General features: G+C 71.5%; 52 protein-coding genes (1 of these 52 cut by a window edge). 13 read left to right on the top strand and 39 right to left on the bottom strand.

The genetic code is table 11. The features are described 5' to 3' along the window. The 3 genes from MFF13_RS12625 to MFF13_RS12615 form a co-directional block, all read right to left on the bottom strand. A protein-coding gene (locus MFF13_RS12625) for a hypothetical protein (protein ID WP_147729335.1) crosses the window boundary here: on the bottom strand, positions 1-30 show its 5' end (the start). It extends 252 nt beyond the left edge of the window; only the first 30 of its 282 coding nucleotides appear in the window; it begins with the start codon at positions 28-30; its stop codon lies off the left edge, out of view. A 115-nt stretch (positions 31-145) separates the two neighbouring features. Then, positions 146-331 carry a YegP family protein gene (locus MFF13_RS12620; RefSeq protein ID WP_147754714.1) on the bottom strand — a complete coding sequence of 62 codons (186 nt, stop codon included), beginning with the start codon at positions 329-331 and terminating at the stop codon, positions 146-148. Between the two features lie 162 nt (positions 332-493). Continuing rightward, entirely contained in the window at positions 494-1,999 is a 1,506-nt protein-coding gene (locus MFF13_RS12615; RefSeq protein WP_147830198.1) for a DEAD/DEAH box helicase, read from the bottom strand. A 435-nt stretch (positions 2,000-2,434) separates the two neighbouring features. Here MFF13_RS12615 and MFF13_RS12610 point away from each other — a divergent pair, with 435 nt between their 5' ends. The 4 genes from MFF13_RS12610 to MFF13_RS12595 all read left to right on the top strand — a co-directional run bounded on the left by MFF13_RS12610 (position 2,435) and on the right by MFF13_RS12595 (position 7,491). Further along, positions 2,435-3,868: a lipopolysaccharide biosynthesis protein gene (locus tag MFF13_RS12610; protein ID WP_147830200.1), complete on the top strand. Its 1,434-nt coding sequence runs from the start codon at positions 2,435-2,437 to the stop codon at positions 3,866-3,868. Further along, positions 3,865-5,019, top strand: a complete 1,155-nt coding sequence (locus MFF13_RS12605; RefSeq protein WP_238272274.1) for a GNAT family N-acetyltransferase — start codon at positions 3,865-3,867, stop codon at positions 5,017-5,019. Before MFF13_RS12610 ends, MFF13_RS12605 begins: the two co-directional genes overlap by 4 nt. 164 nt (positions 5,020-5,183) lie before the next feature. Then, positions 5,184-6,368 (top strand): acyl-CoA dehydrogenase family protein, encoded by a 1,185-nt coding sequence (locus MFF13_RS12600; RefSeq protein WP_147830204.1) that lies wholly within the window; start codon positions 5,184-5,186, stop codon positions 6,366-6,368. 46 nt (positions 6,369-6,414) lie between these two features. Next, positions 6,415-7,491: an ROK family protein gene (locus MFF13_RS12595; protein WP_147754230.1), complete on the top strand. Its 1,077-nt coding sequence runs from the start codon at positions 6,415-6,417 to the stop codon at positions 7,489-7,491. 18 nt (positions 7,492-7,509) lie between these two features. On the opposite strand, the gene MFF13_RS12590 is transcribed toward MFF13_RS12595, so the two are convergent. The 25 genes from MFF13_RS12590 to MFF13_RS12470 all read right to left on the bottom strand — a co-directional run bounded on the left by MFF13_RS12590 (position 7,510) and on the right by MFF13_RS12470 (position 30,082). After that, complete coding sequence (locus MFF13_RS12590) at positions 7,510-8,142, bottom strand: DUF2939 domain-containing protein (RefSeq protein WP_147830206.1); 633 nt, start codon at positions 8,140-8,142, stop codon at positions 7,510-7,512. Positions 8,143-8,170: 28 nt separating this feature from the next. After that, positions 8,171-8,722 carry an RNA pyrophosphohydrolase gene (locus tag MFF13_RS12585; RefSeq protein ID WP_147754232.1) on the bottom strand — a complete coding sequence of 184 codons (552 nt, stop codon included), beginning with the start codon at positions 8,720-8,722 and terminating at the stop codon, positions 8,171-8,173. A 69-nt stretch (positions 8,723-8,791) separates the two neighbouring features. After that, positions 8,792-10,039 (bottom strand): divergent polysaccharide deacetylase family protein, encoded by a 1,248-nt coding sequence (locus MFF13_RS12580; RefSeq protein WP_147830208.1) that lies wholly within the window; start codon positions 10,037-10,039, stop codon positions 8,792-8,794. A 196-nt stretch (positions 10,040-10,235) separates the two neighbouring features. Then, positions 10,236-11,558 (bottom strand): S41 family peptidase, encoded by a 1,323-nt coding sequence (locus MFF13_RS12575; protein WP_147754234.1) that lies wholly within the window; start codon positions 11,556-11,558, stop codon positions 10,236-10,238. After that, a complete protein-coding gene (locus tag MFF13_RS12570) occupies positions 11,558-12,901 on the bottom strand; it encodes a murein hydrolase activator EnvC family protein (RefSeq protein WP_147830210.1) in 1,344 nt (447 codons plus the stop codon). Before MFF13_RS12570 ends, MFF13_RS12575 begins: the two co-directional genes overlap by 1 nt. A gap of 67 nt (positions 12,902-12,968) precedes the next feature. Next, the gene (gene rlmH, locus MFF13_RS12565) at positions 12,969-13,466 is read right to left on the bottom strand and encodes a 23S rRNA (pseudouridine(1915)-N(3))-methyltransferase RlmH (RefSeq protein WP_147830212.1); all 498 of its coding nucleotides are present in this window, start codon (positions 13,464-13,466) and stop codon (positions 12,969-12,971) included. A gap of 11 nt (positions 13,467-13,477) precedes the next feature. Further along, the gene (gene rsfS / locus MFF13_RS12560) at positions 13,478-13,828 is read right to left on the bottom strand and encodes a ribosome silencing factor (protein WP_147753630.1); all 351 of its coding nucleotides are present in this window, start codon (positions 13,826-13,828) and stop codon (positions 13,478-13,480) included. A gap of 128 nt (positions 13,829-13,956) precedes the next feature. Beyond that, positions 13,957-14,580 carry a nicotinate-nucleotide adenylyltransferase gene (locus tag MFF13_RS12555; protein WP_281406733.1) on the bottom strand — a complete coding sequence of 208 codons (624 nt, stop codon included), beginning with the start codon at positions 14,578-14,580 and terminating at the stop codon, positions 13,957-13,959. A gap of 45 nt (positions 14,581-14,625) precedes the next feature. Beyond that, positions 14,626-15,924, bottom strand: a complete 1,299-nt coding sequence (locus MFF13_RS12550; protein ID WP_147830215.1) for a glutamate-5-semialdehyde dehydrogenase — start codon at positions 15,922-15,924, stop codon at positions 14,626-14,628. Positions 15,925-16,071: 147 nt separating this feature from the next. Continuing rightward, the gene (proB, locus tag MFF13_RS12545; RefSeq protein WP_147764450.1) at positions 16,072-17,187 is read right to left on the bottom strand and encodes a glutamate 5-kinase; all 1,116 of its coding nucleotides are present in this window, start codon (positions 17,185-17,187) and stop codon (positions 16,072-16,074) included. Continuing rightward, complete coding sequence (locus MFF13_RS12540; protein ID WP_147830229.1) at positions 17,184-17,588, bottom strand: type II toxin-antitoxin system VapC family toxin; 405 nt, start codon at positions 17,586-17,588, stop codon at positions 17,184-17,186. Before MFF13_RS12540 ends, proB begins: the two co-directional genes overlap by 4 nt. A 28-nt stretch (positions 17,589-17,616) precedes the next feature. Beyond that, complete coding sequence (locus tag MFF13_RS12535) at positions 17,617-17,901, bottom strand: type II toxin-antitoxin system VapB family antitoxin (RefSeq protein ID WP_187273698.1); 285 nt, start codon at positions 17,899-17,901, stop codon at positions 17,617-17,619. 61 nt (positions 17,902-17,962) lie between these two features. After that, positions 17,963-18,991, bottom strand: coding sequence for a GTPase ObgE (gene obgE / locus MFF13_RS12530; protein WP_147764452.1), 1,029 nt, complete (start codon positions 18,989-18,991; stop codon positions 17,963-17,965). A 144-nt stretch (positions 18,992-19,135) separates the two neighbouring features. Next, positions 19,136-19,735, bottom strand: coding sequence for a GNAT family N-acetyltransferase (locus tag MFF13_RS12525; RefSeq protein ID WP_147830233.1), 600 nt, complete (start codon positions 19,733-19,735; stop codon positions 19,136-19,138). Positions 19,736-19,932: 197 nt separating this feature from the next. Further along, entirely contained in the window at positions 19,933-20,199 is a 267-nt protein-coding gene (rpmA, locus tag MFF13_RS12520; protein ID WP_147726605.1) for a 50S ribosomal protein L27, read from the bottom strand. Between the two features lie 63 nt (positions 20,200-20,262). Next, entirely contained in the window at positions 20,263-20,589 is a 327-nt protein-coding gene (gene rplU, locus MFF13_RS12515; protein WP_147753626.1) for a 50S ribosomal protein L21, read from the bottom strand. Positions 20,590-20,794: 205 nt separating this feature from the next. Further along, positions 20,795-21,757: a type II secretion system F family protein gene (locus MFF13_RS12510; RefSeq protein ID WP_147764455.1), complete on the bottom strand. Its 963-nt coding sequence runs from the start codon at positions 21,755-21,757 to the stop codon at positions 20,795-20,797. A gap of 60 nt (positions 21,758-21,817) precedes the next feature. After that, on the bottom strand, positions 21,818-22,792 hold the full coding sequence (locus tag MFF13_RS12505) for a type II secretion system F family protein (protein ID WP_373322528.1): 975 nt from the start codon (positions 22,790-22,792) through the stop codon (positions 21,818-21,820). Continuing rightward, complete coding sequence (locus MFF13_RS12500) at positions 22,789-24,225, bottom strand: TadA family conjugal transfer-associated ATPase (protein ID WP_147753628.1); 1,437 nt, start codon at positions 24,223-24,225, stop codon at positions 22,789-22,791. The genes MFF13_RS12505 and MFF13_RS12500 overlap by 4 nt, the downstream gene beginning before the upstream one ends. 120 nt (positions 24,226-24,345) lie before the next feature. Continuing rightward, positions 24,346-25,590, bottom strand: coding sequence for a CpaE/TadZ family protein (locus MFF13_RS12495; RefSeq protein ID WP_238272273.1), 1,245 nt, complete (start codon positions 25,588-25,590; stop codon positions 24,346-24,348). Between the two features lie 83 nt (positions 25,591-25,673). Beyond that, positions 25,674-26,432: a CpaD family pilus assembly protein gene (locus MFF13_RS12490; RefSeq protein ID WP_238272272.1), complete on the bottom strand. Its 759-nt coding sequence runs from the start codon at positions 26,430-26,432 to the stop codon at positions 25,674-25,676. Between the two features lie 80 nt (positions 26,433-26,512). After that, the gene (locus MFF13_RS12485) at positions 26,513-28,042 is read right to left on the bottom strand and encodes a type II and III secretion system protein family protein (protein ID WP_238272271.1); all 1,530 of its coding nucleotides are present in this window, start codon (positions 28,040-28,042) and stop codon (positions 26,513-26,515) included. A gap of 56 nt (positions 28,043-28,098) precedes the next feature. Next, entirely contained in the window at positions 28,099-28,893 is a 795-nt protein-coding gene (gene cpaB / locus MFF13_RS12480; protein WP_147753453.1) for a Flp pilus assembly protein CpaB, read from the bottom strand. Positions 28,894-29,024: 131 nt separating this feature from the next. After that, positions 29,025-29,546, bottom strand: coding sequence for an A24 family peptidase (locus MFF13_RS12475; RefSeq protein ID WP_238272270.1), 522 nt, complete (start codon positions 29,544-29,546; stop codon positions 29,025-29,027). 371 nt (positions 29,547-29,917) lie between these two features. Then, complete coding sequence (locus MFF13_RS12470) at positions 29,918-30,082, bottom strand: Flp family type IVb pilin (protein WP_147753451.1); 165 nt, start codon at positions 30,080-30,082, stop codon at positions 29,918-29,920. A 323-nt stretch (positions 30,083-30,405) separates the two neighbouring features. On the opposite strand from MFF13_RS12470, the gene MFF13_RS12465 reads away from it, so the two are divergent. Next, positions 30,406-30,921 (top strand): pilus assembly protein N-terminal domain-containing protein, encoded by a 516-nt coding sequence (locus MFF13_RS12465; protein WP_147831160.1) that lies wholly within the window; start codon positions 30,406-30,408, stop codon positions 30,919-30,921. A gap of 25 nt (positions 30,922-30,946) precedes the next feature. Here the strand turns inward: MFF13_RS12465 and MFF13_RS12460 are convergent, their stop codons facing one another. Both MFF13_RS12460 and mtnA read right to left on the bottom strand, forming a co-directional pair. Then, on the bottom strand, positions 30,947-32,038 hold the full coding sequence (locus MFF13_RS12460) for an aminotransferase class V-fold PLP-dependent enzyme (protein ID WP_238272269.1): 1,092 nt from the start codon (positions 32,036-32,038) through the stop codon (positions 30,947-30,949). A 64-nt stretch (positions 32,039-32,102) separates the two neighbouring features. Beyond that, positions 32,103-33,200, bottom strand: a complete 1,098-nt coding sequence (gene mtnA, locus MFF13_RS12455) for an S-methyl-5-thioribose-1-phosphate isomerase (protein ID WP_147831164.1) — start codon at positions 33,198-33,200, stop codon at positions 32,103-32,105. 225 nt (positions 33,201-33,425) lie between these two features. Here mtnA and MFF13_RS12450 point away from each other — a divergent pair, with 225 nt between their 5' ends. The 6 genes from MFF13_RS12450 (at position 33,426) to MFF13_RS12425 (ending at position 41,673) form a co-directional block, all read left to right on the top strand. Continuing rightward, the gene (locus tag MFF13_RS12450; protein ID WP_147831166.1) at positions 33,426-36,146 is read left to right on the top strand and encodes a DNA translocase FtsK; all 2,721 of its coding nucleotides are present in this window, start codon (positions 33,426-33,428) and stop codon (positions 36,144-36,146) included. A gap of 285 nt (positions 36,147-36,431) precedes the next feature. Continuing rightward, entirely contained in the window at positions 36,432-37,127 is a 696-nt protein-coding gene (gene gntA, locus MFF13_RS12445) for a guanitoxin biosynthesis heme-dependent pre-guanitoxin N-hydroxylase GntA (RefSeq protein ID WP_147753454.1), read from the top strand. Further along, positions 37,120-37,746, top strand: coding sequence for a DUF1989 domain-containing protein (locus tag MFF13_RS12440; protein WP_147753446.1), 627 nt, complete (start codon positions 37,120-37,122; stop codon positions 37,744-37,746). The genes gntA and MFF13_RS12440 overlap by 8 nt, the downstream gene beginning before the upstream one ends. Before the next feature lie 80 nt (positions 37,747-37,826). After that, positions 37,827-37,979 carry a DUF3096 domain-containing protein gene (locus tag MFF13_RS12435; RefSeq protein ID WP_238272268.1) on the top strand — a complete coding sequence of 51 codons (153 nt, stop codon included), beginning with the start codon at positions 37,827-37,829 and terminating at the stop codon, positions 37,977-37,979. Positions 37,980-38,185: 206 nt separating this feature from the next. Then, entirely contained in the window at positions 38,186-40,876 is a 2,691-nt protein-coding gene (gene ppdK, locus MFF13_RS12430; RefSeq protein ID WP_147831167.1) for a pyruvate, phosphate dikinase, read from the top strand. Positions 40,877-41,430: 554 nt separating this feature from the next. Further along, entirely contained in the window at positions 41,431-41,673 is a 243-nt protein-coding gene (locus tag MFF13_RS12425; protein WP_147753443.1) for a hypothetical protein, read from the top strand. A 29-nt stretch (positions 41,674-41,702) separates the two neighbouring features. On the opposite strand, the gene MFF13_RS12420 is transcribed toward MFF13_RS12425, so the two are convergent. The 3 genes from MFF13_RS12420 to MFF13_RS12410 form a co-directional block, all read right to left on the bottom strand. Then, a complete protein-coding gene (locus tag MFF13_RS12420) occupies positions 41,703-43,142 on the bottom strand; it encodes a peptidoglycan L,D-endopeptidase MepK (RefSeq protein WP_238272296.1) in 1,440 nt (479 codons plus the stop codon). Positions 43,143-43,459: 317 nt separating this feature from the next. Beyond that, a complete protein-coding gene (locus MFF13_RS12415) occupies positions 43,460-45,583 on the bottom strand; it encodes a L,D-transpeptidase family protein (protein WP_147753633.1) in 2,124 nt (707 codons plus the stop codon). 176 nt (positions 45,584-45,759) lie between these two features. Then, complete coding sequence (locus MFF13_RS12410; protein ID WP_147753634.1) at positions 45,760-47,253, bottom strand: sigma-54-dependent transcriptional regulator; 1,494 nt, start codon at positions 47,251-47,253, stop codon at positions 45,760-45,762. Between the two features lie 280 nt (positions 47,254-47,533). On the opposite strand from MFF13_RS12410, the gene MFF13_RS12405 reads away from it, so the two are divergent. After that, positions 47,534-49,408, top strand: coding sequence for a M3 family oligoendopeptidase (locus tag MFF13_RS12405; protein WP_147753635.1), 1,875 nt, complete (start codon positions 47,534-47,536; stop codon positions 49,406-49,408). Between the two features lie 92 nt (positions 49,409-49,500). Here the strand turns inward: MFF13_RS12405 and MFF13_RS12400 are convergent, their stop codons facing one another. The 5 genes from MFF13_RS12400 to MFF13_RS12380 all read right to left on the bottom strand — a co-directional run bounded on the left by MFF13_RS12400 (position 49,501) and on the right by MFF13_RS12380 (position 53,831). Further along, on the bottom strand, positions 49,501-49,923 hold the full coding sequence (locus MFF13_RS12400; protein ID WP_147753636.1) for an organic hydroperoxide resistance protein: 423 nt from the start codon (positions 49,921-49,923) through the stop codon (positions 49,501-49,503). Between the two features lie 213 nt (positions 49,924-50,136). Then, entirely contained in the window at positions 50,137-51,021 is an 885-nt protein-coding gene (locus MFF13_RS12395) for a beta-keto acid cleavage family enzyme (RefSeq protein ID WP_147753637.1), read from the bottom strand. A 10-nt stretch (positions 51,022-51,031) separates the two neighbouring features. Next, positions 51,032-51,790 (bottom strand): SDR family NAD(P)-dependent oxidoreductase, encoded by a 759-nt coding sequence (locus MFF13_RS12390; RefSeq protein ID WP_238272267.1) that lies wholly within the window; start codon positions 51,788-51,790, stop codon positions 51,032-51,034. Positions 51,791-51,833: 43 nt separating this feature from the next. Then, the gene (locus tag MFF13_RS12385) at positions 51,834-52,784 is read right to left on the bottom strand and encodes a 3-hydroxyacyl-CoA dehydrogenase family protein (RefSeq protein ID WP_147753639.1); all 951 of its coding nucleotides are present in this window, start codon (positions 52,782-52,784) and stop codon (positions 51,834-51,836) included. Between the two features lie 15 nt (positions 52,785-52,799). After that, the gene (locus MFF13_RS12380; RefSeq protein WP_147753640.1) at positions 52,800-53,831 is read right to left on the bottom strand and encodes a cyclase family protein; all 1,032 of its coding nucleotides are present in this window, start codon (positions 53,829-53,831) and stop codon (positions 52,800-52,802) included. Positions 53,832-54,078: 247 nt separating this feature from the next. Here MFF13_RS12380 and MFF13_RS12375 point away from each other — a divergent pair, with 247 nt between their 5' ends. Next, positions 54,079-54,501 carry a PaaI family thioesterase gene (locus MFF13_RS12375; protein ID WP_147831173.1) on the top strand — a complete coding sequence of 141 codons (423 nt, stop codon included), beginning with the start codon at positions 54,079-54,081 and terminating at the stop codon, positions 54,499-54,501. A 131-nt stretch (positions 54,502-54,632) separates the two neighbouring features. On the opposite strand, the gene MFF13_RS12370 is transcribed toward MFF13_RS12375, so the two are convergent. Beyond that, positions 54,633-55,493 (bottom strand): outer membrane protein, encoded by an 861-nt coding sequence (locus MFF13_RS12370; RefSeq protein WP_147753642.1) that lies wholly within the window; start codon positions 55,491-55,493, stop codon positions 54,633-54,635. Between the last annotated feature and the right edge of the window lie 320 nt (positions 55,494-55,813).

Genomic DNA, 55,813 nt, shown 5'->3' with positions numbered 1-55,813 from the left:
CAGCAGGGCGGCCAGCAGGAATTTCCTCATGGCGATCTCAATTCTTTCAAGGACGGGAGACGGACGAGCGCGGATGGAGCCCGAGCCGCTAGAACGCACGAACTGCGGAAAGCGTTTCGTCGCCGCCGCGGCGTTTCCGCCGGGATCAGGCGATCTGCGTCGTCATGTCGACGACCGGTACGGTGCCGCTCTGGCGCACCAGCGCGATACCGTGTTCGCAATCCTCGCGGCGGACGTAGCCCTCGCCCGAATCGGCGACGACGTTGCCGTTCTGGGCCCGCAGGCGCCAGCGCCAATGGCCCGGCGCATCGCGGTAGAGTTCGAATCGCATCGGGGCTGCTCCTATCTCGATGCCGTCGAGATGGGGCGCGACGTCGTGCCCGGCAATGCTCCCGTGCAGCCGGAGGCGACGCGTGCCGGCGCCGAGACGAAGAAGGCCGCCCCGGAGTTCCGGGGCGGCCTTCTTCAGTTGGTCGCGAAGAAGCGGGACGCCTCAGGAGCGCGGGCTGCGGTCGAGCCAGCCGATGGCGCGGCCCTCGTTGCCGCCGTTGCCACCGCCGCCGCCGCGCGGGCGGTTGCCGGTGGGCTGGCGCGGACGGTCGCCGGCGGCGCGCTCGGGGCGCGGGCCGTTGCTCGGGCGCTCGCCCTGCGGGCGGGCGTTGCGGGTGTCGGGTTGGCGGGCGCCGTCGGGACGGCCCGGACCGCGGCCGGGCTCGGCCCCGCGGTTGCCGCCGAACGGGCGACCCTGGCCCGGACGGGCGCCGGGGCGCTGGCCCGGGCGGCCGCCGCCGGGGCGCTGGCCGCGGGTGTCGGGCCGGCGCTCCTCGGCCTGGGCGATCTCGGCCGCCTCCTGGCGCGTGGGCGGGGTGAAGCCCTCGGGGAAGGCGCCGACGGGGATGCGCTGGCGGGTGATGCGCTCGATGTCGCGCAGGTACGCCTTCTCCTCGTCGTTGCAGAACGAGATCGCGAGCCCGTCGGCGCCGGCGCGCGCGGTGCGGCCGATGCGGTGGACGTAGCTCTCGGGCACGTTCGGCAGGTCGAAGTTGACGACGTGGCTCACCGCCTCGACGTCGATGCCGCGGGCGGCGATGTCGGTCGCCACCAGAACCCGGCACTGCCCGTCCTTGAAGGCGGCCAGCGCGCGCTCGCGCTGCGGCTGGGACTTGTTGCCGTGGATGGCGGAGGCTGCGATGCCGACCTTGTCGAGGCCGCGCACGACGCGGTCGGCGCCGTGCTTGGTCCGGGTGAAGACCAGTACGCGCTCGATCTTGGGATCGCGCAGGATGTGGGCGAGCAGCGCCTGCTTGGCGCCGGTATGGGCGAAGATCACCTGCTGCTCGACGCGCTCGGCGGTGGTGGCCACCGGCGTGACGGCGACCTGGACCGGGTCGCGCAGGTACTGGTCGGCGAGGCCGGCGATGTTCTTCGGCATGGTGGCCGAGAAGAAAAGGCTCTGGCGCTTGGCCGGCAGCATCTTCACGATGCGCTTGAGCGCGTGGATGAAGCCGAGGTCGAGCATCTGGTCGGCCTCGTCGAGGACGAGGATCTCGACGCCCTCCAGCGTCAGCGAGCGGCGATCGACGAGGTCGATCAGCCGGCCCGGGGTGGCGACGAGGATGTCGACGCCCGGCGCCAGCGCCCGCTCCTGGCGGCCGATGGTGACGCCGCCGAACACGACGGTGTTGGTCAGCGGCAGGTGCTTCCCGTAGTCGGAGAAGCTCTCGGCGATCTGGTTGGCGAGCTCGCGGGTCGGCGAAAGCACCAGCACGCGGCAGCCGCGACGCGGCGCATGGCGCTTCTCGAGGCTGAGGCGGTGCAGGATCGGCAGCGCGAAGGCGGCGGTCTTGCCGGTGCCCGTCTGGGCGATGCCGCAGAGGTCGCGGCCTTCCATCGCCGGGCGGATCGCCTGCGACTGGATCGGGGTGGGGGTGTGGTAGCCGGCCTCTTCGAGCGCCTTCAGCACGGGCTGGGCGAGGCCGAAATCAGTGAACTGGGTCAAGGTATGACTTCTCAGGCAGCCGGATCGCGGATACGGGACCGGCTCAAGTCGAGCGGCGCCGCGAAGTACCGTTGAGGTGCGATCCGTAGAGCAGGAGGCAGCCCGCGTGATGGGGCGGCCCGGGTGCATGCACGTTATGAAGAGAGGGGCCGGACATTCGGAGAGGCGCGATCCGCGCCGTCCCTCGTATCCGTCACGCAGCCCTCTCAAGCGGACCCATCTGTCGGCCGCTGACGCTGCCCGTTGGCTATGCGCCTTCGCAGTTGCGAAGTCAACGGCCGGTCGACCGTCGCGGCGATGCGGGATGGACGCCACGGCACGACCGGTGCAGCGTCCGCCCATGCGACCCCGCACACCGTCCCGAGTCGTCCCGCGATGGAGCGGATTAGCCCCATCCCGGGATCGCGGCGCAGCGCGCCTGCACGGCACCTGCGGATGATCACGCACCACACGGCGATCTACGTCGGCTCCCGCGGCTTCGCGGCGGCGATCAACCTCGGTTCGGTCGCGGTGTTCACGCGGCTCGCGCCGCCGGAGAGCTACGGCACCTACCTTTACATCCTGTCGTGGTCGCTGGTGCTCTACGGCGCCACCTGCCAGTGGCCGAAATTCGCGTTCTTCGCCCTCTACGACGAGGCGAGCGAGGGGGCGCAGGTCGGCACCGTCCTGCGCATCCTCCTGTGCACGCTGACGCTGGCGGCGGTGGGCAGCGCGCTCGCGGTGGCGCTTCACATCGTTTCCCCACGCATCGCCGCAGCCATCGTCGCGCTCGCCTTCGGCACCACCCTGTTCGAGGGCGCCACCGAGATCGCGCGCACCCGGCTTAAGGCCGTCGCGGTGGCGATGTCGGTGATCCTGCGCGGAATCCTCATGCTCGGCCTCGGCGGCGCGGTGCTGACGGTCTCGGGCGACGCCGTGCACCTTTCGCTGGCTGTGGCCGCCGCCTACGCGCTGTCGTCGATCCCGGCGGCGGCCACCGTCGTGCCGCTGATGCCGGGGCGCGGCAGCCGTGCGGAAGCCTTGCGCCTCATCGCCTACGGCTGGCCGCTGGTTCTGTCCTTCGGCATCGCGGCCTTGGCCCAGGTGGTCGACCGGCTGATCATCGTGAAGACCATCGGGCCGGAGCATCTCGGCGCCTACGGCGCGATCGCCGACTTCCTCAAGCAGAGCTTCGTCGTGTTCGGCGAGGCGCTCGCCCTGTCGCTGATCTCGATCGCCAAGCGCGAGGCGCGCGCCGGGGGGATGGCGGCGGCAACCGCGGTGCTGTGCGACGCCGCCCGCGCCATGGCGGTGGTCGCGGCCTTCGGGGCCGCGTTCTACCTCAACTTCGACGGGATCGTCGTCTCGATCCTGCTCGGGCCGGATTACCGCGACCAGGCGCGCTCGCTGGCGCCGGTGCTGATCCTGGCCAGCGTCCTGATGATGTTCCGCGCCTACTACTTCGGGCAGATCATCTACTTCACCGACTCGAGCCGGCTCGAAGCCGTCGCCTCCATCGCGACGCTGGCGACGGTGACTGTGCTCTCGCTGGCGCTGATCCCGCATCTCGGGGTCGCCGGGGCGGCGATCGCCTTCGCGGCTGGGCAGGCGGCGGCCTGCCTCGTGTTCGTCCTCGGGGCGAACCGGCGCGGGTCCGGCCTGCCGGCGATGCCGCTGCCGCTGGCCGACGTCGCCGGCATCGCTGCGATCGCGCTCGCGACGGGGCTGGTCCCGACGGCGTTGTCCTGGCTCCCGGGCGGGGAGGGCGCGCCGATCCAGATCCTGCGCTTCGTCGTCCTGACCCTCGGCTTCCTTGCGGCCGTGTGGCGCTACGACGTGGTCGGCGTCGCAGGCGTCGTCCGCCACCGCCTCGGCCGCGTCGCCGGATGAGCGCGGGGCCGACGGCGATGGTGCCCGGCGGCCTGTTCGCCGCCCTGCGCCCGCTCGATCCGGCCTCGCCCGCGTCGGCGGCGTGGCGCGCGCTCGGCGCGGGCGCCTGCGTCCCCAACCCGTTCTACGAGGCCGACTACGCGCTGCCGGCGGCGAGGGCCTTCGGCGACGGGGTCCGGCTGCTCGTCGTCGCCGACCGGCCGCCGGAGGAGCCCGGCGCGCGCTGGCTCGCCCTATGGCCGTTCCGGAGCTCGCGCACCCGCTGGGGCGTGCCGTTGCCGGTGCTGGTCGGCTGGACCCACGGTTTCTGCCCGCTCGGCGTGCCGCTCCTCGACGGTACCGAGCCCGCGCGTGCGCTCCAAGCGCTGTGCGACGCGCCGCGCGCGCTCGGACTGTCGCCGCGGCTCCTGCTGTTGAACGCCCCCGCGGACGGCCCCTTCGCCGAGTTGCTGGCGGCCCGGACGAACCGGCGCGACGCCGCCTACTGGGCGCATGCCCGCGGCGCCCTCGACCTCGCCGGCCTGAAGCCGGCGGGGCGCGCAGGCTACCTCGACCACGTCAGCGGCAAGGGCCGGCGCAAGCTGCGCCTGGGGCGCGAGCGCCTGGAGGCCGGCGGCGCCGTCGCGTTCGAGACCGTCGCCGATCCGGCCGCCCTCGCCGCCGCGCTGGACGACTACGTCGCCCTCGAGACCGCGGGCTGGAAGGGCCGTGCGGGGACGGCGCTCGGCCAGCGCCCGGCGGAGGCCGCGTTCATGCGCGGGATGGTCGCCGGGTTCGGCGCGCAGGGGCGAATCCGGATCGTGCGCCTGCGGCGGAACGGGCGCACGCTCGCCGCCGCGATCCTGCCGCGCAGCGGCACGGAGGCGTTCGTGCTGAAGGTCTCCTACGACGAGGCGGAGGCCGCGGGCGCCCCGGGCGTCCGGCTCGTCCACCGCCTGACCGAGGCCGCGCTTCGCGACGGCGCGATCGACCGGATCGATTCCTGCGCCGCCCCCGACTACCGCCTGGCCGAGATGTTCTGGACCGGGCGTCGCGCCATCGCGCACCGGCTCGTGGAGGCCTCGCCCGACCGGTTCTTCCCGCTCGCCGCGGCCCTGGAGCACGCTCGCGAGCGTTATGCCGGGTGGCAGATGCGCCGACGGGTCCGATAGGGCGTTGCGGAGGCGGCGCATTGCCTCCAGGGTCCTGCAGGCCAGCCGGCCACGCCCGAAGAACGGCCAGCGGCAGACCGATCGCCCGGGAGGATCACATTTCCAACGCCCCCGCCGTCTCGTCCGGACAGCCGGACCGCCACGCCCCGAAGCCGCCGGAGCTGATGTCGCCCTGGCGCACGGACGCGCGCGTCGCGCTCCAGGCCGAGGCCCGCACCTTCGCCCGCGAGGTGGTGATGCCGCTGGCCGACGAACTCGACCCGCAGAAGGCCGAGATGCCGCGCTCGCTGATCGACGCCATGGCGAAGAAGGGCTGGTTCGGCCTGACGATCCCGGCCGAGCACGGCGGGATGGGGCTCGGCGTGTTCGAGTACTGCCTCGTCTCCGAGGAGCTCGCGCGGGCGTGGCTCTCGGTCGGCAGCATCCTGGCGCGGGGGCAGGGGCTCGGCACGCAGGTGCTCGACGACGGGCGGCGCGCCGACCTCCTGGCGCGGTCGGCGCGGGGGCAATGGATCGGCGGCATCGCGCTGTCCGAGCCGGCCGCCGGCTCGGACCTCGCCGGCGTGCAGACGCGAGCGGTGCGCGAAGGCGACCACTGGGTCCTGACCGGCACCAAGCGCTGGGCGGGCTTCGCGCGCGCGGCCGACTTCATCGAGGTGCTGGCCCGGACCCGCGATCCCGAGCCCGGCGAATCGCGTTCGGCGGGGCTGGAGCCGTTCCTCGTGGTCAAGCCGCCGGGGGAATTCCCCGAGGGCATGACCGGCCAGGTCATCGACAAGATCGGCTATCACGGCTTCCTGACGTTCCAGCTCGAACTCGACGGCGTGCGCGTGCCCGAGAGCGACCGGCTCACGGGGCTCTACGGCGACGGCGGGGCGGATGCGGATTCCGGCGGCTTCGCCTCGGTGCAGCGCGGCCTCAACATCGCCCGCGTCCACACCGCGGCCCGCGCCGTCGGCGTCGCGCGCGCGGCGGTCGAGGACACCCAGGCCTACCTGCAGGAGCGCGAGCAGTTCGGCCACCCGATCGGCGACTTCCAGGCGCTGCGCTTCGCGCTTGCCGACATGGCCGCCGAGGTGGCGCAGGCGCGCGCCTTCTGGTGCCAGGTCGCCCACCTCCTCGACCAGGGCGACGCGGCCGAGAGCGAATCCGCGATGGTGAAGCTGCTCGCCACCGAGATGGCGGTGCGCGTCACCAACCAGGCGATGCAGCTCCACGGCGGAAACGGCTACACCACCGAGCGCCGCGTCGAGCGGTATTGGCGCGACGCGCGGCTGACGACGATCTTCGAGGGCACCAGCGAGATCCAGCGCCGCATCATCAGCGACCGGATGCTGCCCAAGGCCTGATTCCCGCCCGGCCGACGCCCGCACGACACAGTCCATTCGAGGCACGATGACCGACGCCAAGGCCGAACACCGGACGCTCGCGCACGCCGCGGGCGAGCTGCCCTCTGTGCACGTGGACGACTACAACATCGAGCTCGCCAACGACGACGGCTTCATCGGCGACCGCGTCTCCAAGGGCGCCTTCCGGGACCTCGTCGAGGACTGGCGCGAGAAGCTGCGGCAAGTCGGCGACGACCCGCTCGGCGACGTGCCGAGCCGCGACGTCGGCAAGAAGCGCCTCGACCGGCTGATGCTGTCGGACGACCCGCTCGCCTCCGGCGTCGTCCTCGGCGCGGTCGAGGATTTCGCGCAGGAGCTGGCCACCGTCGTGCGGCGGTTCCTCCGGCAGAAGGCGTGGCGCGACACCCGCGCGATCGTGGTCGGCGGCGGCTTCAGCGACAGCCAGGCCGGGCGCTTCGCCATCGGCCGCGCCGCGGCGATCCTGCGCGCGGGCGGCGTCGACATCACCTTGCGGCCGATCCGCAACCACCCGGACGAGGCCGGCCTGATCGGCGCGGCGCACCTCGCCCCGTCGTGGATGTTCTCCGGCTACGACAGCCTGCTCGCCGTCGACATCGGCGGCAGCAACATCCGCGCCGGGGTGCTCGTCACCAACAGCCGCAAGGCGCCCGACCTGTCGCGGGCGGCGGTCTGGCGCTCGCAGCTGTGGCGCCACCGGGACGAGGCCCCCCAGCCGAGCCGCGACGAGGCGGTGGCCAAGCTCGTGCGGATGCTGCGCGGCCTGATCGAGCGCGCCGGGCGGGCGCGGCTCAAGCTCGCCCCCTTCGTCGGCGTCGGCTGTCCCGGGCTGATCGAGGCGGACGGCACCATCACCCGCGGCGGCCAGAACCTGCCGGGCAACTGGGAAAGCAGCCGCTTCCACCTGCCGAGCGAGATCGCGGCGGCGATCCCCGAGATCGGCGGCCACGAGACCACGGTGGTGATGCACAACGATGCGGTGGTGCAAGGGCTCAGCGAAGTTCCGAACATGACCGAGCTGGACCACTGGGGGGTGCTCACCGTCGGCACCGGCCTGGGAAACGCCCGCTTCTCCAACCGCTTGCGGGACGACGCTCACGGTTGAGTGCGGCGGCCCGACGCCTCAGTGCTGGGTAGCGGGCGCCCGCTCGCCGGCGCGGGCGCGGGCCAGCGTCCGCCCGAGGCGCTGGGCCATCTGCTCGCGCAGGGCCTCGGCGACCTCGATGTCGACGAGCCGCCAAGTCCAGCCGCGCAGGCGCAGGCGCACGCGGAGCTGGTCCTCCCGCGGCGCGTCGGGCGGGATCACGATCACCGCCGTGCGGAAGCCGCGCATCTCCGAGGCGATCCAGAACGGGAACACCCGCGCGATACGGTCGAGCCGGAGGCCCGCCGGCTTCACGCCGTCCGGTCGCTGGATGTCGAGGCTCTGCGGCCAGCCGTCGTCGAGCAGGTCGAGCACGGTCTCGGCGGTCACCATCGATTCGGCGAGGGCCATCGCCACGCCGACCGCCGCCTCGTTCAGGCGCTGGCGGTCCTTGGGCTCGAGGCCCGGATCGGTGTCCGAGGCGGCGCGCAACGCCGCGGTGGTCTGGCGGACCAGCGACAGGCGCAGCGTGCGGAAGTTGACGTGGCTCTGGACGTAGCCGACGTCGTGCGCCTTCACCGCCTGGGCGAGGTCGTAGAGCGTCCAGAGCGGCGTCAGGGTGAAGGCGAACCAGCCGAGCACCGCGACGAGGGGAATCGCCCACCAGCGCATCGCGCGGCCTATCGCACCGCCGCCGCGCTCACGCGCCGGCCGACCAGGTGCTCAAGGGGGCGAACGCCGCGACCACGCCTTCGTAGACCGGGCGCTTGAACGGCACGATCAGCCCCGGAAGCTCGGGGAAGGGCACCCAGCGCCACGCGTCGAACTCGGCCTTGTGGGCGCCCCCGCCGGGATGCTCGACGTCGATCACGCCGTCGTCGCCGAGGAACGCGAAGGCGAACCAGCGCTGCGTCTGCCCGCGGTAGCGGCCACGCCACGCCTGCTTCCGCACCTCGGGCGGCAGGTCGTAGGACAGCCAGTCCGGCGCTTCGGCGAGCAGGCGGACCGAGGCCGCGTCGACGTTGGTCTCCTCGTGAAGCTCGCGCAGGGCCGCGGCCTGGGGCGCCTCGCCGTCGTCGATCCCGCCCTGGGGCATCTGCCAGGCGAGGTTGCCCGACACGTGCTCGGGGCCGGCCTCCGGCTTGCGGCGGCCGACGAAGACGAGACCGGCCCGGTTGATCAGGGCGACCCCGACGCACGGGCGATAGGGCAGGTCTTCGGCGGAATCGCGGGTTGGGCTGTCGGTCTTCATCGGCGGCGACCATAGGGAGGGCCAACCGGCGCGGCAACGTCGAGACACATGTTATCGGCGCCGCCGGGATCAGTCCGCCTTCGTCACCCGCATCGCCTTGCCGCCGCGGAGCGCCACGCTCGCCGGCACGAGGCGGATGCCGCGGCCCTCGAGTTCGCGGCTCCAGCGGGCGATCCGCTCGATCGTCATCGGCTGGGCGCTGCCCGAGGCGAGGGCGAAGCCGTTGGTGCGGGCCTGCGCCTCGAGCCGGGCCAGCTCCCGGTCGATCGCCTCCGGCCGCGGCACGGCGTCGAGGACGACCTCGGCGCGGGCCGCCGGCACCTTGGCCTTGTCGAGGAGATCCCGGGCGACGCCGCGGGCGTTGGTGCCGTCGTCGAGGAAGCCGAGGCCGCGGGCGGCGATGTCGCGCAGCACCGGCTCGAACGCGGCCGCATCCGCCATGAACTTGGCGCCCATGAAGTTCGTCACGCCGACATAGCCCGAGAACCGGCTCATCGCCCAGGCGAGGCGGTCGGCGTTCTCGGGGGGCTTGGCGGAGGTGAGCAGCCCCTGCGGGCCGGGGTCGCTGTCGGGGAAGTCGAACGGCTCCATCGGCGCCTGGAGCAGGATCTCGTGGCCGAAGGCGCGGGCGCGCGCGGCGCTGCGCTCCGCGTCGTTGCCGTAGGGCGAGAAGGCGAGGCTGACGGCCGGGGGCAGCTTGACGATCGCGCTCGCGGTGGCCGCCTGGCCGACGCCGAGGCCGGTGAGCACGATCGCGATGCGCGGACCGGTGCCGGGCTCCTCGGGCCGGGCGTAGACGTCGAGGGGGCGGATGCGGCCTTCGCCGAGCTTCGGCAGGGTGCCGTGGCGCCCGCGCTCGGTCAGGCGCGGATCGGGGGCGGGGGCGAGCTTGGGTGCGTCGGCCTGCGGCACGCGGATCACCACCGCCTCGGCGGGTGCGGCCGAGCCGCCGGCCCGCACGACGGTGACGCCGGAGGCCGACTCGACCTCGACGGCGCTGCTCTGAAGCTTGGGTGCCGGAGCCGACTCGTTGGCCGCCACCGCGTCCGGCGACGCGGGCCGCCCTGCGACAGGCACGACGTCGCGAACGGTGATGGCGAGCTGGACCCGCGGCTCGCCGGCCTTCGGGTCGCCCAGCAGCAGCACGAGGCCGAGGAGGGTGAGCACGCCGCCGCCGACGCCTGCCGCGACCGCCCGCGGCGACCGGGCGAGGGTCTGCAGCCGGGCGCGCAGGCGCGCCAACCCGGCCCTGGGGCCGGGGGCTGGGACGTCGACCCCGAGGGGGCGCGTCAGGATATCGTCGGACGAGTCGCTCACCGGCCCTCGAGACAAGCGGCGCCGTGGAAGAATCGCCTGACGCGACGATGCGGTGCCCCGGCTCCATTTCCGGCCGCCATGGTTAATTTTTCGTGAGAGCGGATTCCGATCCTCGGCCCGGGGGCATCCGTCCACGAAAAACCCCCGCCCGGCTCGTGCCGGACGGGGGCTTGATGTTCCAACCGATCCAGGAGGATCAGTTCGGCATCGTCGGCTTCTGGGTGTTGGTGGCACCCTTCTGGATGCCGTGGAGGAAGTCGACGGCGGCGGTGATCTGCTTGTCCTTGGCCGGGTCGGACGGCATGTAGGCCGAGGAACCGCCGCGCTCCTCGACGTCCTTCTGCTTGAGGTGGCCCTTCAGGCCGGCCTCGCCCTTGGTCTCGTCCTTGCCCTTGAGTTCGTCGGGCACGTCCTGCACCACCTCGACGTCGGGCTCGATGCCCTTGGCCTGGATCGAGCGGCCCGACGGCGTGTAGTAGCGCGCCGTGGTGAGGCGCAGGGCGCCCGAGCCGCCGAGCGGGATGATCGACTGCACCGAGCCCTTGCCGAACGAGCGCGTGCCCATGATGGTCGCGCGCTTGTGATCCTGCAGGGCGCCGGCGACGATCTCGGAGGCCGAGGCCGCGCCGCCGTTGACGAGCACCACCACCGGCTTACCCTTGGTGATGTCGCCGGCCTTGGCCGAGAACCGCTGGGTCTCGTCCGGGTTGCGGCCGCGGGTCGAGACGATCTCGCCGCGGTCGAGGAAGGCGTCGGAGACCATCACCGCCTGGTCGAGCAGGCCGCCGGGGTTGTTGCGCAGGTCGATCACGTAGCCCTTGATCTTGTCCTGCCCGATCTCGCCCGAGAGCTTGTCCACCGCGGCCTTGAGGCCGTCGTAGGTCTGCTCGTTGAACTGGGTCAGGCGGATGTAGCCGATGTCCGTGCCCTCGACGCGCGAGCGCACCGGCTTGATCTTGATCACGTCGCGATTGAGCGTGACCTCGATCGGGTCCTTCGACTCCTTGCGGGTGATCTTGAGCTTCACCGGCGAGTTCACCGGGCCGCGCATCTTGTCGACCGCCTGGTTGAGGGTCAGGCCCTGCACCTGGTCGTCGTCGATCTGGGTGATGACGTCGTTCGAGAGCAGACCTGCCTTGGAGGCCGGGGTGTCGTCGATCGGGGTCACGACCTTGATCAGGCCGTCCTCCATCGTGACCTCGATGCCGAGGCCGCCGAACTCGCCGCGGGTCGTGGTCTGCATGTCGCGGAACGCCTTGGCGTCCATGTAGCTCGAATGCGGGTCGAGCGAGGTCAGCATGCCGTTGACGGCCGCCTCGATCATCTTCGCCTCGTCCGGCTTCTCGACGTAGTCGGTGCGGACCTTCTCGAACACGTCGCCGAAGAGGCTGAGCTGGCGGTAGGTCTCGGCGGAGGCCGCCACGGCGCGCGGGCCCGACAGGAAGTCGGTCTGCGTCGCGACCATCGACGTGCCTGCTCCCAGGAACGCGCCGAGCATGATGAGGGACGTCTTGCGCATTATCCGCGAACCTTCTCGCTGGGGCTTTTGGCCCACCAAGGCTCCGGATCGATGGAGCCGCCGTCCTTCTTGAATTCCACGTACAGGATCGGATCGCTGCCGTCGCCGCTCATCACCGGCTGGACCGCACTTCCCTCGCCCATGTTACCGACCGGCTCGCCCGCGAGGACGAACTGACCGACCTCGACAGAGATCTGATCCATGCCGGCTAGGAGAAGATAGTAGCCATCGCCGGCGTTGATGATCAAGAGTCGTCCATACGACCGGAACGGCCCCGCGAACTGCACCCACCCGTCGGCGGGAGAGGACACCACGGCCTTCGCGCGGGTCGCGAGCGAAATGCCGCGCGTCATCCCGCCGTTGCCGTCGGGCTGGCCGAAGCCGCGCAGCATGCGGCCGCTGACCGGGCGCGGCACGTCGCCCCGCGCATCGACGAACTTCACCTTCGGGGCGAGCTTGGCCGGGTCGCGGATGCCGGCGGCGGCGAAGCGGTCCTGCGTCGCCTTGGCCTCCCGCTGCTCGGCCGCCTTGGCCTCGTCGGCGGAGCGCTTGGCGGTGGCGACCTCGCCCTCGACGCGGTCGAGGAGGTCCTTCAAGGTCCGGGACTGGCCGGCGAGGTCGGCCGCGCGCGCGCGCTCGGCGGCGAGCCCGGCCTCGGCCTCCGCCTGCCGCGCCTTGCGCGCGGCGACGAGGGCGGCGAGGCGCTGCTGCTCGCGCGCCCAGCCGGCGAGGTCGTTCCGCAGGCCCTGCCGGTCCGCGGCGATCAGCCCGCGCAGGCGCACGAGCTCGGCGAGGTCGGCGGCCAGCGTGTCCACCTCGCCCCGCATCTCGGGCACGATCGCCCCGAGCAGCATCGAGGTGCGGATCACCGCCAGCACGTCCTCGGGGTTGACCAGCACCGCCGGCGGCGGGCGGCGGCCCATGCGCTGGAGCGCCGCCAGGATCTCGGCGATCACACCGCGGCGGGCGTCGAGGGAGCGGCGGATGGCCGTCTCGCTGCCCGAGAGCGTCTTCAGACGCTCCTCCAGGCGGCTCATGCGGTCCTCGGTGGCCTGCGACTGCCGGCCCGCATCGAGCAACGCCGCGTCGAGCTTGGCCCGGTCGCCGCCGATGCTCGCGATCTCCGCCTCGAACTGCGCCTTGGCGCCCACGCTGGCGGAGAGGGCGTCCTGGACCCGCTTGAGGTTGTCGGCGCGGCGGTCGCGCTCGTCGATGGCGCGCTGAATGCGCTCGGCCTCGGTGGCCGGCGCGGCAGCATCCTGCGCCCGAAGGCGGCTCGCGGGCATGGCGGCGAGGCCGGCGGCAAGTGCGGCGGCGAGAGCGCCCGTGGTGACCAGCCTCATGGCGTGCGTTTGCCGGCTCCGTGCATCACCGCCCCTGTCGTCCAGCATTGCGGCGCACGCGAGGCGTTCACCCGTCGGGATCACCGCGATGATACGGGTGCCCCGCCAGGATCGTGAGGGCGCGGTAGAGCTGTTCGAGGGCCAGGACGCGCACGATGCCGTGAGGCAGGGTCGCGGCGCCGAAGGAGAGGGTGAGGTCGGCCCGCGCCCGGACCGCGCCGTCGAGCCCGTCCGCGCCGCCGATGGCGACCACGAGGGCGGGCCGCCCAGCGTCGCGCCAGTCGCGGATGCGCTCGGCCACGCGCTCGCTCGGCAGGTCGGCGCGCCCGCGCTCGTCGTAGGCGACGAGGACGCCGCCGGCGGGCACCTGAGCCAACAGAGCGGTCGCCTCCTCGGCGCAGCGGTCGGGCGCGCGCCGCGCACGGCTCTCGACCATCTCGGCGATGTCGCAGCCGGTGAAGCCGAGGCCGCGCCCGAGCTGCGCCGCGCGTTCGCGGTAGCGCGCGGTCAGGTCGCGCTCGGGCCCGGTCTTGAGGCGCCCGATCGCGGCGACGAGGAGGCGCAAGGCGTCGTCGTTCAGTCGGCGGAGAGGCCCGAGGGGCGGTCGGCCCCCCACATCTTCTCGAGGTTGTAGAAGCCGCGCACCTCAGGCCGGAAGATGTGGACCAGGATGTCGCCGGCATCGATCAGCACCCAGTCGCAGGCGGGCATGCCCTCGACGCGGGCGGTGCCGAAGGACTTGGCCTTCATCTCCTGCGTGATGTGGTCGGCGATCGAGCCGACATGGCGCTGCGACCGTCCGGACGCGATGATCATCGTGTCGGCGATCGAGGTCTTGCCGGCGAGATCGATGGCGATCGTCTCCTCGGCCTTCATCTCGTCGAGACACCCGAGCACGAGCGTCCTCAGGTCTTCGACCCTGGCCAGGGCAGCGGTCTCGGAACCCTGGGTTCCCGTGTGGAGCGACTCGGACAGCGTCCTGATTCCTCGGATAGCGGCAGCGGCGGCGCGCGCGTGCGTAGAACCGCGGACTTTGGCCGGTTCCGGCCGGTAATTCAAGGTTCTCCGCCGCCGCGGCGCGCATCGCGGATCTGCGTCGAGGAGAGATGGGAGCGCGGGCCGTGCAGGAAGACCCAGGCCGGGGGGGGCATATCCGGTAGGGCGGAGGCGTCCGACTCGGGGATCCGGGCGGCGGAGAACCGCCGCGCGGCCCGCGCGCTTGGGGCGCTGAGCGTATGGCCGGGCCGGTCGATCACAGCCACCGGCATCAGCCGCATGATCTCGGCGGAGCCCTTCCACCGGTGGAAGCTCGCCAGCGAGTCGGCCCCCATGATCCAGACGAAGCGGACGCCCGGCCGCCGCCGCGCCAGCCAGCGCAGGGTGTCGCGGGTGAAGCGGGCACCGATCGCCGCCTCGAAGCCGGTCACCGCGATCCGCGGGTCGCCGCGTGCGACGGCGGCAGCCTGCGCGCAGCGCTCGGCCAGCGGCGCGATCGGCCGCCCGCGCTTCAGAGGGTTGCCGGGGGTGACGAGCCACCACAGCCGATCGAGGCGAAGGCGCCGCAGGGCCATGGTGCCGACATGCAGGTGGCCGGCATGGGCCGGGTTGAACGAGCCGCCGTAGAGGCCGATCCGCATCCCCGGCGCGGACGGCGGCAACGCGCCCTCACGCGGGGCCAAGGATCGGGATCGCTATCGCTCCAGAACGCGCGGGCGCGAAACGGCTCACGGGCGCGTCTGGCCGCTGCCGTGGACCCGGTACTTGAAGGTGGTGAGCTGCTCCACGCCGACCGGGCCGCGGGCATGCATGCGGCCGGTGGCGATGCCGATCTCGGCACCGAACCCGAACTCGCCGCCGTCGGCGAACTGGGTCGAGGCGTTGTGCACGACGATCGCCGAATCGACCTCGGCCAGGAAGCGCACGGCCTCGTCCCCATCCTCGGTGACGATCGCGTCGGTGTGGTGCGAGCCGTAGGTCTCGATGTGCTCGATCGCCGCCTCGAGCCCGTCGACCACCCGGACCGAGATGATCGCGTCGAGGTATTCGGTGCGCCAGTCAGCTTCGGTCGCCGCGGTGACGCGGCCGTCGACCGCCTGCACGGCGGCGTCGCCACGCACCGCGCAGCCGGCCTCCAGCAAGGCCGCGACGAGGGGGGCAAGGTGGGTGCCGGCGCAGGCGCGGTCGACCAGCAGGGTCTCGGTGGCGCCGCAGACGCCGGTGCGGCGCATCTTGCTGTTGAGCAGGATGGTCCGCGCCATGTCGAGGTCGGCCGCGGCCGCCACGTAGACGTGGCAGATGCCGTCGAGGTGGGCGAAGACCGGAACCCGCGCCTCGGCGTGGACCCGCTCGACCAGGCCACGCCCGCCGCGGGGCACGATCACGTCGATGCAGCCGTCGAGGCCGGCGAGCATGGCGCCGACCGCTGCGCGGTCCTTCGTCGGCACGATCTGGATCGCGTCCGCGGGCAGGCCGGTGGCTTCGAGCCCGGCGCGCATCGACTCGGCGATGGCCATGGCGCTGCGGTGGCTGTCCGAGCCGGCCCGCAGGATCGCGGCGTTGCCGGCCTTGAGGCAGAGCGCCCCTGCGTCGGCGGTGACGTTGGGGCGGCTCTCGAAGATCACGCCGACGACGCCGAGCGGCACGGCGATGCGCTCGATCAGCAGCCCGTTCGGACGCTCGAAGGCGGCGACCTGGCGCCCGACGGGGTCGGCCAGCGCACCGATCTTCTCGACCGCGTCGGCGATCGCGGCGAGGCGGCCCGCGTCGAGGGTGAGGCGGTCGATCAGCGCCTGGCTCTGCCCGGCCGCCTTCGCGGCGGCGACGTCGCGGGCGTTCTCGCGCAGGATGACGACGCGGTCGGCGCGCAGGCGCTCGGCGATGGCCCGCAGGGCCACGTCCTTGGTCTCGGCCGAGGCCAGCGCGAGCTTGCGGCCGGCGGCGCGGGCGCGCCGGCCGATCCCGTTCATGGTCTCGGCGAGGTCGTCGGCCGACGCGAAGTCGGATCGCATGTTCAGGACTGGCACCGGTACAACCCCAGTTCGGCAGCCCGAAGCGAGCCGCCTACGAAGCTGCGGATTATCTGCATCCTCGGGGACGACGAAACAAGCGCTGGCGCGAAGATCGGAACGTTTCGAAACGGTCACCCGATCTCGGACGACGCAGGAGCGAGCCTAGAACATCGCCAGGTCGTCGCGATGCACCATCCACGCGCGTCCCGGATAGGTGAGGAGGTCGGCGATCTGCGCGCTCGGGCGGCCGAGGATCAGCGCCGCCTCCGTGCTGTCGTAGCCGACGAGGCCGCGGCCCAGCACCCGGCCGGCACGGTCGCGGATCAGCACCGCGTCGCCCCGGCCGAAGCTTCCCTCGACGCCGCAGACGCCCACCGGCAGCAGGCTCGCCCCGCCTTCGAGCGCCCGCGCCGCGCCGTCGTCGATCACCAGGGTGCCGCGCGGCTCGAGCGACCCGGCGATCCAGGTCTTCCGCGCCGCGGTGGGGGTGGAGCCGGACAAGAACCAGGTGCAGCGGCCGCCCGCGACCACGCTGCGCAGCGGGTTCTTCTCGCGGCCGTCGGCGATGATCATGTGGGTCCCGCCCGACACCGCGATCTTGGCGGCCTCGACCTTGGTCCGCATGCCGCCGCGCGACAGCTCCGAGGCGGGCCCGCCGGCCATCGCCTCGATCTCGGGGGTGATCCGCTCGACCACGGCCAGGTGGCGCGCGTCCGGGTCGGCGCTCGGAGGCGCGGTGTAGAGCCCGTCGATGTCGGAGAACAGCACCAGCACGTCGGCGCCGATCATCGTGGCGACGCGGGCCGCGAGCCGGTCGTTGTCGCCGTAGCGGATCTCGGAGGTCGCCACGGTGTCGTTCTCGTTGACGACAGGAACCGCCCGCATCTCCAAGAGCTTGAGCACGGTCGCCCGGGCGTTGAGATAGCGGCGGCGCTCCTCGGTGTCCTGCGGCGTCACCAGGATCTGCCCGGCGACGATGCCGTGGTGCCCGAGCGCCTCGGCCCAGTGCCGCGCCAGGGCGATCTGCCCGACCGAGGCCGCGCCCTGGCTCTCCTCCAGGCGCAGGGCGCCGGGAGCGAAGCCGAGCACGGTGCGCCCGAGCGCGATGCTGCCCGAGGACACCACCAGCACGTCGACGCCGCGGGCATGCAGGTCGGCGATGTCCTCGGCAAGCGCCGCGAGCCACGCATGCCGCAGCCGCCCGCGGGCGCGGTCCACCAGCAGGGCCGAGCCGACCTTGATGACGACGCGGCGGAATTGATCGAGGGAGGGGGTCATGACGCCGGGACGAATGCGGGGACGAAGTCGGTGTGGACGAAGTCGTCGCCGTTGAACAGGAGCGGCACCGCATACGTCCTGGCGACGGCGTAGGTGAAGCAGTCGCGGAAATTCAGCTGGGCCGGATGGCCGCGGCCCTTCCCGGAACGCAGGAAAGCGTCGGCGCCGGCCTCGAACATCGCCGCATCGAAGGCCACGATGTTGATCAAGCTGTCGTCGAGAAACCGATCGACCGCCCTGCGCGCCTGGCCGGGTAGTTTCTGCTCCAGAACCGTGCACGTCTCGATGAGCGTCGACGTTCCGACGATGACATGCTCGCCGAGGATCAAGCGGAGGAAAGCATCCGCTTCCGGTTTCCGCATCAGGATGGCCACGATCGCCGACGTATCAATCGCGATCAACGGGGCGCCTCAGATCGGAAGGCCGTGATCATCGTACAGATCGCGATGGTCCGAGGTCGCCCCCGGCACCTTGCGATCTGCGATCTGCGATCTCACGGACGAAGCCCCGTAACGATTCGTACCGGCGGCGGCGCTCCGGCGTCAGATCTTCCAAGGATGGAACGCGCGGAGGCTGAGGCGACAGGCCTTCGGCCGGCAGGGTTTCGCGAAGCGCGGAGACCACCGCGTCTTCGACCGACGTGCCTGTGCGCTCGGCCAACTCCTTGGCAAGTCCGAGCGCCTCGTCTCGCTCCACGATCAGAGCTTCGATCACCGTCCGCTCCACCAGGACACCGTCCAGCGCGAGACCATAGTCGAGGTCGGGCCGACCGTCATCACGGCTGCCAGGCCGGCTCGGGGACGCGCTCCGCCTCGGCGGCCGCGTCCATCTCGCCCTGGAGCGCGCGCAGGGCCTCCGGCACGCCCTGGCCCGAGGCCGAGGACAGGACCAGCGGCTTGCGCTTGGCGGCGCGCTTCAGGCGGGCGACCTGCTCCTTGAGGGTGTCCGCGTCGATCGCGTCAGCTTTGGAAAGCGCCACGATCTCCGGCTTGCCGGCGAGGTCCTCGCCGTAGGCCTCGAGCTCGCGCCGGATCGTCTTGTAGGCCTTGCCGGCATGCTCGCAGGTGGCGTCGACGAGGTGCAGCAGCACGCGGCAGCGCTCGACGTGGGCCAGGAACTTGTCGCCGAGCCCGACGCCCTCGTGGGCGCCCTCGATCAGGCCGGGGATGTCGGCGAGCACGAACTCGCGGGCGTCCGAGCGCACCACGCCGAGGCCCGGATGCAGGGTGGTGAAGGGGTAGTCCGCGATCTTCGGCTTGGCCGAGGTCACGGTGGCCAGGAAGGTGGACTTGCCGGCGTTCGGCAGCCCGACGAGCCCGGCGTCGGCGATGAGCTTGAGGCGCAGCCAGATCCACTGCTCGGTGCCCTCCAGCCCCGGGTTGGCATGCTTCGGGGCGCGGTTGGTCGAGGTGGTGAAGTAGGCGTTGCCGAAGCCGCCGTTGCCGCCCTTGGCGAGCCGGACCCGCTGGCCGACCTCGGTCATGTCGGCGATCAGGTGCTCGCCGTCGACCGCCAGGATCTGGGTGCCGGCCGGCACCTTCAGCACCACGTCGGCGCCGTTGGCGCCGTGGCGGTTCGAGCCCATGCCGTGCTCGCCCTTCCGCGCCTTGAAGTGCTGCTGGTAGCGGTAGTCGATCAGCGTGTTCAGGCCCTCGACGCACTCGACCCAGACGTCGCCGCCGCGCCCGCCGTCGCCGCCGTTGGGGCCGCCGAACTCAATGAACTTCTCGCGCCGGAACGCGACGCACCCCGCGCCTCCGTCGCCGGAACGGACATAGACCTTGGCTTCGTCGAGGAATTTCACGGTGTCGCTCGTCTCTTGATCGAGGCGGGTGGCGGCCCGCTTCGTCCGTTCACGCCGCTTCGGTGCGGCCCTGTCCGTCCGCGGCCGGGGTCGCACGCCGTGCGAACCCCGCCTCGAACCCTATCGTGTCGCACCGAGATGCCGTCAGGCGGCCCGGTCGCAGGCGACCCGGTCGGCCCGGGCCGACCACGCGGCGCGGTCGAGCCGGAAGCGGTCGGAGGTCATCTCCCAGCCGCGGATCGGGAAATACTCCGTCGCCGTGCCCGTGCGGACGAACCCGACCTTCTCCAGCACCCGGCGCGAAGCCGGGTTCTCGACGCGCGCCTCGGCGGTCAGCGCCGTGCCGCCGGCATAGGCGAAGTAGGCGTGCGCCATGGCCACCGAGGCCTCGGTGGCGAGCCCGCGGCCCCAATGGGGCCGGCCGAGCCAGTAGCCGAGGCGCGCGCCGTCCACCGCGGCATCGGACCGGATTCCGACGAAGCCGACGAGGCCGGCCGGATCGGAGCGGAGCGAGACCGCCATCGCGAGCCCGTCGCCGAGGGCGTTGCAGCGCCGCGCCTCGATCACGAAGGCCTCAGTCTCCGCGCGGTCGATCGGGTGGCGGATCCGCGCCGTCATCTCGGCCACCGCCCGCTCGCCGGCGAGCCGCACGATCGCATCCACGTCCTTGGCGCGCGGCCAGCGCAGCCACAGGCTGCGGGTCTCGATGCGGAAGACGTCGTCGCGGGTCAGATCGGGGAACATCGTTCGGGCTCCTCCGCCGCGATCCTCCGTAGCGGAGAACCGTTGCGCTGAGACGACGAAAGGGAGGATGGCGCCCCATCCTCCCCCGCGTGTTCCGTTCGACTCCGGGCCTCGTGGCCAGGATGCGAGAAACAGGTCCGCCGGTTCGGTGTGGGACACCGGCGGGGCCTGCTTCGCCTGTACGAGGCGCCCGCCGTCTACTCTGCCGCCTGCGCCAGCGGCACCACCGCCACGAAGGCGCGGCCGCGCTTGGTCTGGAACTCCACGCGGCCCTCGGTCAGGGCGAACAGGGTGTGATCCTTGCCCATGCCGACGTTGGTGCCGGGGTGCCACTTGGTGCCGCGCTGGCGCACGATGATGTTGCCCGGGATGACGGCCTCCGAGCCGAACTTCTTCACGCCGAGGCGCTGGCCGGCCGAATCGCGGCCGTTGCGGGACGAGCCGCCTGCTTTCTTGTGTGCCATGGTTCAGTCTTTCGAATGACGTGGGATCGGGACGTGCGGATCGCGTGGGGGCCTCGGCGGCCCTTACGCGCTCTTCGAACCGGCAGTGAGGCCGGTGATGCGCACGACCGTGTGGTGCTGGCGGTGGCCGCGCTTGCGCCGCGAGTTCTGACGGCGGCGCTTCTTGAAGGCGATGACCTTCTTGTCGCGGCCGTGGGAGACGATCTCGCCGGTGACGCTGAAGCCCGACAGGAGCGGCGCGCCGACCTGGGTCGCGTCGCCGTCAGCGAACAGGAGGACCTCGCCGAAGGTCACGGCGGAGCCTTCGTCGCCTTCGAGGCTGGCGATGGTGATGGTGTCGTTCTCGGCAACGCGATACTGCTTGCCGCCCGTCTTGATGACTGCGAACATCGTCTCTCTCGTGGTTCGAACGGCCTCCGGGACGCGCCCTGGACCGACTTCTTATGCGTTCGTCGCGATCTGCCCGGGGGCTGCCGCAACGCGAAACGCACGGCCTTCTGCGAGGAAGCCGCGCGTTGTGCCCGGTGGATAGGGGATCGGCACCTGCCGTGTCAAGGATTCGCTGGCGTTTCCCGCGTCGGGCGGACGCTCCGCCTCAGCGGATCGCCTGGATGATCGCCGGGGTGATGATCACCACGAACAGCACCGGCAGGAAGAACAGGATCATCGGCACGGTGAGCTTCGGCGGCAGCGAGGCGGCCTTCTTCTCGGCGTCGGTCATGCGCTGGTCGCGGCTCTCCTGCGCCAGGATGCGGAGCGCCTGGCCGACCGGGGTGCCGTAGCGCTCCGCCTGGATCAGGGCCGTGACGACCGCCTTCACCGGCTCGAGGCCGACGCGCATCGCGAGGTTCTCGTAGGCCTGCCGGCGGTCCGGCAGGAAGGACATCTCGGCCGTCATCAGGGCCAGTTCCTCGGCCAGCACCACCGATGTGGCGGCGATCTCGGTGCTAACCTTCCGGAAGGCGTGCTCGATCGCCATGCCCGATTCGACGCAGATCAGCGTCAGGTCGAGGGCGTCGGGCCAGGCCCGCTTGATCTCGGCCTTGCGCTTGTTCGACGTGTTGACGAGGTACAATTCCGGAGCCTTGATGCCCCCGTAGGCGCAGGCGATGACGATGCCGATGCGCATCAGGTAGGGCTGGTCGAGGGCTTCCAGCACGAACAGGTAGAAGATCGATCCCAGCGTCGCCGCGACCGGCATGACGAGGCGGAAGAACAGGAACGTCGTCTCGGATTGCTGGCCGCGATAGCCGGCCATCAAGAGCTTGCGCTTGGCCGTGTCGGTGCCGAGCCAGCGGCGCAGGTCGAACCGCTCGACGATCTGCTTCATGTAGGCCTTGGGCTCGATCCGCAGCGTCGCCTTGGTGTTGAGCCGCTCGCGCTCCCGCCGGCGGATGACCTCGCGCTCGTCGCTGACGAGCTTCATCCGCTTGCCGAGGTTGTCGCTCTCGAGGAAGGGCTGCGCTACGGCGAAGGCGGTGGCCGCCGCCGCGATCGCGGTCAGCGCGATGGCCACGTTGCGCGGGTCGAAGACCTTCTGGGCGATGAGGTCGATCATGGCGACGGGGCTTCCCGAAAGGGCGTCCGGAGGGGGGCGGCGAGCGGAGCCCGCGGGCGTTCAGAAGTCGAACGCGATCATCTTCTTGATGGTCAGGATGCCGAGGCCCATCCAGATCGCCGAGCCCAGCAGGGCGAGCTTGCCGATGTCGGTGGTCCAGAGCAGCGAGATGTAGTCGGGGCTGGTCAGCGAGGTGATGCCGGCGACCACGAAGGGGAGGGCGGCGATGATGCCGGCCGAGGACTTGGCCTCCATGCTCATCGCCTGGATCTTGCCGGCCATCTTCCGGCGCTCGCGCAGCACCCGCGACAGGTTGGAGAGCGCCTCGGAGAGGTTGCCGCCCGACTGCTGCTGGATGTTGATCACGACCGAGAAGAAGTTCACCTCCTGCACCGGCACCCGCTCGTAGAGCCGCGAGACCGCCTCGCCGAGGGACAGGCCCAGCGTCTGGGTCTCGATGATCACCCGGAACTCCGAGCGCACCGGCTCCTCGGCCTCGCGGGAGACCATGCGGAAGCAATCGCCCACCGGGATGCCGGTGCGGATGCCGCGCACCACCACGTCGACGGCGTTGGGCAGCTCCCTCAGGAACTTCGCGATGCGGCGCTTGCGCAGGTGGCGCAGCAGGAACGCCGGCACGCCGAGGCCGCCGACGAAGGCCCCGCCCAGGCCGGCGACCGGATTCGCGCTCACCACGAGCACCAGCAGCCCGACCAACACCGCGAGCCCGGCGGACATCATCCAGTAGGTCCGCTGCGACCACGCCAGGCCGGCCCGCGCGATCTTCAGCTCGAGGGTCACCTTCGCGGCGCCCTTGGCCTTGGCCTCGATCTCGCCCAGCGTCTTGGCGACCTGCTCGCGCCGGTTCACGCTCACGCCGCGGATCGCGCTGCCGGTCGCCGACGCGCTGATGGTCCGGAGCCGCTGGGCCGCGCGCCGCTCGCCCATCATCAGCGGCATCAGGAAGACGTAGCCGAGCGCCAGCGCGGTCACGAAGACGAGCCCGACGGCGAGTTGCAGGTTCCCGCCGTTCACGGGGCGCCCCCCGCCGCCGCGGCGGCATCGAGCGCCTCGCCGAGCTGGCGCTCCAGGCCGTAGTAGCGGGCGCGCTCCCAGAACTTCGGCCGGCCGACGCCGGTGGAGCGATGGCGCCCGATCAGCTTGCCGTTGGCGTCCTCGCCGAGGATGTCGAACAGGAAGATGTCCTGCGTGGTGATGACGTCGCCCTCCATCCCGAGCACTTCGGTGATGTGGGTGATGCGGCGCGAGCCGTCGCGCAGGCGGGTGGCCTGCACCACGACGTCGATCGAGCCGCAGATCATCTCGCGCAGCGTCTTCGAGGGCAGGGTGAAGCCGCCCATCGAGATCATCGACTCGATGCGCGACAGGCACTCGCGCGGCGAGTTGGCGTGGAGCGTTCCCATCGAGCCGTCGTGGCCGGTGTTCATCGCCTGGAGAAGGTCGAAGGCCTCGGGTCCGCGCACCTCGCCGACGATGATCCGTTCGGGCCGCATGCGCAGGCAGTTCTTGACGAGGTCGCGCATGGTGACCTGGCCCTGGCCCTCCATGTTGGGCGGGCGCGTCTCCAGGCGCACCACGTGCGGTTGCTGCAGCTGCAATTCGGCCGCGTCCTCGCAGGTGATGATCCGCTCGTCGTTCTCGATGAAGGCGGTGATGCAGTTGAGCAGGGTCGTCTTGCCCGAGCCGGTGCCGCCGGAGATGACGATGTTGCAGCGCGAGCGGCCGATGATCTTCAGGATCTCGGCCCCCTCCGGCGAGATCGCGCCGAAGCGCACGAGCTGGTCGAGGGTGAGCTTGTCCTTCTTGAACTTTCGGATCGTGAGGGCCGGGCCGTCGATGGCCAGCGGCGGCGCGATGACGTTGACGCGCGAGCCGTCCGGCAGGCGCGCGTCGCAGATCGGCGAGGCGTCGTCGACCCGGCGCCCGACCTGGCTGACGATGCGCTGGCAGATGTTCATCAGCTGCTGGTTGTCGCGGAAGCGCACGTTGGTGAGCTGGATCTTGCCGCTCACTTCGATGAAGGCGCGGTTGGCGCCGTTGATCATGATGTCGGCGATGTCGTCGCGGGCGAGCAGCGGCTCGAGCGGGCCGTAGCCGAGCACGTCGTTGCAGATGTCGTCGAGCAGTTCCTCCTGCTCGGCGATCGACAGCACGATGTTCTTGAGGCCGATGATCTCCGAGACGATGTCGCGGATCTCCTCGCGCGCCGACTCGGGCTCCAGGCGCGAGAGCTGGGCGAGGTCGATCGCCTCGATCAGCGCGCCGAAGATCATGCTCTTGGTGCGGTAGTAGTCTTCAGAGCGCGGGTTGTCCTGCGCGGCGACCGGCGCCGACGCATCCATGCGCTTGGCGGCCACGTTCTCCTGCACCAGCACGGGTGCGGTCGCGCGCGCGACGACCGGCGGCGCGGTCGGCGCCGCCGTGGCGCCCTGCCTCCTACCGAACATGGAACGGATCCTCGGATGGCATGGCGGCGCGCGGGCGCGCGGGTGCGCGACCGCGCAGTAGTGCGGGCGGTGCGAAGGTCGGATCGTCCGCCGGGACGGCAGGCCGCGTAAGCGCCGGCATCAGGACGCCTTCCGCCGCGCGAGCTTCGCCAGGAGCGGTTCGAGCAGGTTCGGCCGGGCGCGCTTGGCTTCGGGCCGGCCGAGCAGCGCCGCCGCGAGGTCGGCGAAGATCTCGGCGGGCTTCGAGCCGGCCTGCACCTCGGCGATCATCTGGCCGTTGTTGGCGGCCGTCCCGAACAGGGCCGGCTCGAACGGGATGCTGGCGGCAAGCGGCGCCTCCAGCGCCTTGGCGAACTCGGCGGCCCCGATCTCGGGGCGCTTCGGCACCCCGATGCCGTTCAGGATGACACGGGGCCGGGCGTCGTTGGGCCGGCCCTGCTGCAGCGCGCCGAGCAGGTTCTTGGCGTTGCGTAGGGAGGCGAGGTCGGGGCCGGCGACGATCAGGATCTCGTCGGCCGCAGTCAGCACCCGCTTCGACCAGGCGCACCACTGGTGCGGCACGTCGAGGACGATGCAGGGCACGGCCGCGCGCAGGTGGTCGATCAGCGCATCGAAGGCCGGCTCGGACAGGTCGATCGTCCGGTCGAGGCTCGCCGGCGCCGAGAGCAGGCTGAGCTGGTCGCTGCACTTCGAGAGCAGGCGCTCGACCAGGTTCGAATCGAGGCGCTCGGGGGCGAACACCGCCTCGGCGATGCCCTGGGGCGGATCCTGGTTGAAGTTGAGCGAGGCGGTGCCGAAGGCGATGTCGAGGTCGGCGATCACCGTCTGCGCGCCCTGGCCGCGGGCGATCGACCAGGCGAGGTTGTGGGCGACCGTCGAGGCGCCGATGCCGCCCTTGACGCCGTAGACCGCGATGGTCCGCCCGACCGGCTTCACCCCGGGGGCTGCGAACAGGTCCGAGAGCGAGGCGATCAGCGCCAGCGGCTCGACCGGCGCCATCAGGTAGTCGCTGACGCCGCGCTGAATGAACTGGCGGTACAGCGCCACGTCGTTGACGTGGCCGACGACGATCACCCGGGTGCCGGCGTCGCAGACCTCGGCGAGGGCGTCGAGGCATTCCATCGGCCGGGATTTCGGCCCTTGCGTCTCGATGATGATGACGTTGGGCGTCGGCGCGTGGCGGTAGGCTTCCACCGCCGCCGCGCCGCCGCCCATCTGGACCTTCAGGAGGGCCTTCTGCATGCGTCGGTCGGTCCCGGCGCCCTCGATCATCGCGGCGGTCTCCGCGGTCTCGCAGAACGCCTGGATCGTGATCCGGGGCACCGGGGCGATCATCCGCTCAGATGTCTCGGGGTGGTCCGCCATGACGAGGCCTTCGGGTTCGTGGGAGCGCGGGAACGGTGTGTCGGGGTAGGGGGTGGCGCCGGGTGGCGGCGTCGCCCGCCGGGTCACTCGGCCACGGAGGACTTGACGCTGGTCTTGCCATCCTGCCGCCAGGCGGTTGACGGATCCTTGCCTTCGCGGAGCTGGCCGATGTCCTTGACCCGGCGGATCGTGTCGATGCGGCCCTCGGGGCGCCCGCGCACCAGGTCGACCGGGTCTGCGACCTGCGCGGCGATCGTCGCCTGGGTCGAGCAGCCGAGGTTCCACGACGGCTGGTTGCGGAAGTTCGCGACCGGGCTGCTCTCGCCGAGATCCTGGGGCCAGAGCCCGCACTTGTCGGCGACGTGCGCCTCCATGCGGTGGAAGCTGAGGCGGATCGGGCTGGCGAGGCCGGGGTCGGCCACCGGGTAGCCGGAGAGCACGATCTCGCGGGGGGGGACGCCGCCCTCGGCGCCGAGCCAGCGGATGGCGGCGGCCGTGCGCTCGACCCCGGCGCCGACGTCCGGCGCCACGCCGCGCGGCAGGTCCATCACCAGGCTGCCGCGGCCGTAGCGGCGGTATTCCAGCAGGAACGCGTCGATGTCGGCGGCCTGGCGCGGGTCGATGTGGCCGATCCCGGTGACGAACACGTCGAGGACGCGGCTGCCGTCGGCGAGCACGATCGGGTGGCGGGCGCGATAGTCGGCGGGCACGATCGAGCCGGTGACGGCGCGGTCGGCGTGGCAGGCGCCGAGCGCGGCGCCTAGGGAGGCGAGCAGGGCGACGGCCAGGTTCCGCCGGGCAGGCGTCCGTCGAATGGGGGAGGGCAAGCCGGACAACGTCATCGGTTCGGTCCTGGGGCGGGGCGGCGCCGGGTCGGGTTGAGGGGATCGCGCGGCACCGGGCGCCGCGACGCGAGGGGTTCTCAGTCGGTGATGAAGCCGACGCGGCCGCGGTAGCCGCGCCCGAGGGGAGCGGTGCCGACGGTGCCGTAGACGCGGTTGATCTGTCCGAGCAGGATCGCCTGGCCGTCGGTGGCGTCGACGAAGGCGTCGTCGGGGCGCGTCACCTGGCGGGGCTCCATCGCCTTGGCGATGTAGGGGGTGACCATGATCATCAGCTCGGTCTCCTGCCGCTGGTAGTCGCGCGAGCGGAACAGGGCGCCGAGGATCGGCAGGTTGACGAGGCCGGGCAGGCCGGTGATCGCCGCCTTGCTCTTCTGCTGGATCAGGCCCGCGGTCATCATCGTGGCGCCCGAGGCGAGCTCGACCGTCGTCTCCGACTTGCGCACCGTCAGGCCGGGGACGGCCGAGGTCGTGTTGCCGCTGACGAACGAGTAGGAGTTCTGCGGGTCGATCTCGCTCACCGACGTGCCGACGCGCACGGAGATGCGGTTCTCGGCCATCACCACCGGGGTGAAGTTGAGGGTGACGCCGTAGGGCTTGAAGGTGATGCCGACCACGCAGGTCGGCTGGGTGCCTGCAACGAGGCTCGGCGTGCAGCTCTGGCTCGACGGCACCGGCAGCTCGCCGCCGGCGGTGAAGTTCGCCGACTCGCCCGAGATCGCGGTGAGCGTCGGCTCGGCGAGCACCCGCGAGACGCCGGCCTGCTCGAAGGCGCGGAGCGTCGCCGTGATGCTGGCTCCGCCCGTCCCGTTGAGGGTGCCGGAGATGAGGTTCCCACTCGGGAACTGGCCGCCCGAGAGGGCGAGCGGCGTCACGTTGGCGAGGTTCAGGCCCGACCAGCTGCCGCTGACGTTGATCCCGAACTGCTTGAGCACGGTGCGCGCGACCTCGACCACGGTGACGCGCAGCATCACCTGATCCTTGTTGCGGATCGTGAGGTTGTTGATCACTGTGCCGCGCGTGGCGGCGCCGCCCGCGGCGGCACCCGCGCCGCCTCCCCCGGAGACGCCGACGAAGGCGTTGGCGATGTCGATCGCCTGCTGCGCCTCCGACGACGAGCCGACCGACCCCGACAGCAGGATCGAATCGCCGGTGACGCGCACGTCGAAGCGGCCGCCGGGAATGCTCTGCCCGAGGAGCTGACGCAGCGCCCCGAGCTTGAGGTCGCGCGCCACCGTGACGTCGAGCGCCGCGATCTGGCGGCCCTCGGCGTCGAGGATGAAGATCGAGGTCGCACCGTCGGCCATGCCGATGACGAAGACCTTGCGGGTCGAGCGCACCACGGCGTTGGCGACCGCGGGGTTGGCGACGAACACCTCCTTGGCGTCGCGCGGCAGGTCGACGATCACGGAGCGGCCCGCGGTCAGCTCGATCTTGCGGGTCGTTGTCGCCTCGGCCTGCCCCACGGACAGCACCGGGGCGGGGCCGAGCACCGCCCGCTCCTGCGCCGAGGCCGGCGCGGTCCCTACCGCGGCCACCAGGGCGAGCAGGGCGGCGAGCGAGCGGGCGCGTGGGTGGGCGAGGGCGCCCGCGGGAGGGCCGGCGGCCATGGATCCGGACTCCGTCATCGGCTGCACCTCATCGTGCGGTTCGGGCATCTTGGGGCTCACCGCGTCTGCTGCCGGCTGACGCCGAAGCGCATCACCGTCAGGGCCGCCTCCTGGGGAGCGGCCTCGGCCTCCGGCGGACGGCCGGAATCGGCGAGGCTGCGCAGGGCGAGCGAGAGGGAGCCGACCTTCTGGGCCAGCGTGATCTTCTCGGCCTGGCCGGGGGTCAGGGCGAGGGTGGCGGTCTCGCCAGTGACGACGTTGGTGCCGTTCTTCTCCTGGATCAGCTGGCCGACGGCGAGGACGCGCACGTCGGTCAGGATGGTCTGGGAGACCTGGACGTCGCTGCCGGTCGACTTCGAGTTTTCCTCGTCCCGGAAGGTGCGGATCACGTCGACGCGGTCGTTGGGCAGGATGAAGCCGCCGGCCGAGTTGGTGCCGCGGCTGTCGGTGACGATCGCCACGGCGCGCATCCCGGCGGGCAGGATCGCGGCCATGAAGCCGCTGTCCGGGCGCACGAGCTTCTGCGGACGGATCGGCTCGCCGGACAGGAAGGCCGAGCGGGTCGTCGCGCCGGCCGTCTCCTCCAGCGCCTTCGGCACGTCCTTGCGAGTGATGTAGCCCGGGGTCAGCGCGTCGTCGGGCCATTTCTGCCAGCGCAGGTCGGCCGGCTGCAGCACCTGCCCCATCGGCAGCTCGGCGGCCGCGACGAGGACGTCGGTGGTCGGCGCCGCGGGCGCCTCGACCTTGACGACCGTCGGCGGGGGCGGCGGGTCGCCGCCGCTCATCAGGAGAGCCGCTCCACCGCCCGCGACGAGGGCGATGGCGAGGACGGCAAGACGCGCTGGTTTCATCGTCGGGCCAAAGCAGGGGACGGCAGGAGTGCCATCCGTTTCCCGACGGTAGGGGCGAAGTCCTCAAATTAGGGTTAAGGAGCGATGACCGCCCGGTTTTTGCCGATGTCCTGTTGCGGACGGCCCCGGAATCAACCGCCGAGGGCGCGCGTCCAGACCAGCGTCTCGGGCAGGATCATCAGGGCGGAGGCCGCCAGCGCGATACCGTAGGGGATGCCGGTCTTGGCGTCGTGCAGGTGCAGCGCGAAGGGCAGGCGGGCGACGGTCCGAGGCAGGGGATGGCTGCGCGCGAGCAGGATCGCCAGGGTCAGCGCCCCGCCGAAGATCGAGGCGACCAGAAGGTAGTCGAGGAGCTGGTCGAACCCGATCCACAGCGCGGTCGCCGCCGCGAGCTTGGCGTCGCCGCCGCCGATCTTGCCCAGCGCGAACAGGGTGAAGGTGACGGCGAGCACGAGCGCGCCCGCCGCGAGGTGCATCCCGATCTCGGGCAGGCTGAACAGGCCGGTGGCGGCCACCGCGCAGAAGCCGGCGATCAACGCCAGCGAGATGCGGTTCGGGATCAGCATCGTAAGGAGGTCGCTCGCCGCGGCGTAGGCCATGAAGAACGGAAAGACGACCAGGAGCCCGAAGCCCGCCAGACCGGTGCTTGCCATCACGCTCGCCATGACCGTTGCCATCATCCTTGCCGCCGTCGACGTGGCGTTCGAGCCCCAGTGTCGGGCGAGGGCATGAAGAAAGCGCAAATTACGGCCGGGAGAGCCGGGGCGTCGCGCAAGACGCCGGCCTCGCGGTCGACGACGCGAAGCCGATCCCGCCACCGCGGGATCGGCTTTGGCCCGCGAGGGGGCAGGGCATGCGCGACCGCGACCGGACGCATCGCACCCCGATGTCTCGTTCCGCTTCCGCGACGAACCGGCGGTCCGCCGCCTTCGTCGCCCGATCCCCTGGCCGCCTCCCATGGGGAGCCGGGGGATCGGGTCGTTGCCGCCGACTTTGCCGTCTTCGGTTGCCCGAAGCCGACCGATCAGCCGAGCTGGGTCGAGATGTTGGTGAACGCGCCGTTCAGCTTGGTGCCGATGACCTTCAGGGTGCCGATGATCACGACGGCGATGAGGGCGGCGATCATGCCGTATTCGATGGCGGTGGCGCCGGACTCGTCGGAAGCGAACTTCTTGAACATGGTCTTCATGGTTGTGATCCTTGGTCGAACACACTTGCGAGGTGAACCGTCGAAGATCTGCTGTTTCGATCGGCGGCAGACGAAGAATGGCCGCCTCGCCTTGCCATTCGGTTAAATCGGTCCGCGAAAGCGGTCACCGAGGCCAAGACCTTCGGCATGGTGAAGAAAGCGTAAGATTTGGCGAGAACCGTGCCGGCCGCTTTAGCGCTTCTTTCACCAAATCCGTGTTGTCTCTTGTGACGAGCGGGTCGCCAGCTCCGTAGCACTGCACCTGCCTGCGGCGGCGACGCCTCGGCCCCGCACCCCAGCGTATGGATGAGTTCGAACAGCCGATGCGCCCGACCCAGCCCCGCCTCACCCTGCATGCCTCGAAGGCGAAGCGCCTGCCGAGCGCGGCCCTTGCCGTCGCGCTGCTCGTCACAGCAGCCCCGGCGCTGCGGGCCGAGACGCTCCCGGTCGTCACGGTGGTGGTCGACAACGCCAAGGTCATGCGCCTGCCGGAGCGGACGCAGACGGTGATCGTCGGCAACCCGATCATCGCCGACGTGACGCTGCAGAAGAACGGCGTGCTGGTGCTGACCGGCAAGAGCTTCGGCGCGACCAACCTGATCGCCCTCGACGCGGCCGGCGCGATGCTGGCCGAGACGACGATCCGGGTCGAGGCCTCCCAAACATCGGTGATCACCGTCCAGCGCGGCGCCGAGGAGCGGAACTCGTATTCCTGCACGCCGTACTGCCAGCCCTCGGTGCAGCTCGGCGACTCGACCAAGTATTTCGGCGAGGTCAGCGGCCAGGCCGAGAGCCGCCGCAGCCTCGCCACCGCCGGGTCGACGCCGGCCGGGCACTGACGCTTCGGGCTGCCCGGAGCGTCAGCTAACCGCCGCCGCGACCGGGCAGCACCGCCTCCAGCGCCGCCAGCACCCGCGACAGGTCGGCCTCGTCGACCCAGACGTGCGGGCTGATCCGAAGGCGGCCGAGCCGGGCGCTGACGAAGACGTTCCGATTTCGCAGTTGCGCGACGAGACCCTCCGCGTCGACGCCCGGCACCGTGAGGCCCAGGATGTGCGGGCAGCGCAACGCGCGCGGCGGAACCGCGAGGCCCAGGGCCTCCACACCGTCGGCGAGGCGGTCGGTCGAGGCCCGGAGCCGGCCCGCGATCGCCGGCATACCCCAGCCCGCGACCAGTTCCAGCCCCGTGGCCGCCATCGGCAGGCCGACCGGATCGTGGCATTCGCCCCGGTCGTAGCGGCGCGCGCCCACGGCCGGCGGGCGGTTGCCGGCGTTCTCCGCCAGCGGCGCCCCGTCCTGGCGGTGAGGCGCCGCATAGAGGAAGGCGAGGCTGTAGGGGCCGAGCACCCACTTGTAGGTCGGGAAGGCCAGGAAGTCGGGCTTCCACCGCGCCACGTCGATGGGCACGGCGCCGACCGCCTGGGTCGCATCCACCACCAGGGCGGCGCCGGCCGCGCGGACGGCCGGGGCGAGGCGGTCGAGGTCGATGACCGTGCCGTCGGCCCAGTGCAGCGGCGTCAGGGTCGCGACCGCGAGCGGCGGCGCGCCGGGGCGGGCGACCGCTTCGAGGAGCGCCGCGGTCCAGTCGCCGTCGGCCGGGCGCGGCACCGCCTCGACGACCATGCCGGACTCGGCGGCGACGCGGTCGAAGGCGTAGCAGAGGGACGGGAACTCCTCGGCCACCCGCAGGATGCGGCCGCCCGGGACCGGTACGATCCCCCGAGCCGCGATGGCGATCGCGTCGGCCACCGATCCGACGACGGCGACGTCGTCGGCCGACGCGCCGATCAGGCCGGCGGCCGCGCGGCGCGCCCGCTCGGTCCAGGGCGGCACCTCGGAGCGCGGATGGGCCCAGGGCAGGCTCTTGACCCGCATGCCGGCCTCGCCCGCCGCCCGCACGCTGCGCGGAAGCGGCGACCAGGCCGCGGCGTCGAGGTAGGCGACCTCCGCCGGCACCTCGAACAGGTGCCGCTGGCAGGCGAGAATGGGAGGCGCGGAGGTGATCGTCGAAAACCTCCCCTCAGGCGGCCTGGCGCCGCTCGGGATAGAGGCCGAGCAGCCCCTCGGTGTCGGCCCGCGCGATGCCGCGCTCGGTGATCAGGCCGGTGACGAGACGGCCGGGGGTGACGTCGAAGGCCGGGTTGGCGACGGGGCTGCCCGGCGAGACCACCTCGACCGTGGCGAAGCCGCCGTCGGCCAGCCGGCCGGTGAGGTGGGTGACCTCGCGCGCGTCGCGCTCCTCGATCGGGATCTCGGCGACGCCGTCTCGCAGGGTCCAGTCGATCGTCGAGAACGGCAGCGCCACGTAGAACGGGATGCCGTTGTCGTGGGCGGCGAGGGCCTTCAGGTAGGTACCGATCTTGTTGCAGACGTCGCCGGACGCGGTGGTGCGGTCCGAGCCGACGATGCAGAGGTCGACCTGGCCGTGCTGCATCAGGTGGCCGCCCGCGTTGTCGGCGACGACGGTGTGCGGCACCCCGTGGCCGTTGAGCTCGAAGGCGGTGAGCGCGGCACCCTGGTTGCGCGGCCGGGTCTCGTCGACGATCACGTGGACCGGCAGGCCGGCTTCGTGCGCGACGTAGATCGGCGCCAGCGCCGTGCCCCAGTCGACGGTGGCCAGCCATCCGGCGTTGCAATGGGTCAGGACGTTGACGGTCCGGCCGGTCCGCTGCGCGATCTCGGCGATCAGGCCGACGCCGTGGTTGCCGATGGCGCGGCAGCTGGCCACGTCCTCCTCGGCGATGCGGCCGGCCTCGGCGAAGGCGCGGGCGAACCGCTCCGGCGCCTGCACCTGGCGCAGGTTGCCGGCGACGCGGTCGAGGGCCCAGCGCAGGTTGATCGCCGTCGGGCGGGTGGCGGCGAGCGCCGCCACGGCGTGGTCGAGGCCGGCGTTCGAGGCGTCCTCGCGCATGGCGAAGGCGAGGCCGTAGGCCGCGGTCACGCCGATCAGCGGCGCGCCGCGCACCACCATGGTGCGGATCGCGCGTGCGGCGCCGTCGAGGCTCGCCAGCCGCTGCAGCTCGAAGGCGAAGGGCAGGCGGGTCTGGTCGATGACCTGGACGCTGACGCCGTCCGGGTCGGGGAAGATGGTCCTGTAGGGGCGTCCGTCGATCTGCATGGCCCCGGTTTGCCATATCGAATCGCGTTTTGCACCCTCGCGGACGTCCCGCGCGGGATCGCGACGGCGGGGACGGGTCGCGCCCGATCGCCGCGCGTTCCGAGAACGTGCTGCCTCTCGGCGAAGGCCGGCAGGGAGGCGTCAGGACTTTTTCAACCTTAAATGCGCGTTAACGGAAGGGGCCTAGCCTCCGGGGTCAGAGTCTCCTTTCGCGTCCGGTCCCGCATGCGCTCGCTTCGCCGCCCCGCGTCGCCCTACGATACCTTCGTCGACACGCTGCGCCCGTTCCTGGCGCGGCGGCTGACGGAACTCGGCGGGCTCGTCCTGTTCACGGGTGCGATCGGGCTGACCGTCGCGCTGGCGACGTGGTCGATCGACGACCCCAGCCTGAACCACGCCACCGACCACCTCGCCCACAACGTCCTCGGCCAGCCCGGCGCCGTGGTCTCGGATCTCGCGATGCAGATCCTCGGCCTCGGCGCGCTCGCCTTCGTGCTGCCGCCGGCCCTGTGGGGCATCCGCCTGATGCGCGAACGCGACCTGCCGAACGGCGGGATGCGGATCGCGCTCTGGATCATCGGCTTCTGCGCCGCGAGCGCGGTGGCCAGCGCCCTGCCGCCGACCGCCCGCTGGCCGCTGCCGACCGGGCTCGGGGGCGTCGCGGGCGACGCTCTGATGTCGGCCGCGCGCACCATCGTCGGCGCGATCTCGCAGGCCGGCGCGGCGCTGGTCGGCTTCGTCTACGCCGGCGTCGCGATCCTCAGCCTCACGGCCGCCTGCCGCGTCGGCCCCGCCCTCGAGGAGGCGGACGAGGACCTGCCGCCCGTCGCGGCGCAGGCCAACCGCCCGCGCCGGACCCATCCGGATGCGAGCCAGGACCGCCGACAGGACCGCGGGTACGACGAGCGCGACGAATCCGACGAGCCGGGGCTCGGCATCGTCGGATTCGGCACTGTCCTCCAGGCGGCGATGCGCGGCCGGGCGGCCTTGGCCGAGCGCTGGGAGATGTGGCGGGCGCAGCGCCTTGGCGTCGGCGGCCTGAGCTTCGCCGGCGCCTCGCCGGCGCTCGCCGCCCGGCGCGCCTTCTCCGACGAGGACCTGCCCTGGGCGAGCCAGCTGCCGAACGGCGGCCGCGCGGCCGAGCCGCGCCGCGAGCCGGTCTTCGAGCCGCGCGGGGAGCAAGCTTCACCTGAATTCGCGCCGCATGACACGACCCTTGGCGCGCCGCAGGCCCGGCGTCCGATCCCCGTCGTCCACGACGACGAGGAGTTCGAGGGCGAGGATGCGCCCGCCGCCGTCCCGGCGGAGGTCGCGGCCTCCCGCGTCTCCGCGCCGGTCGCACCGGTGGCGCAAGCCCGTCGCCCGGCGCCGATGAGCGACCCGAACGATTACCGCCATCCGGCGCTCGATCTCCTGGCCGAGCCGCGCGGCCCCTCGCAGGCGAGCCTGGTCTCGGCCGACGCGCTGGAGCAGAACGCGACCCTTCTGGAGGCGACGCTGGGCGATTTCGGCGTACGCGGCGACATCCTCGCGGTGCGCCCCGGCCCGGTCGTGACTCTCTACGAATTGGAGCCGGCCCCCGGCACCAAGTCCTCCCGGGTGATTTCGCTCGCCGACGACATCGCCCGGTCGATGTCGGCGGTCTCGGCCCGCGTCGCCGTGGTCCCCGGCCGCAACGCCATCGGCATCGAGCTGCCGAACGCGCGGCGCGAGACGGTTTACCTGCGCGAGCTCCTGGCCTCGGTCGACTTCGTCGAGACCAAGCACAAGCTCGCGCTTTGCCTCGGCAAGAACATCGGCGGCGAGCCGATCATCGCCGACCTCGCCCGCATGCCGCACCTGCTGGTGGCCGGCACCACCGGCTCGGGCAAGTCGGTGGCGATCAACACCATGATCCTCAGCCTGCTCTACCGGATGAAGCCGGAGGAGTGCCGCCTGATCATGGTCGACCCGAAGATGCTGGAGCTGTCCGTCTACGACGGCATCCCGCACCTGCTCTCGCCCGTCGTCACCGACCCCAAGAAGGCGGTCATCGCCCTCAAGTGGGCCGTGCGCGAGATGGAGGAGCGCTACAAGAAGATGTCCAAGGTCGGCGTGCGCAACATCGACGGGTTCAACGCCCGGCTCGACGAGGCGCGCCAGCGTGGCGAGGTCCTGACCCGCACCGTCCAGACCGGGTTCGACCGGCAGACCGGCGAGGCCGTCTACGAGAACGAGGAGATGGACCTCTCCCCGTTGCCCTACATCGTGATCGTGGTCGACGAGATGGCCGACCTAATGATGGTGGCCGGCAAGGACATCGAGGGTGCGATCCAGCGTCTGGCGCAGATGGCGCGGGCGGCCGGCATCCACCTGATCATGGCGACGCAGCGTCCGTCGGTGGACGTGATCACCGGCACGATCAAGGCGAACTTCCCGACGCGGATCAGCTTCCAGGTGACGAGCAAGATCGACTCGCGCACGATCCTCGGCGAGATGGGCGCCGAGCAGCTCTTGGGCCAGGGCGACATGCTGTTCATGGCCGGCGGCGGTCGCACGACGCGCGTGCACGGGCCGTTCTGCTCGGACTCGGAAGTCGAGAGCGTGGTCGCCCACCTCAAGCGCCAGGGCCGGCCGGCCTACCTCGAGGCGGTCACCGCCGACGACGGGTCGGAGGACGCTCCCAAGGGCTCGGCCCCGGTCGCAGGCCGCGGCGGCGACGCGCTGGAAGTGGACGGCGCGGTGTTCGACCAGGGCTCGTTCGGCGAGGCCGGCGGCGACCTCTACGACCAGGCCGTCCAGGTCGTGCTGCGCGACAAGAAGGCGTCCACAAGCTACATCCAGCGCCGCCTGCAGATCGGCTACAACCGCGCCGCCTCGATCATGGAGCGCATGGAGCAGGAGGGCATCGTCGGCGGTGCCAACCATGCCGGCAAGCGCGAGATCCTGGCCGAAGCCGAGGGCTGAGGCGCCCAGCGCGCGCCCCGATCCCCAGCGATCGGATCGCCGGGGCGCGGACGTCGCCCCGCGCCGACGCTGTCCACAGGCGTGTGCGACCGATCGCGGCGGACTTGCGCGGGACCAGGAACCGCACCGGCTGAGGCCGGTTCCCCCGATCCGGACGGCGATCTGCCTCCGGCATCGGCAACCGTGCCGCAAAATTCATCGCAGACGCGGGTTCTCATGCTTTCCTACGCGGACAACCGCGGGTTTTCGCTCGCCACCGACCTGTCCACTCTGCACCCGGCGCCGATCCGGATGCCGCGGGACGACGCCGACCATCCGCTGGCGGCGCAGTTCCGGGACTTCATCCGGGCTCAGCCCTTCCCTTGCGTCGGCGCCAAGTCGGCCCTGTCGCGGGGGCGGATGAAGATCGTGGTCGCCCGCGACATCACCTCCGGCTGGGACGACACACGCATCTATCCGGCGCTGCTGGCGTTCATCGCCCGCTACCGCGCCCAGCCCGACCTGTTCCAGAGCTTCGCCATCGTGTTCGAGGGGCCCGGCGACCTCTCCGAGCAGGCCTTCGAGGAGAACCTGTGGGCGCGGGCGCAATCGCTCTCGGACAAGGACGGCTTCCTCGGCCAGGCCTACGACCGGCGCGTCTCCGCCGACCCGGAGGACGCGCACTTCTCGCTCAGCTTCGGCGGCGAGGCGTTCTTCATCGTCGGCCTGCATCCGGGGGCGAGCCGGCCGGCCCGGCGCTTCAGTTCGCCGGTCCTGGTCTTCAACCTCCACGACCAGTTCGAGCGGCTCCGCGCGGAAGGCCGCTACGAGAAGCTGCGCGAGAACATCCTGGCGCGCGACGCGGCCTTCGCCGGCTCGCTCAACCCGATGCTGTCCCGGCACGGCGAGGTCTCGGAGGCGCGCCAGTACAGCGGGCGTGCGGTCGATTCCGACTGGGCCTGCCCGTTCAGCGGGCGCACGAAGGGCGGCGGCGATGTCTGAGGCGCATTCGGCCTGCGGGCACCACACCATCGCGCCGCGCTCGGGCACGGCCTTCACCCTCGACAAGGGCCAGTTCCTGGTGGTCACCGACCCGCAGGGCGAGCAGGTCGCGGACTTGCTGGCGTTCAACCGCGGCGACCTCGACGAGGTGATCTCGTCGGGCCGGACGCTGGATTACGCCAGCCGGATCTACCTGACGACGGGCGACCCGCTCTACTCGAACCGCTCGAACGTGATGCTGCGCATCGTCGAGGACACGGTCGGCCGGCACGACTTCCTCCTGACGCCGTGCTCGGCCGACACCTTCCGCATCATCTACGGCGACGCCGAGCCGCATCGCGGATGCTTCGGCAACCTCGCGGCCGCCCTCGAGCCCTTCGGCATCGGGCCGGACCGCATCCCGGTGGCGTTCAACGTCTTCATGAACGTCACCGTCGACGGGCACACGGGCGCGCTGAAGGTCGAGCCGCCCCTGAGCCGCGCCGGCGACCGGATCGTGTTCGAGGCGATGCAGGACCTCGTGATCGGGCTCACCGCCTGCTCGGCGCTGCAATCGAACAACTTCGCCTTCAAGCCGATCCACTACGCGGTCGAGGCGTCCTGGCCACTGAGGGCCTGAGCGCCGCGTCGGCGGGAACCTTGCGGCCACCGCACGCGTCGCCCTCCTGCGGCCAAGCTCGGTCGCAGGAGGGCGTTGCCATGACCATCTCGATCTCGCACCTGCAGCCGGTCATCGCGATCCTGGCCGGGATCCTGGTTCTGATCGCGCCGCGGCTTCTCAACTACATCGTCGCGATCTACCTCATCGCCGTCGGGGTGATTGGCCTCGGCCTGTTCCGCGGTCTATCCTGATCCCTGCGGAGCCGGTCGCGGCTGACAACCGGCGCGGAGCGTCACGCGGCGGGAGACCTTGGGCGGCGGCGTTCATCTTGCGTTGCAACACCGGATGGTCCAACCCGAACCGATAAGCTCGAGGGCCGAAAACCACCTCGATGCGAGACCCTTTTGACGCAAGATCCCTGGCAACCAGGTCCTCTTGCACGACGGACGGAATCGATATGACGAGCGGCACCGCGAAGTGGGTCTACACCTTCGGCGACGGCAAGGCCGAGGGCAAATCGCAGATGCGCGACCTGCTCGGCGGCAAGGGGGCGAACCTCGCCGAGATGTCCAATCTCGGCCTGCCGGTGCCCCCGGGCTTCACCATCACCACCGAGGTCTGCACCGCCTACTACGAGAACGGGCAGACCTATCCATCCGAGCTGAAGGCCCAGGTCGCGACCGCCCTGGACCAGGTCGGCGCGATCACCGGCAAGACCTTCGGCGACGCCTCCAACCCGCTTCTCGTCTCCGTGCGCTCGGGCGCCCGCGCCTCGATGCCGGGCATGATGGACACCGTGCTCAACCTCGGGCTGAACGACGCCACCGTCGCGGCGCTCGCCGAGAGCTCGGGCGACCCACGCTTCGCCTACGATTCCTACCGCCGCTTCATCACCATGTACTCGAACGTGGTGCTCGGCGTTGAGCACCACGCCTTCGAGGAGGCGCTGGAGCACTACAAGGAGGGCAAGGGCTTCGACCTCGACACCGAACTCGGCGCCGAGGACTGGAAGCACCTGATCGAGAAGTACAAGACGATCGTCGTCGACGAGCACGGCTCAGCATTTCCCCAAGGCGCCGAGGATCAGCTCTGGGGCGCCATCGGCGCGGTGTTCGACTCGTGGATGATCCCGCGGGCGAAGAAGTACCGCGAGCTCAACGCCATCCCCGAGAGCTGGGGCACCGCCGTCAACGTCCAGGCCATGGTGTTCGGCAACATGGGCGACACCTCGGCCACCGGCGTCGCTTTCACCCGCAATCCGTCCACCGGCGAGCGCGCGCTCTACGGCGAGTTCCTGATCAACGCGCAGGGCGAGGACGTCGTCGCCGGCATCCGCACGCCGCAGGACATCACCGAGAAGGCGAGGCTCGAGGCCAAGTCCGAGAAGCCGTCGATGGAGCGGGCGATGCCCGAATCCTACGCCGAGCTGACGCGGATCTACGAGATCCTCGAAAAGCACTACCGCGACATGCAGGACATGGAGTTCACCATCGAGAGCGGGAAGCTCTGGATGCTCCAGACCCGCAACGGCAAGCGCACCGCCAAGGCGGCGCTCCGCATCGCCGTGGATCTGGCCGGCGAGGGCCTGATCACGCAGGAGGAGGCGATCAGCCGGATCGAGCCCGGCGCCCTCGACCAACTCCTGCACCCGACGATCGACCCGAAGGCCGAGCGCAAGGTGATCGCGCAAGGGCTGCCGGCCTCGCCCGGCGCCGCCACCGGCGAGATCGTGTTCAACTCCGAGGACGCCGAGACCCTGCGCAAGGCCGAGCGCAAGTGCATCCTCGTGCGCATCGAGACGAGCCCCGAGGACATCCACGGGATGCACGCCTCCGAGGGCATCCTGACGACGCGCGGCGGCATGACCAGCCATGCGGCGGTCGTCGCCCGCGGCATGGGCAAGCCTTGCGTCTCGGGCGTCGGCTCGATCCGGATCGACTACAAGGCGCAGACCCTGTCCGTCGGCGGCGTGACCCTCAAGGCCGGCGACCGCATCACCATCGACGGCTCGACGGGGCAGGTGCTCCAGGGCGAGGTGACGATGCTGGCGCCCGAGCTGTCGGGCGACTTCGCCACCCTGATGGGCTGGGCCGACGCCTACCGCACCATGAAGGTGCGCGCCAACGCCGACACCCCGACCGACGCCCGCACCGCCCGCGACTTCGGCGCGGAGGGGATCGGCCTTTGCCGGACCGAGCACATGTTCTTCGAGGGCGACCGCATCATCGCGGTGCGCGAGATGATCCTGGCCGACGACGCGGAAGGCCGCCGCGCGGCGCTCGCCAAGATCCTGCCCTACCAGCGCCAGGACTTCGTCGAGCTGTTCACGATCATGTCGGGCCTGCCCGTCACGATCCGCCTGCTCGATCCGCCGCTGCACGAGTTCCTGCCGCACTCGGACGCCGAGGTACGGGAGGTGATGGACGCCACCGGCATCGCGGAGGACAAGATCCGCCACCGGATGCGCGAGCTTTCCGAGTTCAACCCGATGCTCGGCTTCCGCGGATGCCGCCTCGCCATCGCCTTCCCCGAGATCGCGGAGATGCAGGCCCGCGCGATCTTCGAGGCCGCGATCCAGGCGGCGCAGGAGACCGGGGCGCCGGTCACCCCCGAGGTGATGGTGCCGCTGGTGTTCTCGCGCGCCGAGTTCGACATCGTGAAGGGCCGCATCGACGCCACCGCCAAGGCGGTGTCGGAGGAGGCCGGCAAGGCGATCGACTACCAGGTCGGCACCATGATCGAGCTGCCGCGCGCCGCGCTCAAGGCCAACGAGATCGCGGTGACGGCGGAGTTCTTCTCCTTCGGCACCAACGACCTCACGCAGACGGCGCTCGGCATCTCCCGCGACGACGCGGCGACCTTCCTCGGGCCCTACACGCAGAAGGGCATCCTCGCCGCCGACCCGTTCGTGACGATCGACCAGGAAGGCGTCGGCGAGCTGGTGCGGATCGGCGTCGAGCGCGGCCGCTCGGTCCGCCCCGACATCAAGCTCGGCATCTGCGGCGAGCACGGCGGCGACCCGGCCTCGATCGGCTTCTGCCAGGAGGTCGGCCTCGACTACGTCTCGTGCTCGCCCTACCGCGTGCCGATCGCGCGCCTCGCCGCCGCGCAGGCCGCCCTCGGCAAGGTCTCGGCGAAGGAAGGCTAGGGGGGCTTTCGCGAGGCTCGACCATCGCCGCCGGAGCCGATCCCGGCGCGAATCCCTTCTCCCGGACGGGCGAGAATTCACAGATCGCTGCTTCTGGCGGCTCGCTATGCGCGCATCCCCTCGCCCCGCCTGCGGGGAGAGGGCTTTGCCGACCTCGTCGTCGGCGAAGCGAGGCGGCAGCCGAGGGTGAGGGGGCTCGAACGAAAGAGGCTCCTCCGTTCGCGCCGCCTCACCGTCGCTTCGGCTTCGCCTCTCGCTTCCCGGCTGCACGACGAGGTGCAGCCGGGCCTCTGTCCGCAAGCGGGGAGAGGGGAAACCCGCGCCTGTTCCGAAGCTGTACTCCATCAACGAATGGGATGGGCCGGACAGGAGAGCGAGCCGCATCGGCGCCTCCGGCAACCCGCCGTCAACCACCTGAAAAAAACCTGCGGAAATAACGGAACCGGGCCGGCGAACCTCTGCCTTAGGCCTGCGTTGGATGATAGTGGCGAATCGGATGCGCGAGAGCGATCGACGGTCCGCCCGGACGTCAGTCATCCGCGGGAACGCCGGCCATGAACGACTCGTCCTCGTCGCAGCTCTATCTCGGGGAAAACCCCCGTACCGTGCCGATCCCGAAGGCGGTCGCGCGGGCCTACCTGTGGCTTGTCGGCGCCGGCACGCTGTTCGGGGTGATCGGCTTCGCCGTGGCGTCCCAGAGCAGCCTCGACGCCGCCCGCGTCGCCGGCGCCGACGGCGGCTACGCCGCGACCCTGGTCTCGGCGATGAGCGTCACCCAGGGCCGCCGCCTGCCCTGAGCGAGCGCCGAGGACGCAAGACTTCTCATTCAGCGCGTACCGGGAACCGCCCGGGTCGCCGAGCCCGTGAAGCGCACGGCCGTGAGGTCGTCGCCGGGGCTGCGGCGGCCGAAACGCGTCGTCACCGTGTCCGGCGAGGCGGCGACGACGCCGGCGGGCGCCGCGTCGGCGCGTGCGCGAGTCTGCGCCACGCGGACGGGGGCGACGCGGCTCGCCGGATGGGTTGCGTCGGACTCGATCGAGACCGTGGCGAACAGTGCCCGCAGCTGCGCCTTGGCGTCGGCGTCGGCCGGGACGAGGCGGTTGGCCGGGCGCGGCGCGGGCCGGTCCGAGACCGCCGCGAGGCTCGTGGACAGGCTCGCCATGCCGACGTTGCCGAGGCCGGCGAACTGCGCCGGGCGCGGCGGGGGCAGGGGCATCGCGAGCGCGGCGGCCGCGACGGCGCTCGCCAATTCGGCGGGCCGGCGCGGCGGCAGCGGCGCCGCCACGCTCGACATCAGCGCGGCGTCGATGGCCTCGGCGGGCTTCGCGACCGCCGGCTCGCCGGTGAGCAGCGCCTTGGCATCGCGCCCGTCGCGGCGAAGCATCGCCTCGCGGAGCGCGCCGTCGGCAACCGGCGCCGTCGGTGCGGCGTAGGCCAGGGCCGCGCGGGCGCCGGAGGTGTCCTCCGGGTCGGCGCTCGCCACGGCGACCACCGGCTTCGGCCTTCCGCGCGGCGCTGCGACAGGCGCCGGAGCCGGGTCGCTCCGGCCGCCGAACAGGCCGGCGAGGAACCCGACGAGGCTCGGGCCCTCCTCCTCGTCGGCGGAGGCGATCTGCGAGGACACGCCGAGCACGGTGCCGCCGCGGGCCAGGATCTCGGCGCGGGCCTCCTCGTAGCGCGGGAACGGCCGGTTGTCGGAGGCCAGGTGGACGGTCTTGCCGTCGGGGAACAGGCGCGCGAGCTGGTCGTGGCTCATCCGCGGCCACATGCGGACCGAGCCGACGTCGAGGTGGACGAAGGGCGAGCCGGCATGCGGATACCAGCCGACGCCGCCGCGCTGCATCTGCAGCCCGACCGCGCGGATGTCGTCGATCGAGACGCCGGGCAGGTAGAAGTCCATCGCCTTGCCGAGCATGTGCTGGCTGTACTCGGCCACCGCCTTCGAGCGGCGGCGCAGCATCGCGTTGGTGCCGGGCGAGCGATAGGCCGAGACGACGTGGATCGGCTCGGAGGCGCCGACCTGTCGATAGGCCTCCCATACCGTGTCGAACAGGCGCGGGTCCATCTTGGTCGGCTCGTCGATGCGCCAGTCGCGCAGGAGCCAGTTCAGCTGCTCCAGGGCCGCGCGGTCGTAGCGCCCGTCGCGCTTGAACGTGATGGTCGCGCTTTCCTTGGTGTGGGTGTGGAAGATCGTCAGCGAACGGGTGTCGCCGTTGGCGACCGCATCCTGGGTGCCGGTGGTCCCCGCCGCCAGCGCCATGACCATGCCGGACAGGCCGAACAGGATTCGCCGAAGACGAGAGGGCCGGGGCGTCGTCTGGCTCGGCGTCGGCACGATCGTCTCACCCCTCGGACGCGGCCCGCGCTGCGCGCGGGACCATGGTGAACGCAAGGTTGCCGAAAACCGTGAAGACCGGGTTATCGGCGCCCCCTGCAGGACACCCGCGATTCCCTTACGGCTAAGTCTGGACCGTGGCGAAATCGTGCCGGCAAGCGTGCCGGCGCACGTCACCGCGCCGGTGATGCGGACGGGTCACGGGAAGCCCCGCCGGAGGCGAACGCCAGACCGGCAAAGCGGCCGGATCACCACCAGCTGCGCGAAACCGGAGCGGGGTTCGGGGTCCACAGGCCGGGCTCGCCGAACTCGGGCGCCGGGGCCTCGGCGCTCGCCCGCACGGCACGGCGCGGCACGGCGGAGTGGCGCGGCTTGGGCGGCGCCGGCACGGAGACGGCCTCCGCCGTCCTGCGTGTCGGCTCGGACGGGCGGATCGCCGGGGAGACCCTGGCCATCGCGCCGCCGCCCCCGAGGCCGAGGGCCGCGCGCATCGGCGCATCGTAGCCGTAGAGGTCGGGCAGCGTGCGGTAGCTGCCGCCGTCGTCGACGGTGGCCGTGAAGTAGGCGAGGTGCACCGGCAGCTTGTGCTCCAGGCGGATGGTGCGCTCGCCTTTGCCGACGAGCTTCTTCAGGCGCTCCTCGGTCCAGTTCGGCAGCACCACGTCGGCGAAGCGGAACGGGTCGTCGACGCGGATGCAGCCGTGGCTGAGCGCCCGCTCCGAGCGCGAGAACAGCGAGCGGTTCGGCGTGTCGTGCAGGTACACGGCATGCTGGTTGGGGAACATGAACTTGATGAAGCCGAGCGCGTTCTTCTCGCCCGGCGGCTGGCGCAGCGAGACGTGGCCGCCGCGGCGCACGATCTCGTAGCCACCCCAGGTGCTGCCGCCGTAGCTCGCGATCTTCGGCAGCATGGTCTTCAGGATCGAGGGCGGGACGTACCACGACGGGTTCACCACCGCGTATTCCATCAGCCCGGAGAACAGGGGCGTGCGCGAATCCGGCTTGCCGACGATGACGCGCGCCTCGTCGCGCTGGCGCCCGTCGCGGAACACCCGCAGGCGGAACTCGGGCACGTTGACCAGCACGTAGTCGGGCCCGAGATCGCTGCCGAGCCAGCGCCAGCGCTCCATGTTGACGATCAGCGCCGCGTCGTCGCCCACCGGCCGCACGATCCCGGCCTGACCGGCCCCTTGTCCCGCGCCCTGCGCCAGCGCCACCACGGTCTGGACGTTGAGGACGCCGTTGCCGGGCAGCCCACGGCTCCGCTGGAACCCGGCAACTGCGGCGGCGACGCCGGAATCGTACTCCTCCGCGTCGCCCGGGGGGGCGTCGAGGGTGCCGGCCTTCCGGCTTTCGAGATCGAAGTGGGCGCGCAGCAGCGGCACGCGCGCATCGCGCATGCCGACGCGCAGGGCCGGCCCGGGCGGAAGCCGCAAAGCGGCCGCCGCGGGACGCGCGTCCTCCTTGACGGCCGGGGCGCGCGCCACCGAGAGGCGGCTCTTCAGGGCGAGGTAGCCGGGCGAATGCGGGTTGTAGGCCTGGAGCAGGTCGCCGGCGCTGCCGCCGGCGCCGGCCAGGCTCGACAGCACCGTGTCGGCGGCCGGCAGGTCGAGGGTCGGGGTGATCAGCCGCGAGATCGCCGCGAGGTTCAGCCGCCCGCCGCGTGCGTCGCGGGCATAGAGGGCGGCGGCGGCCGAGAGTTTCAGGTCGGCCTCGGCGAGGGCGGCGAGATTGTCTGATCCGGCCGCGCTCTCGCCCGTCCCCGGATTGTCCGGCTTGGCGGCCTTCGGGAGCGCCGGCACCGGATAGGCGCGGGCGTCGAGGCCGTCCTCAGGCGCCGCCGCGAGGCGCGCGGCCACGGCCTTCGCCGCCGGCGTGTAGGCGCCGTCCACGATCCAGACCGGCTTGAAGGCGCCGAGCGCGTAGAAGGCCTGGATCGACTCGCGCTCCTTGGTGGTCAGCCGGGCGAGCAGCGGAGCGGAGGCGGCGAGGCGGTTGAACACGGCCGCCGCCTGCGGGTCGCTCGGCGCGGTCGGGGCCGCGGTGACGGCAGGGCGCTCGGGCGAGGGCGCCTCGGATCGTGCCGGATCGGCCTTCGCCGGCTCCGACGGCGTCACCGCCTCGAGGCCGGTGGCCGGGGGCGGCAGGCTCGGATCGGAGGCGGACGCCTTGTCCGGGCCCGACGCTTTATCGAGGTTGGAGGTCCTGTCGCCGTCGAAGGGCTTGTCCGGCGTCGCGGTCGCGACGGCGGCGGCCGGCGGGACGTCGTCGAGCCCGCCGCGGGCGGAGGCGGCCGTCGTCAGGACGCCCTGCGCGACGGAGCCGGCCAACAGGACGGCCAGGGCTGCTTGGGCCGAGCGCGAGACGCTCATCTGCGAACCTCCTGGGGACCGACCTCGAGGCCGCCCACAACCTTATCAGTATCGGCGCTCGCCCGATCGTGTGCAATCGCACCCCGTCCGCGCGCGCCGCAGAGTGCCGGCAAGTGTCTGATCCGCCACGCATCGAGCGCGGGCTTCCAGCCTTCAGGCCGATTCTGGCAAGCCGATCAGGCCGCGGCGTCCTCGGCCTTGGCGTCGCCGTCGAGCCCGAGCTCCTTGAGCTTGCGATACAGGGTCGATCGGCCGATTCCGAGGCGGCGCGACACCTCCGACATCCGGCCGCGATAGAATTGCAGCGCGAAGCGGATGATCTCGGCCTCCAGCGCATCCATCGGCTTCATCTCGCCGGTATCCTCGACCACCAGCGACAGGGCGTGCGGATCGCGCACCTCGACGCGGACGATCTCGCGCACCGGCTCGGGCGAATGGGCCGACAGCATCGGCTGCACCGGGGCTGCCGGGATGCGCACGTCGAACCCCTCGACCTGGGCGGCGATCTGCGGGAACTCGGCCACCGTCAGCTCGTCGCCGTCGGCGAGGACGACGGCGCGGAACAGCGCGTTCTCCAGTTGCCGGACGTTGCCGGGCCAGCCGTAGCGGGTCAGCAGCGCCATCGCCTCGGCGGTGATCGCGCGGACGCGCTTGCCTTCCTCCGCCGCGAACCGGGCGCAGAACGAGCGCACCAGGTCGGGGATGTCCTCGCGGCGGGCGCGCAGCGGGGGCAGGGTCATCGGGAAGACGTTGAGGCGATAGTACAGGTCTTCGCGGAAACGCCCCTCCTTGACGAGGTCGAGGAGCGATCGGTTCGTCGCCGAGACCAGGCGGATGTCGACGCGCACGCTGCGCTTGCCCCCGACGGGGTCGACCTCGCCCTCCTGCAGCGCGCGCAGCAGCTTTACCTGAGCGTCGAGGGGCAACTCGCCGATCTCGTCGAGGAACAGCGTCCCGCCGGACGCCTCGACGAACTTGCCGGCATGGCGCTCGGTGGCGCCGGTGAAGGCGCCCTTCTCGTGCCCGAACAGGGTCGACTCGACGAGGTTGTCGGGGATCGCGCCGCAATTGACCGTGACGAAGGGCTTTCCGCGCCGCTCGCCCGAGCCCTGGATCGCACGGGCCAGCACCTCCTTGCCGACGCCGGACTCGCCCTCGATCAGCACCGGGATGTTGGACTTCGCGGCGCGCTCGGCCAGCCGGATCACCCGCTCCATGTCGGGCGACTTCGAGGTCAGGTCCTTGAAGCTGAGCGAGCCGGAGGCGCGGCGGCGCATGCGCCGGACTTCCTCCTCAAGGTGGTCGACCCGGAGCGCGTTCTTGATCGAGACCTGCAGACGCTCGGCGCCGGCAGGCTTGACCACGAAGTCGACGGCGCCGGCGCGCATCGCCGTGACGACGGCGTCGATCGACCCGTTGGCGGTCTGGACGATGACCGGGGTGTCGAGGCCGGATTTCCGCATCTCGGCCAGCACGCCGAGCCCGTCGAGGCCGCCGGGCATGACGAGGTCGAGGAGCACCACGTCGATCTCGGGGTGGGTCCGGAGCAGGGCGAGCGCGTCCGCACCGTTCTCCGCGAGCGTCGCCTCGAAGCCGAAGCGGCGCACCGTCGCCTCGGCGAGACGACGCTGAACGGGATCGTCGTCGACGATCAGGACCGTTGTCGCCATGCGGGCTCTTCCTCGCTGCCGCGGGTCGTCCGCGGCGCCGGACCTTGCGGGTTCCGGCGCCCGGCGCGACCGGCGGGTGTTTCGTTTCGAGCCGGAGCCTCGCCCAGATGCGTAAAGCGCCGCTTAACGACGACGGGAGATTTGCCGCAGCCGCCGCTTGCGTCCCCTTGCGCCTGAGGATTCCGGTTGAACGCCGTCGGCTGCGCTCGATATGAGGCAGGGCGGGGCCGTCGAGCCCCGGACAGGCGGCGCGACGCGCCGGCAACGCACCCGAGGATCTATGACCATTCGAGCCCTCGCCCCCGCTTGGTCACCGCTTCGGAGCGCCGAGGGCGCCGCCGCGGCGCGCGCCGCCGCCCACGCGGTCGACCTCGGGCCGCTCCCCGAATGGGACCTCGCCGACCTCTATTCCGGCCTGGACGCCCCGGACTTCCGCCGCGACCTCGCGAAAGCGGAGGCGGATTGCCGTTCCTTCTCCGAGACCTACGCCGGGAAGATCGCGCAGCTCGCGAGCGGCCCCGACGCCTCCGCCAGTCTCGCCGCCGCGGTCGCCGCCTACGAGGGCATCGAGGAGCTGCTCGGCCGGCTGATGTCCTATGCCGGGCTGGTCTATTCCGGCGACACCACCGACGAGGCGCGGGCGAAGTTCTACGGCGACACCCGCGAGCGCCTGACGAACGCCTCCGGCGACCTGCTGTTCTTCGCCCTCGAGCTCAACCGCATCGAGGACGCCGTGCTGGACGCGGCGATGGCCGGGGGGCCGCTCGCGCATTACGCCCCGTGGATCGAGGACCTGCGCCGCGAGAAGCCGTTCCAGCTCGAGGACCGGATCGAAAAACTGTTCCTGGAGAAGTCCGTCACCGCGAACGCGGCCTGGGACCGGCTGTTCAACGAGACCATCGCGGCGCTGCGCTTCCCGATCCAGGGCGAGCGGCTGCCGCTGGAGCCGACGCTGAACAAGCTTCAGGACCCGGACGGCGCGGTGCGCCGGGAGGCGGCCGGCGCGCTCAGCGAGGTGTTCCGCGAGAACCTGCGGGTGTTCACGCTGATCACCAACACGCTGGCCAAGGACAAGGAGATCTCGGACCGCTGGCGCGGCTTCAAGGACGTGGCGGATGCCCGCCACCTCTCGAACCGGGTCGAGCCGGAGGTGGTCGCCGCGCTCGTGGACGCCGTGCGCGAAGCCTATCCGCGGCTGTCGCACCGCTACTATCGCCTGAAGGCGAAGTGGTTCGGCGTCGAGGCGCTGCCCTACTGGGACCGCAACGCCCCGCTGCCGAAGGTCGAGCAGCGCACCATCCCCTGGACCGAGGCGCGCGACACGGTGCTCGACGCCTACAATGCGTTCTCACCGAAGATGGCCGGCATCGCGAGGGACTTCTTCGACCGGCGCTGGATCGACGCGCCGACGCGGCCCGGCAAGGCGCCCGGCGCCTTCGCGCACCCGACGGTGCCCTCGGTCCACCCCTACGTGCTCGTCAACTACCAGGGCAAGCCGCGGGACGTGATGACGCTGGCGCACGAACTCGGCCACGGCGTCCACCAGGTGCTGGCCGGCCACAACGGCGCGCTGATGGCGCCGACGCCGCTGACGCTGGCCGAGACCGCCAGCGTGTTCGGCGAGATGCTGACCTTCCGGCGCCTGCTGGCCGCGACCACGAACACGACCCAGCGCCGGGCGATGCTGGCCGCCAAGGTCGAGGACATGATCAACACGGTGGTGCGCCAGATCGCGTTCTACTCGTTCGAGCGCAAGGTCCACCTCGCCCGCGCCGAGGGCGAGCTGACGGCCGAGCAGATCAACGGCCTGTGGATGTCGGTGCAGGCCGAATCGCTCGGCCCGGCGATCACGCTCGATGCCGGATACGAGCCGTTCTGGGCCTACATCCCGCACTTCATCCACTCGCCGTTCTACGTCTACGCCTACGCCTTCGGCGATTGCCTGGTGAACTCGCTCTACGGGGTCTACGCCAAGGCCGAGGACGGCTTCGTCGAGCGCTACTTCGCCCTGCTCTCGGCCGGCGGCTCGAAGCCCTACGGCGAGCTCCTGGCCCCGTTCGGCCTCGACGCACGCGATCCCGGCTTCTGGCAGATCGGGCTCGGCATGATCGAGGGGATGATCGCGGAGCTCGAGGGGATGGAAGCCGAGGCCTGACCACCCGCGACCACGCCCATGAAAAGACCCGCGACGGGGCTGCCGTCGCGGGTCTTTTCATTTCAGGCTCGCAGTCTCAGGTTCGGCCGCGATCAGACGGCGGCGACGGCGACCTGGATGTTGCCGCGGGTGGCGTGCGAGTACGGGCAGACGACGTCGGCGCGCTTCACCAGGTCGGCGGCCGTCGCGGGGTCGATGTCGGGCAGGCTGGCCTTGAGGCTGACGGTGAGGCCGAAGCCGGTGCCGTCCTCGCGCTTGCCGATGCCGACCTCGGCGTCGACGCGGGCGTCCTCGGGCACCTTCACCTTGTCCTGGGCGGCGACGAACTTGATCGCGCCGAGGAAGCAGGCGGCGTAGCCGGCGGCGAAGAGCTGCTCGGGGTTGCTGCCGGGGCCGCCGTTGCCGCCGAGCTCCTTCGGGGTCGAGAGGCCGACGCCGAGGCGGCTGTCGTCGGTCGCCGCGGAACCCTCGCGGCCGCCGGTGGCGTGGGCGTGGGCGGTGTACAGAGCCTGCATCGTCGTCTCCTGATCGGATGGCGTTCGCACGGGCGTCGTGCTGAGCCGATGCCCTCTCCTTGCACGAATATCGATTGCGCACAATCTACATTTTGGGGCCAACGCCGTCGCAATGCCCTGCCGTCGGCCGGCCCGGCATGCCCCGCGAGGCCCTTGCCGCCCCATCGGGGTCGCGGGAAGAACGCTCCCGCTCGGGAGCTTCGCGCGATTCGCTCAATCGCGCGCAGGGAGGTGGAAGATCGCGCGCGCCTCGTCCGGGGTCGCCGGCGCGCAATCGAGGAGCGACAGCAGCGTCACCGCCTTCTCGACCAGGGCGGCGTTGTTCGGCGCGAGCTTGCCACGGGCGAGGTAGAGGTTGTCCTCCAGGCCGACGCGGACGTTGCCGCCCATGCTCGCAGCCAGCGCCACCATCGGGAATTCGGCCCGGCCGATGCCGAAGGCCGACCAGACCGCGTCGGCCGGCAGGCGCGCCCGCATCTGCACCAGGGTCTCGGGGTCGGCCGGGGCGCCCCACGGGATGCCGAGGCAGATCTGGAATAACGGGGGCGCGGCGAGATGCCCCTCGGCGATGAGGTGGCGGGCGAGCGCGATGTGGCCGAGGTCGAACACCTCGATCTCCGGACGGACGCCCGCAGTTCGGATCGTCTCGGCCATGGCGCGCAGGTGCGCCGGAGTGTTGAGGAACAGGTGCTCGCCGAAGTTCATCGTCGCCACGTCGAGGGTGCAGAGCTCGGGCTTCAGCGCGCTGACGTGGCGGGTCCGCACCTCCGGGCTCACGAAGGTGGTGCCGGGCCCCGCCGCCGCCGGGTCGGCCGCGCCCGGCACGAAGCGCCCGCCGGGCCCCGTCGTCAGGTTGAGGATCACGTCGGCGTTCCGCGCGCGGATGCGCTCGACGACCTCGCGGTAATGGTCGAACTCCATGCTCGGTGCCGCGGTGTCGGGGTGGCGGACATGGATGTGCACCACCGCGGCGCCGGCCTCGGCCGCCTCGAGCGCCGAGCGGGCGATGGCCTCCGGGCTGACCGGCACCGCCGGGTTCTTCGCGGTCGTGTCGAACGAGCCGGTCAGGGCGCAGGTGATCACGGTCTTCTGCGACATCGCCGTCTCCTCAGATGATCCCGCCGTCGACCACCAGCGTCTCGCCGGTGATGTAGGCGCCGCCCGCGGCGAGGAAGAACATCGCCTCGGCGATGTCCTCGGGCTCGGCCAGGCGCGCCATCAGGGTGTTGGCGACGGTCGCCGCCTTGCGCTCCTCCGGCCAGTTCGCGGTCCAGGGCGTGGCCACAAGGCCCGGCGCGACGGCGTTGACCCGGATCTCGGGGGCGAGCGCCCGGGCGAGCGAGCGCGTCAGGTTCACGAGCCCGGCCTTGCTCGCCGAATAGGCAATGCTGGAGCCGCGCCGCCCGAGGCCGGCCACCGAGGCGGTGTTGACGATGGCGCCGCGGCGCGCCTTCAGGGCGGGGGCGGCCGCCCGCGCGCAGCGATAGGGGCCGACGAGGTTCGTCGAGAGGATCGCGTTCCAGAAGTCCTCGGTCATCGCGTCGAGGTCCTCGAAGGCGATCGGCGCCTGCGTGCCCGAGGTGCCGGCGTTGTTGATCAGCACATCGAGGCCGCCGAGCGTCGCGATCGCCGCGGCGACCATCGCCTCCGCCTCGCCCGCGCGGGACACGTCGCCGGCGACCGCCGTGACGGAGAGACCTTCGGCGCTCAGCCGCCCGGCGGCTTCCGGGCCGCGTGGGTCGTCCGCGAGGTGGTTCAGGGCGACCGTGGCCCCGTTACGCGCAAACAGCGTGGCCGCGGCCAGGCCGATGCCGGAGGAGGCCCCGGTGACGAGGACGGCTTTGCCGCGAAGGTCGGCGCTGATCATCGTGTGCTCCCGGGTGGGGTTGGTGCGTGGCGGCTGGGAACGCTCACGTCCCCTCCATCCGGCCGATGGTGCGCAGGGCCGCCTTCAGGGCGAGCAGCTTGCGGTCGCGGTCGCGAAACAGCTCCGCCGGGTCGCGACCGCCCCAATCGAAGTAGCCGCGCCCGGCCATCACCCCTGTCCGGCCCTCGGCGCAGAGGGCGTCGAGGCTGTCGGACCGGGTGCGCGGCGGGGGCGGGCTGTAGCTCGCGTTGGCGAGCGCCCTTCGCTGCAGGTCGAGCCCGGTGAAGTCCGCCTTGGCGAGGTGGCCGAGGATCGGGATGCGTAAGGCGAGCCCATGCACGATGGCGTCGTCGATCTCGCGCGGGGTGGCGTAGCCCGCGTCGAGGAGGTGGTGCACCTCCGCCGTGATCGCCGACTGGATGCGGTTGGCGACGTAGCCCGGCACGAAGCGCTTCAGCACGATCGGCACCTGGCCCAAGCCCACGACGAGGTCGCGGATGCCCGCCACCACCTCCGGCAGCGTCTCGGGGCCGGGCACCACGTCGACGAGGTCGACGATGTAGGGGGGCGTGTACCAGTGCGCGACGACGGCGCGCGGCTGGCGCATCGCCGGGATCAGCGGGAAGACGTCGAGGTAGCTGGTGTTGCTGGCGATCACCGCATCGTCGGCGCAGAGCCGGTCGAGCTCGGAGAACAGCCCGCGCTTCGCCTCCGGGTCCTCGGTGATCGCCTCGATGACGAGGCTCGCCCCGTCGACGGCGCTTGCGAGGTCCTGCGAGAGGCGAACGGCGGCGGCGAGGCGGTCGGCGCTCCACCCGTCCGGCGCGGCTCCGGCCCCCTGCAGGGTCGCGAGCGCGGAGGCCATCAGGCCGGGCACGGCGTCGAGGGTCTCAAGGCGGCTGTCGACGAGGCGGACGGCATGGCCGCCGAGGGCAAGGACCAGGGCGATGCCGTGGCCCATCAGCCCGGCCCCGACGACGGCGATCTCGGCCATGATGTCCTCCTCCGGTCAGACGGTGGCGATCGGCGTCGCCGGCGAGCCGACGGCGCCGGGAAGCCGCAGGGGCGGCGCGGTGAGCAGGAAGCGATGGCGTCCGTTCGCGCGCAGCCAGTCCGCCAGCGGCGTCAGGTGCCAGAGCTCGCCCAGCGGCAGCCCGAGCTTGAACAGGCAGTGCTCGTGCAGCGGCAGGATCGCGCAGCAGGCCCCGCCCGGACGCGCGGGATAGGCCTCGACCGCGTAGTTGTCGGCGATCAGCGCGGACAGGCCGCTGTCGGTGATCCAGTCGAGCAGCCGCCGATCGCGCCCGTCGAGGACGGCGCAGATGCGGTGGACCGCATCCCGGTCCGGCTCGCCGGCCCAGGCAAGGAGCCGGTCGGCGAAGCCGGTATGCAGGCAGACCATGTCGCCGGGCTCGACCGCGACCGCGTCGGCTTCCAGGATGTGCATCAGGCCGTCGTAGCCGACGAGCGCGCGGGCGTCGCCGCAATGCGCCCGCAGGTCGATCATCACGCCGCGACCCTGCATGCCGTGCTCGGCCAGGCGCTCGATGCCGAGGCGGTGCGCCCGCGACGGAGCCTCGACCTCGGCGGCCTCGCTCGGACCCGTCACGTCGAGACCGCCGCGGAAGCCGTTGTAGTAGAAAGGTTTTGGCGTTCCGTCCCCGTCGGCGTCGAATAGGCCGCCGACATGGGCGAGGCTGTCCCACTGCGTCGAGTATTGCAAGTAGAGCATCACCCGGTCGTCGCAGATCACGTCGGTGGCGCCGTCCACCTCCTCGCAGACCCGGAAGTTCGTCACCGGCCGGCCGTTGGTCCGCACCGTCGGGCTGAGGCGCGGCGGGTGACGGCGCTGGTTCAGGACGTTTCCGCCGGGCAGGTCGAGGGGCAGGCTGAGGCAGAAGGTACGCCCCTCGCGGACCTCGGCGACGCCCTGGAGCACCTTGGCCGCATCGAGCCCGTTGACGCGGCCGAGCTGGTCGTCGGGGCCGTAATCGCCCCAGGTCGAGCCCTCGGGCCGGCGGCGCCAGCGCGGCGCGGTCATCGGCGCGTCCTGCCGGAATCGGTCCTGCCCGCGCAGATCCGTGGCGCGGCGGGTGCCGGAGCCGGGCGCATGCGTCCATCCCTGAAGCCGGATCCTTGACGGATCCCGTTGCCGGCATCGTCCGTCCGGCCATACCGGTCTGTCAACGACCCGGTCGCGGTCGGAGCGACGAAGCCGGGCGGAATTGTCAGGGCGCGCGGGCGCCCGCATACCCGGCCTTCGAAACGGGCGAGGGTCGGAGCAGCCGATGCGCGAGCAGGATACGATCTTCGGGGCCGACATCCCCTTCGCGCGGCTCTGCGGCGTCGAGGCCCTCGGCTATGCCGACGGGCGAACCCGGCTGCGGCTGCGCCTGCGCGACGACCACGGCAACAACCTCGGCATCGCCCATGGCGGCGTGATCTGCACGCTCCTCGACATCGCCATGGGCACCGCGGCGCGGCTCTCGGCGGGGCGTCCGGTGCTCACCCTTGACATGCAGACCCGCTTCCTCGCCCCCGGTCGCGGCGTGCTGCTGGCCGAAGGCTTCGTGGTGCGCGGTGGGCGCTCGGTGCTGTTTTGCGAGGCGGAAATCCGCGGGGAGGGCGGCAACCTGGTCGCCACCGCGAGCGGCCTGTTCAAGCCCGCCGGCCGGGACGGGCAACCCCCCGGAAGCCGGGTGAACGCCTGAGGTGACGACACCGAACCAACCTGGTTTCCCGGAATGGGGCGACCCGGGTAACGAAAAAGGGCGGACACCGCTGCCGGTGCCCGCCCATGAACCGTCGCTGAAGGTGCAGCCCCGAGGGACTGCGGTCGATTTCAGAGACCGCTGAACTTGTAGTTGAAGCCAGCGCGAACGACGTTGCCCTCGGTGGTGAAGCGCGAGACGTACGCACCGGTACCGACGCCGGGGACCGCGCTGACGACGACGTTGCGGCTGCCCAGGTCGTAGTGGAGGTACTCGACCTTCACGGTGACCGCCTCGTACTTCAGGCCGAGGTACTTGCCGAAGGCGAAGGTGTTGAGAAAGCTGTCGGTGGGCACTGCGAATTCGATGCCGCCGCCGTAGGCATAGCCGGTCTCGAAGTCGTCGTAGCGGCCGGCGAACTGCAGGGCGTTGCCGGGCGTGAAGAAGCGGGCGTCGTAGAACACGTTGCCGTAGGCGAGACCGCCCATGCCGTACACCAGCACCCGATCGAAGCCGTAGCCGACGCGGCCGGTGAGGGTACCGAGCCAGTCGAGGCTCTGACGGTAGGCGGCCGGGTTGCCCACGACGCCGCCGGCGAGCGGAGCGCCGATCACGAAGCGGTTCTTGGTGAGGTCGGTCCAGTCGATGCTGTTGGCGACGCCGATGACGAAGCCCGAGCCCGGCGTGAACTGGTAGTTGTATCCGAAGGTGCCGCCGAGCTTGCCCACCGCATCCTGCTCGGTGGTGACGGTCGAGAGGCGGCGGCCGGCCGCGACGTTGCCGACGGTGACCGGAGTGGTGCCGTTGGTGATGATCCGCTGGCGGTCGGTGAAGGCGTAGGACGACTCGAGGCCGGCGTAGAAGCCGGTCCAGGTGAAGACCGGGATCGGAGTGAAGACCGGCGGGGGGGCGCGGCGCGGCAGGTCGGCGGCGGAGGCGACGGCGGTCATGCCGGCCAGCACGGTGGATGCGAGGAGAAGCTTCTTCGTCATGATGAGGGTTACCTGAAGACTGTCCCGGATGGCTCTGGCGCCAATTAAGCGTAAGCATGCCCCAGGCACTATGCCCGCCGTGCCACAGTGCAGCCCAAATGCAGCGCCGCCGCCGCACGCGGCCTCGGACAGCCGAATCAGGCAACGGGGCCCCCAGCCGAAGTCCCGGGCGAGACCCGGCCCTTGATCAAAGGACGGCGAGCCTCTAATCGGACCGCGCCTTTCGCCGGGCCTCCCAGCGAGCCGGGCGATAGAGAGATCGGGTGCGCCCGTGCGCGGGCCCTGCCGCAGGAACGGGAACCATGGCCAAAGAGAAGTTT

It is taken from the genome of Methylobacterium cerastii, assembly GCF_022179125.1.
In the GTDB taxonomy this organism is placed as follows: domain Bacteria; phylum Pseudomonadota; class Alphaproteobacteria; order Rhizobiales; family Beijerinckiaceae; genus Methylobacterium; species Methylobacterium cerastii.
Note: the sequence above shows the minus strand (reverse complement) of the source record. Positions and strands in the feature narration are given on the sequence as shown.

What these genes read in the sequence shown, in the direction of transcription:
- mtnA (WP_147831164.1), bottom strand. Translation starts at nt 33,200, where the DNA reads ATGCAGATCGACGGACGCCCCTACAGGACCATCTTCCCCGACCCGGAC.
- MFF13_RS12425 (WP_147753443.1), top strand. Translation starts at nt 41,431, where the DNA reads ATGAACGACTCGTCCTCGTCGCAGCTCTATCTCGGGGAAAACCCCCGT.
- MFF13_RS12450 (WP_147831166.1), top strand. Translation starts at nt 33,426, where the DNA reads ATGCGCTCGCTTCGCCGCCCCGCGTCGCCCTACGATACCTTCGTCGAC.
- MFF13_RS12375 (WP_147831173.1), top strand. Translation starts at nt 54,079, where the DNA reads ATGCGCGAGCAGGATACGATCTTCGGGGCCGACATCCCCTTCGCGCGG.
- MFF13_RS12495 (WP_238272273.1), bottom strand. Translation starts at nt 25,590, where the DNA reads ATGGCGGACCACCCCGAGACATCTGAGCGGATGATCGCCCCGGTGCCC.
- rpmA (WP_147726605.1), bottom strand. Translation starts at nt 20,199, where the DNA reads ATGGCACACAAGAAAGCAGGCGGCTCGTCCCGCAACGGCCGCGATTCG.
- MFF13_RS12600 (WP_147830204.1), top strand. Translation starts at nt 5,184, where the DNA reads ATGTCGCCCTGGCGCACGGACGCGCGCGTCGCGCTCCAGGCCGAGGCC.
- MFF13_RS12420 (WP_238272296.1), bottom strand. Translation starts at nt 43,142, where the DNA reads ATGGTCATGGCGCTGGCGGCGGGGACCACCGGCACCCAGGATGCGGTC.
- MFF13_RS12525 (WP_147830233.1), bottom strand. Translation starts at nt 19,735, where the DNA reads ATGTTCCCCGATCTGACCCGCGACGACGTCTTCCGCATCGAGACCCGC.
- MFF13_RS12575 (WP_147754234.1), bottom strand. Translation starts at nt 11,558, where the DNA reads ATGCGCAAGACGTCCCTCATCATGCTCGGCGCGTTCCTGGGAGCAGGC.
- proB (WP_147764450.1), bottom strand. Translation starts at nt 17,187, where the DNA reads ATGACCCCCTCCCTCGATCAATTCCGCCGCGTCGTCATCAAGGTCGGC.
- MFF13_RS12510 (WP_147764455.1), bottom strand. Translation starts at nt 21,757, where the DNA reads ATGATCGACCTCATCGCCCAGAAGGTCTTCGACCCGCGCAACGTGGCC.
- MFF13_RS12610 (WP_147830200.1), top strand. Translation starts at nt 2,435, where the DNA reads ATGATCACGCACCACACGGCGATCTACGTCGGCTCCCGCGGCTTCGCG.
- MFF13_RS12595 (WP_147754230.1), top strand. Translation starts at nt 6,415, where the DNA reads ATGACCGACGCCAAGGCCGAACACCGGACGCTCGCGCACGCCGCGGGC.
- MFF13_RS12400 (WP_147753636.1), bottom strand. Translation starts at nt 49,923, where the DNA reads ATGCAGGCTCTGTACACCGCCCACGCCCACGCCACCGGCGGCCGCGAG.
- MFF13_RS12585 (WP_147754232.1), bottom strand. Translation starts at nt 8,722, where the DNA reads ATGAAGACCGACAGCCCAACCCGCGATTCCGCCGAAGACCTGCCCTAT.
- MFF13_RS12385 (WP_147753639.1), bottom strand. Translation starts at nt 52,784, where the DNA reads ATGGCCGAGATCGCCGTCGTCGGGGCCGGGCTGATGGGCCACGGCATC.
- MFF13_RS12500 (WP_147753628.1), bottom strand. Translation starts at nt 24,225, where the DNA reads ATGTTCGGTAGGAGGCAGGGCGCCACGGCGGCGCCGACCGCGCCGCCG.
- MFF13_RS12415 (WP_147753633.1), bottom strand. Translation starts at nt 45,583, where the DNA reads ATGAGCGTCTCGCGCTCGGCCCAAGCAGCCCTGGCCGTCCTGTTGGCC.
- rplU (WP_147753626.1), bottom strand. Translation starts at nt 20,589, where the DNA reads ATGTTCGCAGTCATCAAGACGGGCGGCAAGCAGTATCGCGTTGCCGAG.
- MFF13_RS12390 (WP_238272267.1), bottom strand. Translation starts at nt 51,790, where the DNA reads ATGATCAGCGCCGACCTTCGCGGCAAAGCCGTCCTCGTCACCGGGGCC.
- MFF13_RS12435 (WP_238272268.1), top strand. Translation starts at nt 37,827, where the DNA reads ATGACCATCTCGATCTCGCACCTGCAGCCGGTCATCGCGATCCTGGCC.
- MFF13_RS12590 (WP_147830206.1), bottom strand. Translation starts at nt 8,142, where the DNA reads ATGCGCTGGTGGGCGATTCCCCTCGTCGCGGTGCTCGGCTGGTTCGCC.
- MFF13_RS12490 (WP_238272272.1), bottom strand. Translation starts at nt 26,432, where the DNA reads ATGACGTTGTCCGGCTTGCCCTCCCCCATTCGACGGACGCCTGCCCGG.
- ppdK (WP_147831167.1), top strand. Translation starts at nt 38,186, where the DNA reads ATGACGAGCGGCACCGCGAAGTGGGTCTACACCTTCGGCGACGGCAAG.
- MFF13_RS12395 (WP_147753637.1), bottom strand. Translation starts at nt 51,021, where the DNA reads ATGTCGCAGAAGACCGTGATCACCTGCGCCCTGACCGGCTCGTTCGAC.
- MFF13_RS12475 (WP_238272270.1), bottom strand. Translation starts at nt 29,546, where the DNA reads ATGGCAAGCACCGGTCTGGCGGGCTTCGGGCTCCTGGTCGTCTTTCCG.
- MFF13_RS12485 (WP_238272271.1), bottom strand. Translation starts at nt 28,042, where the DNA reads ATGGCCGCCGGCCCTCCCGCGGGCGCCCTCGCCCACCCACGCGCCCGC.
- MFF13_RS12570 (WP_147830210.1), bottom strand. Translation starts at nt 12,901, where the DNA reads ATGAGGCTGGTCACCACGGGCGCTCTCGCCGCCGCACTTGCCGCCGGC.
- MFF13_RS12370 (WP_147753642.1), bottom strand. Translation starts at nt 55,493, where the DNA reads ATGACGAAGAAGCTTCTCCTCGCATCCACCGTGCTGGCCGGCATGACC.
- MFF13_RS12605 (WP_238272274.1), top strand. Translation starts at nt 3,865, where the DNA reads ATGAGCGCGGGGCCGACGGCGATGGTGCCCGGCGGCCTGTTCGCCGCC.
- MFF13_RS12405 (WP_147753635.1), top strand. Translation starts at nt 47,534, where the DNA reads ATGACCATTCGAGCCCTCGCCCCCGCTTGGTCACCGCTTCGGAGCGCC.
- MFF13_RS12470 (WP_147753451.1), bottom strand. Translation starts at nt 30,082, where the DNA reads ATGAAGACCATGTTCAAGAAGTTCGCTTCCGACGAGTCCGGCGCCACC.
- MFF13_RS12380 (WP_147753640.1), bottom strand. Translation starts at nt 53,831, where the DNA reads ATGACCGCGCCGCGCTGGCGCCGCCGGCCCGAGGGCTCGACCTGGGGC.
- MFF13_RS12465 (WP_147831160.1), top strand. Translation starts at nt 30,406, where the DNA reads ATGCGCCCGACCCAGCCCCGCCTCACCCTGCATGCCTCGAAGGCGAAG.
- MFF13_RS12620 (WP_147754714.1), bottom strand. Translation starts at nt 331, where the DNA reads ATGCGATTCGAACTCTACCGCGATGCGCCGGGCCATTGGCGCTGGCGC.
- MFF13_RS12440 (WP_147753446.1), top strand. Translation starts at nt 37,120, where the DNA reads ATGTCTGAGGCGCATTCGGCCTGCGGGCACCACACCATCGCGCCGCGC.
- MFF13_RS12410 (WP_147753634.1), bottom strand. Translation starts at nt 47,253, where the DNA reads ATGGCGACAACGGTCCTGATCGTCGACGACGATCCCGTTCAGCGTCGT.
- cpaB (WP_147753453.1), bottom strand. Translation starts at nt 28,893, where the DNA reads ATGAAACCAGCGCGTCTTGCCGTCCTCGCCATCGCCCTCGTCGCGGGC.